General features: G+C 72.4%; 47 protein-coding genes and 3 pseudogenes. 24 read left to right on the plus strand and 26 right to left on the minus strand.

What is annotated here, in order from left to right; genetic code table 11:
• A pseudogene (locus G5C51_RS11755) lies at window positions 1–391 on the plus strand (DUF3800 domain-containing protein); the annotation flags it as partial.
• On the opposite strand, the gene G5C51_RS11760 reads toward G5C51_RS11755, so the two are convergent.
• Both G5C51_RS11760 and G5C51_RS11765 read right to left on the minus strand, forming a co-directional pair.
• On the minus strand, window positions 360–1,472 hold the full coding sequence (locus G5C51_RS11760; protein WP_165236166.1) for a hypothetical protein: 1,113 nt from the start codon (window positions 1,470–1,472) through the stop codon (window positions 360–362). The pseudogene G5C51_RS11755 and the gene G5C51_RS11760 sit on opposite strands and share 32 nt — an antisense overlap.
• A gap of 95 nt (window positions 1,473–1,567) precedes the next feature.
• On the minus strand, window positions 1,568–2,221 hold the full coding sequence (locus G5C51_RS11765) for a dienelactone hydrolase family protein (protein ID WP_165236169.1): 654 nt from the start codon (window positions 2,219–2,221) through the stop codon (window positions 1,568–1,570).
• A gap of 86 nt (window positions 2,222–2,307) precedes the next feature.
• On the opposite strand from G5C51_RS11765, the gene G5C51_RS11770 reads away from it, so the two are divergent.
• Complete coding sequence (locus tag G5C51_RS11770) at window positions 2,308–3,819, plus strand: sulfatase family protein (protein ID WP_165236172.1); 1,512 nt, start codon at window positions 2,308–2,310, stop codon at window positions 3,817–3,819.
• Here the strand turns inward: G5C51_RS11770 and G5C51_RS11775 are convergent.
• Window positions 3,816–4,604 (minus strand): alpha/beta fold hydrolase, encoded by a 789-nt coding sequence (locus G5C51_RS11775; RefSeq protein WP_165236175.1) that lies wholly within the window; start codon window positions 4,602–4,604, stop codon window positions 3,816–3,818. The genes G5C51_RS11770 and G5C51_RS11775 overlap by 4 nt on opposite strands.
• A 172-nt stretch (window positions 4,605–4,776) precedes the next feature.
• Here G5C51_RS11775 and G5C51_RS11780 point away from each other — a divergent pair, with 172 nt between their 5' ends.
• Genes G5C51_RS11780 through G5C51_RS11790 form a run of 3 tightly spaced genes read left to right on the plus strand, consistent with a single transcriptional unit; the run spans window position 4,777 to window position 8,406 of the window.
• Window positions 4,777–6,477: an alpha/beta hydrolase gene (locus G5C51_RS11780; protein ID WP_165236178.1), complete on the plus strand. Its 1,701-nt coding sequence runs from the start codon at window positions 4,777–4,779 to the stop codon at window positions 6,475–6,477.
• Window positions 6,478–6,529: 52 nt separating this feature from the next.
• The gene (locus tag G5C51_RS11785) at window positions 6,530–7,471 is read left to right on the plus strand and encodes a GNAT family N-acetyltransferase (RefSeq protein ID WP_165236181.1); all 942 of its coding nucleotides are present in this window, start codon (window positions 6,530–6,532) and stop codon (window positions 7,469–7,471) included.
• Window positions 7,472–7,524: 53 nt separating this feature from the next.
• Window positions 7,525–8,406, plus strand: coding sequence for a 2-hydroxy-3-oxopropionate reductase (locus G5C51_RS11790; RefSeq protein ID WP_165236184.1), 882 nt, complete (start codon window positions 7,525–7,527; stop codon window positions 8,404–8,406).
• A gap of 61 nt (window positions 8,407–8,467) precedes the next feature.
• Here the strand turns inward: G5C51_RS11790 and G5C51_RS11795 are convergent, their stop codons facing one another.
• Entirely contained in the window at window positions 8,468–8,722 is a 255-nt protein-coding gene (locus G5C51_RS11795) for a hypothetical protein (protein ID WP_165236187.1), read from the minus strand.
• A 64-nt stretch (window positions 8,723–8,786) separates the two neighbouring features.
• Window positions 8,787–9,185 carry an alpha/beta fold hydrolase gene (locus G5C51_RS11800; RefSeq protein ID WP_206313722.1) on the minus strand — a complete coding sequence of 133 codons (399 nt, stop codon included), beginning with the start codon at window positions 9,183–9,185 and terminating at the stop codon, window positions 8,787–8,789.
• 186 nt (window positions 9,186–9,371) lie between these two features.
• On the opposite strand from G5C51_RS11800, the gene G5C51_RS11805 reads away from it, so the two are divergent.
• The 4 genes from G5C51_RS11805 to G5C51_RS11820 all read left to right on the plus strand — a co-directional run bounded on the left by G5C51_RS11805 (window position 9,372) and on the right by G5C51_RS11820 (window position 13,577).
• Window positions 9,372–10,580 (plus strand): cysteine desulfurase-like protein, encoded by a 1,209-nt coding sequence (locus G5C51_RS11805; RefSeq protein WP_165236190.1) that lies wholly within the window; start codon window positions 9,372–9,374, stop codon window positions 10,578–10,580.
• Window positions 10,577–11,833 (plus strand): FAD-binding protein, encoded by a 1,257-nt coding sequence (locus G5C51_RS11810; RefSeq protein ID WP_165236193.1) that lies wholly within the window; start codon window positions 10,577–10,579, stop codon window positions 11,831–11,833. The genes G5C51_RS11805 and G5C51_RS11810 overlap by 4 nt, the downstream gene beginning before the upstream one ends.
• Before the next feature lie 80 nt (window positions 11,834–11,913).
• Window positions 11,914–12,324: a YciI family protein gene (locus tag G5C51_RS11815; RefSeq protein WP_165236196.1), complete on the plus strand. Its 411-nt coding sequence runs from the start codon at window positions 11,914–11,916 to the stop codon at window positions 12,322–12,324.
• A gap of 11 nt (window positions 12,325–12,335) precedes the next feature.
• Window positions 12,336–13,577 (plus strand): sigma-70 family RNA polymerase sigma factor, encoded by a 1,242-nt coding sequence (locus G5C51_RS11820; protein WP_165236199.1) that lies wholly within the window; start codon window positions 12,336–12,338, stop codon window positions 13,575–13,577.
• A 40-nt stretch (window positions 13,578–13,617) separates the two neighbouring features.
• On the opposite strand, the gene G5C51_RS11825 is transcribed toward G5C51_RS11820, so the two are convergent.
• Window positions 13,618–14,088, minus strand: coding sequence for a carboxymuconolactone decarboxylase family protein (locus tag G5C51_RS11825; RefSeq protein ID WP_165236202.1), 471 nt, complete (start codon window positions 14,086–14,088; stop codon window positions 13,618–13,620).
• A gap of 68 nt (window positions 14,089–14,156) precedes the next feature.
• Window positions 14,157–15,041, minus strand: a complete 885-nt coding sequence (sigJ, locus tag G5C51_RS11830) for an RNA polymerase sigma factor SigJ (RefSeq protein ID WP_165236205.1) — start codon at window positions 15,039–15,041, stop codon at window positions 14,157–14,159.
• A gap of 108 nt (window positions 15,042–15,149) precedes the next feature.
• On the opposite strand from sigJ, the gene G5C51_RS11835 reads away from it, so the two are divergent.
• From G5C51_RS11835 to G5C51_RS11845, 3 genes are read left to right on the plus strand one after another with little or no spacing between them, the layout of a single operon-like run.
• Complete coding sequence (locus G5C51_RS11835) at window positions 15,150–15,491, plus strand: ArsR/SmtB family transcription factor (protein WP_165236208.1); 342 nt, start codon at window positions 15,150–15,152, stop codon at window positions 15,489–15,491.
• A 3-nt stretch (window positions 15,492–15,494) separates the two neighbouring features.
• Window positions 15,495–15,971 carry an SRPBCC family protein gene (locus G5C51_RS11840; protein WP_165236211.1) on the plus strand — a complete coding sequence of 159 codons (477 nt, stop codon included), beginning with the start codon at window positions 15,495–15,497 and terminating at the stop codon, window positions 15,969–15,971.
• On the plus strand, window positions 15,971–16,591 hold the full coding sequence (locus G5C51_RS11845) for a dihydrofolate reductase family protein (protein WP_165236213.1): 621 nt from the start codon (window positions 15,971–15,973) through the stop codon (window positions 16,589–16,591). The genes G5C51_RS11840 and G5C51_RS11845 overlap by 1 nt, the downstream gene beginning before the upstream one ends.
• A 31-nt stretch (window positions 16,592–16,622) precedes the next feature.
• On the opposite strand, the gene G5C51_RS11850 is transcribed toward G5C51_RS11845, so the two are convergent.
• Both G5C51_RS11850 and G5C51_RS44260 read right to left on the minus strand, forming a co-directional pair.
• Window positions 16,623–17,009, minus strand: a complete 387-nt coding sequence (locus G5C51_RS11850) for a VOC family protein (protein ID WP_165236215.1) — start codon at window positions 17,007–17,009, stop codon at window positions 16,623–16,625.
• Between the two features lie 101 nt (window positions 17,010–17,110).
• Window positions 17,111–17,284 (minus strand): annotated as a pseudogene (locus tag G5C51_RS44260) (peptidoglycan-binding domain-containing protein); the annotation flags it as partial.
• A gap of 264 nt (window positions 17,285–17,548) precedes the next feature.
• On the opposite strand from G5C51_RS44260, the gene G5C51_RS11860 reads away from it, so the two are divergent.
• Genes G5C51_RS11860 through G5C51_RS11870 form a run of 3 tightly spaced genes read left to right on the plus strand, consistent with a single transcriptional unit; the run spans window position 17,549 to window position 20,135 of the window.
• Window positions 17,549–18,592, plus strand: coding sequence for an ATP-binding cassette domain-containing protein (locus tag G5C51_RS11860; protein ID WP_165236280.1), 1,044 nt, complete (start codon window positions 17,549–17,551; stop codon window positions 18,590–18,592).
• A complete protein-coding gene (locus tag G5C51_RS11865; RefSeq protein WP_165236219.1) occupies window positions 18,592–19,395 on the plus strand; it encodes an ABC transporter permease in 804 nt (267 codons plus the stop codon). The genes G5C51_RS11860 and G5C51_RS11865 overlap by 1 nt, the downstream gene beginning before the upstream one ends.
• 11 nt (window positions 19,396–19,406) lie before the next feature.
• Complete coding sequence (locus tag G5C51_RS11870; RefSeq protein ID WP_165236221.1) at window positions 19,407–20,135, plus strand: hypothetical protein; 729 nt, start codon at window positions 19,407–19,409, stop codon at window positions 20,133–20,135.
• A 54-nt stretch (window positions 20,136–20,189) separates the two neighbouring features.
• On the opposite strand, the gene G5C51_RS11875 is transcribed toward G5C51_RS11870, so the two are convergent.
• Together G5C51_RS11875 and G5C51_RS11880 are read right to left on the minus strand one after the other, a co-directional pair.
• Complete coding sequence (locus G5C51_RS11875) at window positions 20,190–22,337, minus strand: MMPL family transporter (protein WP_165236223.1); 2,148 nt, start codon at window positions 22,335–22,337, stop codon at window positions 20,190–20,192.
• A gap of 124 nt (window positions 22,338–22,461) precedes the next feature.
• Window positions 22,462–23,280, minus strand: a complete 819-nt coding sequence (locus tag G5C51_RS11880) for a pentapeptide repeat-containing protein (protein ID WP_165236226.1) — start codon at window positions 23,278–23,280, stop codon at window positions 22,462–22,464.
• A 134-nt stretch (window positions 23,281–23,414) separates the two neighbouring features.
• Between G5C51_RS11880 and G5C51_RS11885 the strand changes: the two genes are divergently transcribed.
• Complete coding sequence (locus tag G5C51_RS11885; protein WP_165236229.1) at window positions 23,415–23,756, plus strand: DUF3140 domain-containing protein; 342 nt, start codon at window positions 23,415–23,417, stop codon at window positions 23,754–23,756.
• A gap of 51 nt (window positions 23,757–23,807) precedes the next feature.
• Here the strand turns inward: G5C51_RS11885 and G5C51_RS11890 are convergent, their stop codons facing one another.
• Complete coding sequence (locus G5C51_RS11890; protein WP_165236232.1) at window positions 23,808–24,191, minus strand: VOC family protein; 384 nt, start codon at window positions 24,189–24,191, stop codon at window positions 23,808–23,810.
• A 140-nt stretch (window positions 24,192–24,331) separates the two neighbouring features.
• Between G5C51_RS11890 and mptB the strand changes: the two genes are divergently transcribed.
• Window positions 24,332–25,738: a polyprenol phosphomannose-dependent alpha 1,6 mannosyltransferase MptB gene (mptB, locus tag G5C51_RS11895; RefSeq protein ID WP_165236235.1), complete on the plus strand. Its 1,407-nt coding sequence runs from the start codon at window positions 24,332–24,334 to the stop codon at window positions 25,736–25,738.
• Window positions 25,735–27,033 carry a glycosyltransferase 87 family protein gene (locus G5C51_RS11900; protein WP_338118103.1) on the plus strand — a complete coding sequence of 433 codons (1,299 nt, stop codon included), beginning with the start codon at window positions 25,735–25,737 and terminating at the stop codon, window positions 27,031–27,033. Before mptB ends, G5C51_RS11900 begins: the two co-directional genes overlap by 4 nt.
• Here the strand turns inward: G5C51_RS11900 and G5C51_RS11905 are convergent.
• Window positions 26,977–27,807: pseudogene (locus G5C51_RS11905) on the minus strand (lysylphosphatidylglycerol synthase domain-containing protein); the annotation flags it as partial. The gene G5C51_RS11900 and the pseudogene G5C51_RS11905 sit on opposite strands and share 57 nt — an antisense overlap.
• 175 nt (window positions 27,808–27,982) lie before the next feature.
• Window positions 27,983–28,798: an aldo/keto reductase gene (locus tag G5C51_RS11910; protein ID WP_338118104.1), complete on the minus strand. Its 816-nt coding sequence runs from the start codon at window positions 28,796–28,798 to the stop codon at window positions 27,983–27,985.
• A 94-nt stretch (window positions 28,799–28,892) separates the two neighbouring features.
• On the opposite strand from G5C51_RS11910, the gene G5C51_RS11915 reads away from it, so the two are divergent.
• Window positions 28,893–31,082 (plus strand): alpha-N-acetylglucosaminidase, encoded by a 2,190-nt coding sequence (locus G5C51_RS11915; RefSeq protein ID WP_165236241.1) that lies wholly within the window; start codon window positions 28,893–28,895, stop codon window positions 31,080–31,082.
• 19 nt (window positions 31,083–31,101) lie between these two features.
• Here the strand turns inward: G5C51_RS11915 and G5C51_RS11920 are convergent, their stop codons facing one another.
• The 7 genes from G5C51_RS11920 to G5C51_RS11950 all read right to left on the minus strand — a co-directional run bounded on the left by G5C51_RS11920 (window position 31,102) and on the right by G5C51_RS11950 (window position 37,252).
• A complete protein-coding gene (locus G5C51_RS11920; RefSeq protein WP_165236244.1) occupies window positions 31,102–31,896 on the minus strand; it encodes an alpha/beta fold hydrolase in 795 nt (264 codons plus the stop codon).
• An 82-nt stretch (window positions 31,897–31,978) separates the two neighbouring features.
• Window positions 31,979–32,671, minus strand: coding sequence for an alpha/beta fold hydrolase (locus G5C51_RS11925; protein ID WP_165236284.1), 693 nt, complete (start codon window positions 32,669–32,671; stop codon window positions 31,979–31,981).
• 109 nt (window positions 32,672–32,780) lie between these two features.
• Window positions 32,781–33,095 carry a hypothetical protein gene (locus G5C51_RS11930; RefSeq protein ID WP_165236247.1) on the minus strand — a complete coding sequence of 105 codons (315 nt, stop codon included), beginning with the start codon at window positions 33,093–33,095 and terminating at the stop codon, window positions 32,781–32,783.
• Window positions 33,092–33,862 carry a hypothetical protein gene (locus tag G5C51_RS11935; protein WP_206313724.1) on the minus strand — a complete coding sequence of 257 codons (771 nt, stop codon included), beginning with the start codon at window positions 33,860–33,862 and terminating at the stop codon, window positions 33,092–33,094. The genes G5C51_RS11930 and G5C51_RS11935 overlap by 4 nt, the downstream gene beginning before the upstream one ends.
• A gap of 54 nt (window positions 33,863–33,916) precedes the next feature.
• Window positions 33,917–34,684: a hypothetical protein gene (locus G5C51_RS11940; protein ID WP_206313725.1), complete on the minus strand. Its 768-nt coding sequence runs from the start codon at window positions 34,682–34,684 to the stop codon at window positions 33,917–33,919.
• Between the two features lie 57 nt (window positions 34,685–34,741).
• The gene (locus G5C51_RS11945; protein ID WP_165236250.1) at window positions 34,742–35,626 is read right to left on the minus strand and encodes a YegS/Rv2252/BmrU family lipid kinase; all 885 of its coding nucleotides are present in this window, start codon (window positions 35,624–35,626) and stop codon (window positions 34,742–34,744) included.
• 3 nt (window positions 35,627–35,629) lie between these two features.
• Window positions 35,630–37,252 (minus strand): FAD-binding oxidoreductase, encoded by a 1,623-nt coding sequence (locus G5C51_RS11950; protein WP_206313726.1) that lies wholly within the window; start codon window positions 37,250–37,252, stop codon window positions 35,630–35,632.
• A gap of 48 nt (window positions 37,253–37,300) precedes the next feature.
• Between G5C51_RS11950 and G5C51_RS11955 the strand changes: the two genes are divergently transcribed.
• Together G5C51_RS11955 and G5C51_RS11960 are read left to right on the plus strand one after the other, a co-directional pair.
• Window positions 37,301–37,918 carry a TetR/AcrR family transcriptional regulator gene (locus G5C51_RS11955; protein ID WP_165236253.1) on the plus strand — a complete coding sequence of 206 codons (618 nt, stop codon included), beginning with the start codon at window positions 37,301–37,303 and terminating at the stop codon, window positions 37,916–37,918.
• On the plus strand, window positions 37,915–39,462 hold the full coding sequence (locus tag G5C51_RS11960; protein WP_165236256.1) for a glycerol-3-phosphate dehydrogenase/oxidase: 1,548 nt from the start codon (window positions 37,915–37,917) through the stop codon (window positions 39,460–39,462). Before G5C51_RS11955 ends, G5C51_RS11960 begins: the two co-directional genes overlap by 4 nt.
• A 33-nt stretch (window positions 39,463–39,495) precedes the next feature.
• Here the strand turns inward: G5C51_RS11960 and G5C51_RS11965 are convergent, their stop codons facing one another.
• Window positions 39,496–39,888, minus strand: a complete 393-nt coding sequence (locus G5C51_RS11965) for a DUF4190 domain-containing protein (RefSeq protein WP_165236259.1) — start codon at window positions 39,886–39,888, stop codon at window positions 39,496–39,498.
• A 69-nt stretch (window positions 39,889–39,957) separates the two neighbouring features.
• Window positions 39,958–40,947, minus strand: coding sequence for a phosphotransferase enzyme family protein (locus tag G5C51_RS11970; protein ID WP_165236262.1), 990 nt, complete (start codon window positions 40,945–40,947; stop codon window positions 39,958–39,960).
• 154 nt (window positions 40,948–41,101) lie between these two features.
• On the opposite strand from G5C51_RS11970, the gene ctaD reads away from it, so the two are divergent.
• Both ctaD and G5C51_RS11980 read left to right on the plus strand, forming a co-directional pair.
• A complete protein-coding gene (ctaD, locus tag G5C51_RS11975) occupies window positions 41,102–42,841 on the plus strand; it encodes an aa3-type cytochrome oxidase subunit I (RefSeq protein WP_206313733.1) in 1,740 nt (579 codons plus the stop codon).
• Between the two features lie 5 nt (window positions 42,842–42,846).
• Window positions 42,847–43,209 carry a hypothetical protein gene (locus G5C51_RS11980; protein WP_165236268.1) on the plus strand — a complete coding sequence of 121 codons (363 nt, stop codon included), beginning with the start codon at window positions 42,847–42,849 and terminating at the stop codon, window positions 43,207–43,209.
• Between the two features lies 1 nt (window position 43,210).
• Here the strand turns inward: G5C51_RS11980 and G5C51_RS11985 are convergent, their stop codons facing one another.
• The gene (locus G5C51_RS11985; protein ID WP_165236271.1) at window positions 43,211–43,597 is read right to left on the minus strand and encodes a winged helix-turn-helix transcriptional regulator; all 387 of its coding nucleotides are present in this window, start codon (window positions 43,595–43,597) and stop codon (window positions 43,211–43,213) included.
• A 102-nt stretch (window positions 43,598–43,699) separates the two neighbouring features.
• Here G5C51_RS11985 and G5C51_RS11990 point away from each other — a divergent pair, with 102 nt between their 5' ends.
• On the plus strand, window positions 43,700–44,101 hold the full coding sequence (locus tag G5C51_RS11990; RefSeq protein WP_165236274.1) for a Rid family hydrolase: 402 nt from the start codon (window positions 43,700–43,702) through the stop codon (window positions 44,099–44,101).
• A 21-nt stretch (window positions 44,102–44,122) separates the two neighbouring features.
• Here the strand turns inward: G5C51_RS11990 and G5C51_RS11995 are convergent, their stop codons facing one another.
• Together G5C51_RS11995 and G5C51_RS12000 are read right to left on the minus strand one after the other, a co-directional pair.
• The gene (locus tag G5C51_RS11995) at window positions 44,123–45,691 is read right to left on the minus strand and encodes a PTS ascorbate transporter subunit IIC (RefSeq protein ID WP_165236276.1); all 1,569 of its coding nucleotides are present in this window, start codon (window positions 45,689–45,691) and stop codon (window positions 44,123–44,125) included.
• Between the two features lie 26 nt (window positions 45,692–45,717).
• On the minus strand, window positions 45,718–46,344 hold a 627-nt coding region (locus G5C51_RS12000), incomplete at its 5' end, for a PTS sugar transporter subunit IIAB (RefSeq protein ID WP_165236278.1).

The following is a 46,344-nucleotide window of genomic DNA, read 5'->3' on the forward strand; positions in this document are numbered from 1 at the left end:
CGACCTGCTCTTCCCCGCCCTGGCCCGCACGGTCGCCGCCTGGGGCGCCGGCGGGCGCGAGGTCGACGTCGTGCACCACACGCAGAACGCGCTCACCGAGGAGCGCGTCGACAGGCTCCGCCAAGAGCCGGGCGTGCCGCTGGCCGGGCTGCGGTTCGCGGATCCGGAGGACGATCCGCGGATCCAGTTCGCGGACTTCCTCGCCGGGGTGGCCCGGAAGATCTCGTCCGACGAGCTGGGCGGGCACGGCGACCCGGAGCTCACCGAGCTGCTGCGGCCCTACCTGGACCCGGCGTCGGTGTGGGGCGACGCGCGCAGCTGGGCCGCGCTGGCAGGGCTCCCCGGGCTTTCGGGTGCCGCTACTTGTTCCGGAAGCGGCCGAGTGCCTTGATCGGGGCGAGCGCGGACGGCTTGGGCCCGCCGTCGACGCTCGTCCCTGCGGGCAGCGCGGCCTGCGCCGACTCGGCGGCCGCCCGGTACTGGTCGCGGGACTTCGTCATGGCCTCGAGCTCCGCGGCGTACCGCTCGACCATCGCCTTGGCGTGCGCCAGCTCCTCGTCCGGGGTGAGCAGATGCCAGCCCTGGCGCAGCCGGGCCAGCGCCGGCTCGGCGTCGGCGGGCAGCGGCAGCGGCAGCGCGGCGTAGTCCTGGATCCGGTTGATCAGCTCGGTGGGCTCCGAGCCGTCCAGGAAGACATTGCGCACCGAGAAGCGTTCCGCCTCGTACCCGCGCGGCTGCGGCGAGCCGGGCAGCACGACCGCGCCGCCGCGCGGCATGCGCACCTTCAGCTCCTTCTTGGCGGCGAAGTCCGCGGTGTTCACCTGCTCCGGGTCCGCCCGGTGCTCGACCACCCGGTGCCGCAGGCTGGGCGGCAGGAACCGGGTCACCGGCTGCTGGCCCGCGGCCTCCGGCGTCATCGCCTCGTGCACCAGGACGTGGATGTACCAGCCGTCCTGGGCGCACTCCCGGAGCAGGGCGCGCAGCTCGTCGTCGTCCTTGGGCAGGTGGTTCGCCGCCCGCACCCGCAGGCCGGGGGCCGTGTCGTGGTCCCACGGGACCAGGTCGCTGTCCGGCCAGAACATGGTCGCGGGCGAGGGCCAGTGCGGCTGCCAGGTCCGCTCCGCCTCGGCGGCCAGCACCCACCCGATGCCCTGGGCGTCCTTGCGGCGGTGCCCGGGCGCGAACGTGGTCAGCTGTGCGCGCACCGTGACGTCCTCGTCCACCCGCCAGCGCGCCTCGAAGACGAGGCGGGCCGACGGGCCGGGGTCGGCGGACTCGTCCCGCGGGTAGAGCGCGCTGGAGCGCGCCGCCTCGACGGGGTCGAGTTCGACGTAGTCGTCGAGCACCCCGGCCGCCTTGAGGGCGATCAGGTTGCGCCGGGCGTCGAGCTCGGGCTCGGGCCCGGCGTGGCGCCCGCGCCCCAGCCATACGGTGTCCGGGATGGGAGTCGAAGTGGTGCTGTGTTTGGCCATGACGTCGTTCCGTGGATGATCGGGACCCGTCCAGTATGGTCGGTCGGCCTGCGGATACAAGCAGAGGCCCGGGCTGATGCTCTCCTCACCTCCGGCTATTCCGCCGCCATCCCGGCAAACCACCGGGCGGCCTCCTCCGCCACCTGCTCCAGTGCCCCCGGCTCCGGAAAGAGATGCGTGGCCTTCGGGATGACCAGCAGCTCCGCCGGCGCCGTGAGGGCCTCGGCGGCGAGGCGGTTGAGCTCCAGCACGGAGTCGTCGTGCTCGCCGACGAGCAGCAGCACCGGGGCCCGTACGCCGGGCAGCCACTTCTCGGCGAGGTCAGGGCGGCCGCCGCGGGAGACCACCGCCCGGACGATCTCGGGCCGCTCCGCCGCGGTCATGAGTGCGGCCGCCGCGCCCGTACTGGCGCCGAAGAGGCCCACGGGCAGGTGCGTGGTGCGCTCGGCGAGCCAGTCGGCCGCGCCGGTCAGCCGGCGGCCGAGCAGGTCGACGTCGAAGCGGTGCTCGCCGGAGCGGGCGTCCTGAAGATCCTCCGCGGCGGTGAGCAGGTCGAGCAGCAGGGTGCCGAGGCCCGCCTGGTTGAGGTGCGCGGCTACCGCCTGGTTGCGGGGGCTGAGGCGGGAGCTGCCGGTGCCGTGGGCGAAGAGCACGACGCCGGTGGCGTCGTCGGGCAGCGCCAGGTCGCCGGTGAGGCCGACGCCCTCGGTGCGCACGGTGACGGTCACGGTCGCGGGTTCGGGGGACATGGCGCCTCCGGGGTGGGGTGCGTTGTTGTCCTACGAGTACCTTCCTCCCACGGAATTCCCACCTTCGCTCGCTAGCGTCGGTGACCATGCGTCCCCTCAGCCTCGCCGCCGTCCGCGCCCTGCTGTGCGCCGCGCTGGCCACCGTATTGCTGGCATCCTGCGCCTCCGCCGGAGGCGGTGCCGATGGCGATACGGGCCCGGCCGGCGCCGCGTCGGAGGCCGCCGGCGGGAAGAAACCCAACATCATCTACGTGCTCACCGACGACCTGTCGTCGAATCTCGTGCGGTACATGCCGCATGTGAAGGAGATGCAGGAGCAGGGCACCACCTTCACGAACTACTACGTCACCGACTCGCTCTGCTGCCCGTCCCGCACCTCGACGCTCACCGGCCAATATCCGCACAACAGCGGGGTCTTCACCAACAGCGGTGAGGACGGCGGGTACAAGGCGTTCCTCAAGAACGGCAACGACCGCCGCAGCTTCGGCACCGAGCTGCAGCAGGCCGGCTACCGCACCGGCTTCATGGGCAAGTACCTGAACGGCTACCAGCCCGCCGACAAGGACGTGCCGCCCGGCTGGGACGAGTGGGCCGTCGCCGGCAACGGCTACCAGGGCTTCGACTACGACCTCAACGAGAACGGCAAGGTCGTCCACTACGGCAACGAGCCGAAGGACTACATGACGGACGTGCTGTCCGGGAAGGCCGAGGAGTTCATCGACGCCTCGGCGAAGGCGGACCAGCCCTTCGCGCTCGAGCTGTCCACCTTCACGCCGCACGGCCCGTCCACCCCGGCGCCGCGCGACAAGGGCAAGTTCCGCGGCCTCAAGGCGCCCCGTACCGAAGCCTTCGACAAGGCCACCGCCGACGCGCCGGAATGGCTGCGCAAGATGCCGCCGCTGACCGCCGAGGAGAAGCAGCGGATGGACCGCACCTTCGCCAAGCGGGCCCGCTCGCTGCTCGCGGTCGACGCGATGATCGGGAAGCTGCGGGACGAGCTCAAGGCGAAGGGGATGGACGACGACACCTACCTCGTCTTCGGCTCGGACAACGGCTTCCACATGGGCGAGCACCGGCTCCGCCAGGGCAAGCAGACCGCGTACGACACCGACATCAAGGTGCCGCTGATCATCACCGGGCCGGATGTGCCGGCCGGCCGGAAGGTCTCGCAGATCGCGGAGAACGTCGACCTGAGCCCGACCTTCCAGGACCTCGCGGGCGCCGAGCCGGCGTCGACGGTGGACGGCAGCAGCCTCGTCGATCTCCTGCACGGCAAGGAGCCGGACGACTGGCGCCGGGCCGCGCTGATCGAGCACCATCGCGCGGACGCCGGGCAGCGGAAGGGCGATCCTGACAAGCCGCGGAAGTTCAGCGGCGACCCGCCGGACTATGCGGCGATGCGCACCGCGGACTACCTCTATGTCGAATACGGCACCGGAGAGCGGGAGTTCTACGACATGAAGTCGGACCCGCTCCAGCTGAAGAACGCGTGGGACTCCGTACCCGAGGAGAAGCGCGCGCAACTGCACGAGGATCTCGCCGCGATGCAGAAGTGCGAGGGCTCCAAGAGCTGTCGGAAGGCCGCCCAGCCGGGCTAGGCGGCGGCCTCCAGGAAGTCGCGCACCAGCGGGCTCGCGAGCTCCCGGAATTCCTCGAAGTATGCGTGCCGGGCGCCCGGGATGATCTCCATCCGGGCGCCCGGAATGCGCTCCGCCAGCAGCGGCGCGTTCGCGACCGGGTTGAAGCGGTCGTCGCCCCCGTGCACGACCAGGGTCGGAGCGGCGATCCGCGGGAGCAGCTCCCAGGCGTCGTGCCGGTTGCTCGCGGTGAGGTGGCGGCGGCGGGCGTACGCGGGCATGGCCGGGTCGCCGAGGGTCTGGTACGGGCCGGGGTGGGCCGCCGTGAAGGCGGGCGTGTACATCAGGTCGGCCAGGGCCCGCTGCACCGCCGCCGGGTCGGGCTGGGCGAGGGCGCGGCGGATGTCAGGGCCGCGCTCGGCGGCGTGCGGGCCGCCGGGGGAGGTGCAGCCGAGGACCAGGGCGCGGACCCGGTCCGGGTGCCGGGCGGCGAGGTGCTGGGCGACGCGGCCGCCCATGGAGGTGCCGTAGACGTCGGCGCGCTCGATGCCGAGGTGGTCGAGGACGGCGACGGCGTCGTCCGCGAACTGCCCGGTGCTGTACGGCTCGTCGGGCTTGTCGCTGGCGCCGGTGCCGCGCCAGTCGAGGGTGACGGTGCGACGAATGGCGTGGAAGTCGGTGCGGACGCCGTCCCACCAGTGGTGGTTGTTGGACTGGCCCGCCAGCAGCAGGAGCGGGGGGCGTGCCGCGTCACCTTCGCTCTGCCACTCGATGCGGATGCCGTCCGGCGCCTTCGCGTACGTCACAGGTGCTCGCTCTCTTCCCGTCGGGGCTCCATGGTGCCCGAGGATTTTTACGAACAGGAGTGTTCACGTAACGGCGATGCGCCAGTAGCCTCGGCAACTACCCGGCCGGGAAAACGATTTCAGCTCCTCCGCACCCCCTTCAGAACCCTCCACGGAGCAAGGGAGAGCAGGCATGCGCAACAGACCCCGTCACGCCCTGGTGGCAGGCATCGGCGCCGCCGTCGTCATCGCCGGGTCGGTCCTCCTGCCGAACGCCGCGGCCGAACGCCGCCCCGAGGCCGCGGCCCGGGTTGAGGCGCCGGTGCCGGAACTCGACTGGTCCGCGTGCGGCGCGCAGCAGTGCGCCGAAGCCCAGGTGCCGCTCGACTACGACGAGCCCGACGGCGACACCGTCAAGCTCGCGATGACGAAGTTCCCGGCGACCGGCAGCGGCGAAAAGACCGGCACCCTCTTCCTCAACCTCGGCGGACCCGGCGCCAAGGCCGTCGGCGATCCGACATTCGCGCTGAGCGTCAGGTCGCTGGGGCCCGAGGTGCGCGCGAAGTTCGACATCGTGGGCATCGACCCGCGCGGGGTCGGCGGTTCGGCGCCCGCCACCTGCCCGCCCGCGCCGGGCCGGGAACCCGTGGCGAAGCCGGCGACGATGATCCCGGAGACCCCGGACGAGGTGAAGGCGCAGCTCGCGTACGACGACTACCTGCGCGCGAGCTGCGACGAGACCGCCGGGCCGATCCTCGACCACATGTCGATGGCCGACGTGGCCAGGGACATGGACCTGGTCCGCCAGGCCGTGGGCGACGAGCAGCTGACGTACTACGGCATCTCGTACGGCAGCCTGCTCGGCCAGACGTACGCCGCCCTCTTCCCCGACCGGGTGCGCGCCCTGGCCATCGACGGCGTCCTCGACCCGGTCGCCTCCACCACGGGGCGGCCGGGCGACGACCGGCCGGTGGGCGTGCGCATGGGCCGGCCGGAGGCGATGGAGCAGGCGCTGGCCACCTTGCTTGCGCACTGCGACAAGGCCGGGATCCTGCGCTGCCCGCTCGCCGGGCAGGCGATGATGCGCTGGCAGCGAGTGCACGACTCCCTGGCGGAGCGGCCGCTGGAGCTCGGGCCGATGACGATCGACGGCCGGTCCTTCCGCGGGTTGTACACCGTGAACGCGTTCCAGGTCGATCACATGGGCGGGTATCCGCTGCCGACCATCGAGCTGCTCGCGGCCGCCACGAAGCTCATCGAGGTGCTGCGGTTCGGGCCCGGCGACCCGGCCGCCGGGCAGACGCGGCTGAAGGTCCCCGGCCGGTCCGCCATCGACCTGAGCGCACCCCGCTCCGTACTCGAGGAGCGACTGGCGGGGCTGCTGGCGGAGATCCGCAAAGCCGCGGCGGAGCGGGTGCCGACGCCCGCACCGGCCGCGGAGGATGTCTCCGCGGGACTGGCCGGCATGTTCGGCGCGCTGTGCACCGACAGCGTCAATCCGGCGGATCCGAACGCCTGGGTCCAGGCCGCGAAGGACACCGAGGCGCGTGCACCCAGGTTCGGCCCGCTGATGGTCTGGGTCTTCTCGCCCTGCGCGGGCTGGCCCGGATCCAGTGCCGACGCCTATCGCGGCCCCTTCGACACCCGCCTTACGACCCCGCCGCTGATCATCGGCAACGCGCGCGACGCCGCCACCCCCATCGGCGGCGGCGAAGCGGCCCGGGACCTGCTGCCCGGCTCCCGGCTCATCACTCTCGACGCCTGGGGCCACACCGCCCTCGGGAAGAGCGGGTGCGTGACGAAGCACGTCGAGTCCTACCTGATCAAACAGCAGCTGCCCGGCGGCGATCAGCATTGCAAGACCGACTACACCCTCTTCGGACTCCCGGGCTGACCCGGTCGAAAAGGCTTTGCGCAACGCCGCGCGCACGACGGAGAGTTGCCCCATGGGCTTCGTCGTGCGCGCGGCCTCGCCGGAAGACGCTCCGGCCGTATGCGCGCTCCTGAATGAGATCGACGTACTCGAGATCGGCCACCCGGAGACGGACCTGCACACCGTCGAGGCCGACCTCAGGCATCCGGACGCGGATCTGCCGCACAACTCCTGGCTGGCCTTCGCCGACGGCCGGCTGGTCGCCTACGCGCTGCTGTGGGACGACTCCGGGGGCGAGCGGATCGACGTCGACCACTACGTCCTGCCCGAGCACCAGGCCGCCGGCCTGCGCCTGGTCGAGCTGATGGAGGCCAGGGCGTCCGCCAAGGCCGCGGGCAATGGCGCGGAGCGGGCGGTCGTCCACCTCGGCCTCACGCTGAAGCCGACCATCGACACGGCCGTGCTCCGCGACCGGGGGTGGCGGCCCGTACGCCGCTATCACGTCATGACCCGGCCGGTCTCCAAGGCGGCGGACCCCGCGCCCGAGCTGCCGCCCGACGTCCGGCTGCGCGCCTGTACGACGGAGGCGGACAAGCGGCGGGCGCACGATCTGCTGCAGCTCGCCATGTCCGAGCACTTCGACTTCCACCCGATGTCGTACGAGACGTGGCTCGCCGACCCCGGCAATCGGCGCTTCGACGGGCAGCTGATCTGGATTGCTGCGGCCGAGGGCCGCGGCGACATCGCGGCGCTGCGGGCCCGGAACGACCGCGACGCCATGGGCTGGGTCTCCACCCTGGGCGTGCTCGACGCCGCCCGCGGTCGGGGGCTCGGCGGGCTGCTGCTGCGGCACGCCTTCGCGGCCTTCGCGGAGCGGGGGCGGGACGTGGTGGGGCTCGGCGTCGACACCTCGAATCCGACCGGTGCGCTGCGCCTCTACGAGCGGCACGGCATGAGCGTGCACTATGCGGTGGATACGTGGGAAGTGGTGGTTGACGCGTCTCCGGGATCATGATTGATTCCGGATAACGGATTGGTGTTTCCGTTACACGGAAGTGAGGGAGTGGCATGGCGACGATCGGCTTCATCGGCCTGGGGATCATGGGCAGCCCGATGGCGGTGAACCTGGCCCGCGCCGGGCACACGGTGACCGGCTGGAACCGCAGCCCGGAGCGGACCGAGGCGCTGGTCGAGGCCGGTGGCCGGGCGGCCGGGTCCATCGCCGAGGCGGTCCGGGACGCCGATGTCGTGATCACCATGCTCCCCGCCGCCCCGCAGGTGGAGGCGTGTGCGTACGGCGAGGACGGGATCCTCGCGCACGCGAAGAAGGGCGCGCTCCTGATCGACATGTCGTCGATCACCCCGCAGGCGTCGGTCGGCCTGGCCCGTAACGCCGCCGAGCGCGGCATCCGCGTCCTGGACGCCCCGGTCTCCGGCGGCGAGGCAGGGGCCGTCGAGGCGGTGCTGTCGATCATGGTCGGCGGCGAGGCGGCGGACTTCGAGGCGGCGCGGCCGGTCTTCGAGGCGCTCGGCAAGACCTTTGTGCTGTGCGGCCCGCACGGCGCGGGCCAGACCGTGAAGGCGGCCAACCAGCTCATCGTCGCCGTGAACCTGCAGGCATGCGCCGAGGCGATCGCCTTCCTGGAGAAGGCGGGGATCGATCTGGACGCCGCGCTCGAGGTGCTGAACGGCGGCCTCGCCGGCTCGACGGTGCTGACACGCAAGCAGCAGAACTTCCTGCACCGCGACTACCGGCCCGGCTTCAAACTCGCCCTCCACCACAAGGACATGGCGGTGGTCACCGACACCGCCCGCGACCTCGGTGTCGTCCTCCCGGCCGGCTCCCTCGCCGCCCAGCTGATCGCCTCCGCCGTCGCCCGCGGCGAAGGCGAACTCGACCACTCCGCGCTGCTGCGCGGCGTCGAACTCCTCAGCGGGACGGCGGAGTAGGCGGCGTAGCGCGGGCGCCCGTGGCCGGGCTGTGCGGACGGCGGCGGGCGCCCGGCCGCCCTCAAGGTCCCGCGCCTATCCCCGCCGTTCCCGCCTCCTCGCCCTCACCCGCCAACCCGGCCATGGCGAAGAACTCCGCCTCATTGCCCGCGAGCCCGGCGGCGGCGAGGGCGGCGTCCGCCTCCGCCATGGGCTCGGCGAGCAGCATCGCCGCCATCGGCGTATCACCCCAGGCGTCCAGCACGGCCCGGGCGGTCTGGAGCAGACGGCGGTACGCCTGCGCGGCGGCGACGAGTTCGGCTGTGGTGCCCTGCATGACGAGATCCCCTCCACTTCGACTGCAGTCGCCGAACAGTCTTGCGCAAGGCACTGACAATTGATCAGACCTGCGGTTTCTCCCCGAGGAACCGCAGCAGCGCCCCCGCCACCTCCTCCGGCCGGTCCTCCGGCAGGAAGTGCCCGCCACCCGCGATCAGTTCACGACGCGCACCCGGGATCGCCGCCGCCAGCCGGTCCGCCATCGGCCGGTGCGTGGCGGTGCGCAGCCGCGGACCGACGATGTCCGCGAAGACGTCCGGCGGCATCGTCCGATACGCCTCCGCGTGCCGCTGCATGTGCTCGGTGAACGGCGTGTTCCACGGCCCCAGCACCGCCGCGTCCACCAGCGCCAGCGCGCTCACCGGCACCTCCTCGACGAGATGCGCTCGCGTCACCACCCCGCCCCCGATGTCGTGGCCGACCAGCGCGGGCCGCTCGAGTCCCCAGTGCGCGACGACCACGCGGGAGTGCCGTGCGTGAGGACCACCGGCGGCCCCTCCCCGAACGAGCCGACGGCGACCTCCCGCCGGAGACGCGGGCGCGGTCGGTGAGTTTCCAGGTCTGCATGCGGTCCTCTCGCTGCTAAGGGGTGAAAACCTTGTGCACCGATTACCGTAAAAGACCGGCCGTCGTGATACCCAGGACGCGTGACGTACGACATCGCCGCGATACGCGCTCAATTCCCCGCTCTCAAAAACGGCCACGCCTACTTCGACGGACCCGGCGGCACCCAGACCCCGCAGCCCGTCATCGACGCCATCGCCGACGCCCTGGCGAACCCCCTCGCCAACCGCGGCTCCCTCACCCCCGGCGAGCGCAACGCCGAAGCCCTGGTGGCCGACGCCCGCCAGGCCGTCGCCGACCTGCTCGGCGCCGACCCGCACGGGATCGTCTTCGGCCGCAGCGCCACCCAGCTCACCTACGACATCTCCCGCACCCTCGCCAAGCGATGGCGGCCCGGCGACGAGATCGTCGTCACCCGCCTCGACCACGACGCCAACATCCGCCCCTGGGTGCAGGCGGCCGAGCGGGCGGGGGCCACCGTCCGCTGGGCCGACTTCGACCCGGACACGGGCGAGTTGACCGCCGCCCACCTGCGCGCATTCATCTCCGACCGCACCCGCCTGGTCGCCGTCACTGCCGCGTCCAACCTCATCGGCACCCGGCCCCCGGTCGAGGAGATCACCGAACTCGCGCACGCCGCCGGGGCGCTCGTCCACGTCGACGGCGTGCACCGCACCGCGCACGGCGCCGTGGACGTGCGGCGGCTCGGCGCGGACTTCTACGTCTGCTCCCCGTACAAGTTCCTCGGCCCGCACCTCGGCGCCCTCGCGGCCGACCCCGCGCTGCTGCGCGACCTGCGCCCCGACAAGCTGCTGCCCGCCACGGACGCCGTGCCGGAGCGCTTCGAACTGGGCACGCTGCCCTACGAGTTCCTCGCGGGCACCACCGCGGCCGTCGACTTCCTGGCCGCCCTCGACCCCGATGCGCAGGGCACCCGCCGCGAGCGCCTGCTCGCCTCGTACGACGCCCTGGAGGCGCACGAGGACGCGCTGCGCGACCGCATCGAGGGCGGCCTCGCCGGCCTGCCCGGCGTCACCGTCCGCTCGCGCGCCGCCGAGCGCACGCCCACGCTGCTGCTCACCCTCGAAGGGGGGCGCGAGGCCGCGGCGTACGCCTACCTCGCCGAGCACGGGATCAGCGCCCCGGCCGGCTCCTTCTACGCCCTGGAGGCCTCCCGGCACCTCGGGCTCGGCGACACCGGCGGGCTGCGGATCGGGCTCGCGCCCTACACCTCCGCCGACGACGCCGACCGCCTCCTCACCGCCCTCACCGACTTCCAGGAGAACCGATGACCGCGCCGGTCAACTGGGCGGGCAATGTCACCTTCACCGCCCGCGAGCTCATCAGACCCACCTCCGTCGCCGACCTCCAGACGGCCGTCTCCCGCGCCACCCGGATCCGGGCCCTCGGCAGCGGGCACTCCTTCAACCGCATCGCCGACACCGACGGCACCCTCGTCTCCACGGCCGGACTCCCGCCACTCGCCGAGACGGACAGCGCCGCCCGCACTGTCCGCGTCAACGGCGGCATGACGTACGCCGAACTCGCCGACCGCCTCGCCGGCACCGGCCTCGCCCTTGCCAACATGGCCTCGCTCCCGCACATCTCCATAGCCGGCTCCGTCGCCACCGGCACGCACGGCTCGGGCGACGGACAGGGCTCGCTCGCCACGCAGGTCCGCACGGTGGAGCTGGTCGGCCCTGACGGCGAACTGCGCACCCTGCACCGCGACAAGGACGGCGACGCCTTCGCCGGCAGCGTCGTCTCCCTCGGCGCGCTCGGCGTCGTCACCGCGCTCACCCTCGATCTCGTCCCGGCGTACGAGATCAGCCAGTACGGCTTTACCGGGCTGTCCGTCGACGACGCCACCGCCCACTTCGACGAGATCTTCGGCTCGGCATACAGCGTCAGCCTTTTCACCGACTGGCGCGGGCCCGGCTTCAACTCGGCCATCCTCAAGCACCGCACCGGCGGCACCCCGCCCGCGCTGCCGTGGGGCACACCCGCCACCGAGCGGCTGCACCCCATCCCGGGACTGGTGGCCGACAACTGCACCGAGCAGCTCGGCGTCCCGGGCCCCTGGCACGAGCGGCTGCCGCACTTCCGGCCGGGCTTCGTCCCGAGCAACGGGGACGAGCTGCAGTCCGAGTGGCTCGTCGCCCGCGCCGACGCGGTCGCGGCGCTGCGGGCGCTGGACGGGATGCGGGCCGAGCTCGCGCCCGTGGTTCAGGTCTGCGAGGTCCGTACGATCGCCGCCGACCGGCTGTGGCTCAGCCCGGCGTACGGCCGTGACACCGTCGCCCTGCACTTCACCTGGGTGCCGGACGCCGCCGCCGTCGGACCCGTGATCGCGCAGGTCGAGGGGCGGCTCGCGGACCTCGCCCCGCGCCCGCACTGGGGCAAGCTCTACGCCACCGGGCCGGCCGCGCTGCGGGCCCGCTACCCGCGGCTCGGGGACTTCGCCCTGCTGGCGCGGGCCGCCGACCCGGCGGGGAAGTTCCGGAATCCGCTGGTCAGCGCCTTGATCGGAGCTGAGGGAAAATAGTTCTGCGGGGCGTGTAGAGAAATCGCTGCCGGCTCCGACGTCTCCTGTGAAACGCAACGGCAATCGAGGAGCTGAACACCATGAAGTACCTGGTCATGATCTACGGCACGCAGGCGGACTACGAGGCCATGGGCGGCAAGGCCTCCCCGGGCACCCCGGCCTGGACGGAGAAGGACCTGGGGGCGATGTTCCAGTTCATGGAGGCGGTCAACAACGACCTCGCCGAAGCCGGCGAGCTGGTCGACGGCCAGGGGCTCGCCGAGCCCCGGCAGGCCATCGTGGTGACCAGCGGCGCGGACGGCTCGTCGGTCGTGTCCGACGGCCCCTTCGGGGAGTCCAAGGAGGTCCTGGCCGGCTACTGGGTGCTGGACTGCGCGAGCGACGAGCGGGTGACCGAGATCGCCAAGCGGGTGCACCAGTGCCCGGTGCCCGAGGGCACCCGCCCCAGCGAGGTCGTGATCCGGCAGATCATGGAAGCGCCGCCCGCATAGTGCCGCAGACAGTGGGAGACGCACCCATCGAGGACCTGCTGCGCCGTCTGGCGCCGCAGGTCCTCGGCGCGCTGGTACGCCGCTACGGACACTTCGACGCCGCCGAGGACGCCGTACAGGAGGCGCTGCTCGCCGCGGCCGGGCAGTGGCCGGACAAGGGGCGCCCCGACAACCCGCGCGGCTGGCTGATCCGCGTCGCGTCCCGCCGCCTGGTCGACGAGCTGCGGGCCGAGGAGGCCCGCCGGCGGCGGGAGGAGACGGTGGCCGCGCTGACGCCGCGCGAGGACTTCGAGGCCCCGCCGCCGGGTGAGGCGCGCCATCCGAGCGAGGACGACACGCTCACGCTGCTGTTCCTGTGCTGCCACCCGGAGTTGAGCCACACCTCGCGCATCGCGCTGACGCTGCGGGCGGTCGGTGGCCTCACCACCGCGGAGATCGCCCGCGCCCTGCTCGTACCCGAGGCGACGATGGCGCAGCGGATCAGCCGGGCGAAGAAGACGCTGAAGGCGTCCGGCGCCCGCTTCACGCGTCCGGAGGGCCCGGAGCGCGGCGAGCGGCTGGCCGCCGTCCTCCAGGTCCTCTACCTGATATTCAACGAGGGCTACACCGCCACCTCCGGCGCCGCCCTGCACCGCGCCGACCTCGCCGCCGAGGCGATCCGGCTCACCCGCGCCGCGCACCGGCTGCTGCCGGGCGACGGCGAGACGACCGGGCTGCTGGCGCTGATGCTGCTCACCGACGCCCGCCGGGACGCCCGCACCGGGCCCGCCGGCGAACTGATCCCGCTCCTTGAACAGGACCGCCGGCTGTGGAACCGGGGCCGGATCAAGGAGGGCGTCGAGCTGGTCACGCACGTGCTGACCACGGCCCGCATCGGCCCGTATCAGGTGCAGGCGGCGATCGCGGCCGTCCACGACGAGGCGGAACGGGCCGAGGACACCGACTGGCCGCAGATCCTCGGCCTGTACAACCTGCTGCGGACGCTGGCCCCGAGCCCGGTGGTGACCCTCAACCGGGCCGTCGCCGTCGGCATGGTCGACGGCCCGCGCGCCGGTCTCGCCGAACTGGAGCGGCTGTCCGGCGATCAGCGGATCGCCGGTCACCACCGGCTGGAGGCCGTACGCGCCCACCTGCTGGAGCTCGCGGGGGAGCGGGAGGCGGCGCGGACGGCGTACCAGACGGCGGCGAGCCGGACGCTGAGCACGCCGGAGCAGCGGTATCTGCGGCTGCGGGCGGCTCAGTTGGGCCGTTGAGTCGCTGAGGTTCGCTGAGGTTCGTTGAGTCGTCGCGGCGTCAGCCCCACTGACCGGGCTGGTAATCACCCGCCGGCTGCCGGGTGATGGCGTTGAGCCGGTTGAAGGCATTCAGGCTCGCGATGGCGACGACCAAGGCCGTGAGCTGGTCCTCGTCGTAATGCTTGACGGCGTTCGCCCAGGCCTCATCGGTGACCTCGCCGCCGTCGGCCAGGCGGGTGCCCTGTTCGGCGAGCTCCAGGGCCGCGCGCTCCGGCTCCGTGAAGACGGTGGCCTCCCGCCAGGCGGCGACCAGGTGCAGACGCACCTGGCTCTCCCCGGCGTGGGCGGCCTCCTTGGTGTGCATGTCGATGCAGACGGCGCAGCCGTTGATCTGGCTGATGCGGATCTCCATCAGATGCAGGGTCGCGTGCGGCACACCGGCGTCGAGGACGGCCCTGCCCGCCGCGATGAAGCCCTTGATTGCCTTGGCGCCGATCGGGTTGGTGTGGTGTTGGATACGAGCTTCCACGCTGATCTCCTTGCTGTGCCGGCCGGTTACACCCTTCCGACGGGACAGCCCGCCGAAGTGTGAGGCGGCTACAGCCAGGACGTCAGCTTTTCGGGATTGCGCATGCTCCAGATGTGCTTGATCCGGCCGCCGTCGATGTCGAAGGCGATCACCGTCGCGGTCACCCCGCTCTGCATGGCCACGAGTCCGGGCCGGCCGTTGACCGTGCGCTCCAGGAACACCTGGCCGGCGGTGAACTCGGCGATACCGGCGAAGACCCGCGCGACCTCCGCCGCGCCCTCGATCGGCGCGAGGTGGGCGCGGGCGAGGCCGCCGCCGTCGCCGATCGCGGTGACGCCGGGGTCGAGCAGGCCGATGAGCGCCTCGATGTCCCTGGCCTCCCAGGCCCGCTTGAAGTCCCGCACCACGGCGGCCTCGCCCGCCTTCGGCACCGCGGCGGGCCGCGCGTCGCGCAGCCGGCGGCGCGCGGAGGAGGCCAGCTGCCGGCAGGCCGCCGGGCTGCGGCCGACGATCCCGGCGATGTCGGCGTACGGATAGCCGAAGACCTCGTGCAGCACGAAGGCCACGCGCTCGGCCGGTGTCATCGCCTCGAGCACGACGAGGAAGGCCATGCTGACGGACTCATCGAGGGTGACCCGGTCGGCGGGATCCGAACTGGCGGTGGCCGTCTGCCCGTTGACCCACTCGGTGCGGTCCGGCAGCGGCTCCGGCAGCCACTGCCCGACATAGCGCTCCCTGCGGGCCCGCGCGGAGCGCAGCACATCCAGGCAGATGCGCCCGGTGACGGTGGTGAGCCAGGCGCCGGGCGAGTCGATGGCGTCCCGCTGCCGGGCCGTCAGGGCATACCAGCGGGCATACGCCTCCTGCACCGCGTCCTCGGCCTCGGCGAGCGAGCCGAGCAGCCGGTAGGCGACGTTGAGCAGGCGGCGCTGCTCACTGATCGGGGTGGTCATGGTGTGCCGGGCTCCCTTGCTCGTTCTTTCCCGTCACCTGTGCGACGAGGCAGCACGGCGGAATGTGACGCGCTTGACGCATGCCGATATGGGCATATGATTGAGGTCATGGCACGAGCAGCGACGACGTCGGATGTCTTCAACGCGATCGCCGAGCCGCAGCGCCGGGACATCCTGGCGCTGCTGCGGGCGGGGGAGCGGCCGGTGACCGAGCTGGCCCAGGAGCTGGGGATGACCCAGCCGGGGGCTTCCAAGCACCTGCGGGTGCTCCGGGAGGTCGGGCTGGTGCGGGACCGCAAGGCGGGCAAGCAGCGCCTGTACGGCCTTGACGCCCGCGGGCTGCGGCCGGTCCACGAGTGGACCGGCGGGTTCGAGCGGTTCTGGAACGAGAGTTTCGACCGGCTGGACGCGTACGTGCAGGACCTGAAGCAGACAAGGCAGGAGGAGTGACCGATGGCAGCGACGGTCGACCGTGAGATCGTGATCTCCCGGGTCATCAATGCCCCACCGGAGCTGGTGTTCGAGGCCTTCACCGAGGTCCGGCACCTGTCGCAGTGGTGGGGCCCGGAGGGGTTCACCACCACCACGCGGGCGTTCGAGTTCCGCGTCGGCGGGGAGTGGGACTTCGTGCTGCACGGGCCGGACGGGACGGACTACCAGGAGTGGATCTCCTGGACCGAGATCGTCCCGCCGGAGCGGATCGCGCTGCTCCACGGTGAGTCCCGCGGCGACCCGAACGCCTTCGAGTCGGTCCTGACGTTCGCGCCCGAAGGTGCGGCGACCCGGTTCGAGATGCGCACGGTGTTCCTCACCAAGGAGCAGCGCGACGAAGCGGTCGAGAAGTACCACGCGATCGAGGCCGCCCGGCAGACCATGGGCAACCTGGCTGCCTACGTCACCGAGATCCTTCGGAAGGAAGTTGAGGGCTGATGTCCGGCAAGGTGTTCTTCAGCGTATCGATGTCGCTGGACGGGTTCATTGCTCCCGAATCCTCCGAGGAGTTGATGGGGCAGCAGTGGATGGAGCTCCAGCGGTGGGTCTTCCCGCAGCGGTTCTTCCGGGAGAACCTGAAGCTCGGCGGGGGCGGCAAGGAGGGGCGCGACAACGACATCCTGCGGGAGACGTTCGAGCGCACCGGCGCGAGCGTGATGGGCAAGCGCCTGTTCGACGCCGGCGAGAAGATGTGGCCGGAGGAGGCTCCGTTCCACACGCCGGTCTTCGTCGTGACGCACGAGAAGCGTGACCCGTGGGAGCGGCCGGGCGGCACGACCTTCCACTTCGTCAACGACGGCATCGAGTCCGCGGTCGACCAGGCCCGCGAGGCCGCCGGCGACCGGGATGTCCGCGTCGCGGGCGGCGGCGCGACGATCCTGGAGTACGTGAACGCGGGCCTGATCGACGAGTTCTCGATCGCGCTGTCACCCGTGCTGTTCGGCTCCGGAATCCGCTTGTTCGAGGGCGTGGACGCCGGCCGCGTGGCCCTGGAGCTGGTCCGCGCCGAGTCCTCCCCGCAGGTGACGCATGTGACCTACACCGTCCGGGAGCGGTGACCGTCCCGAACTCAGCGCCCACCCGCCGAGGTCAGTCGCGACGCCCCTCGACGCAGAAGATGTTTCCCTCCGGGTCGGACAGCACCACATACGGATCGGATCCCGGCGGGGTGGACTCCGGATAGTGCGGCCAGTCGACGCGCCGGGCGCCCAGGCTGACCAGGCGGTCGACCTCCTCGTCCAGCGGGCGTTCGCCAGCCTGCAGGTCGAGGTGGATGCGGGGGTGGTCCTGCGGCGGGCTTTGGCTCACGTCCATGGCTATGGCAGATCCGGACTCGCCCGGCGCGGGCTGGAGGACGATCCAGTCGTCGCCGTCGAAGCGGGGCGGGCGGCGTACGTATCCGAGCGCCCGGCTCCAGAACTCCGCGGCCCGGGCGTCGTCGTGGACGCCGAGCGAGATCTGCTTGACCGATGCCATGGAGACCACCGTAGGCGCCGGGTCTGACAACTCCCCGCACGGAGAAGTCCGTCCGGCGTCAGCTCCCGCCCCCGCACCTCCAGCTCCCACGCCTGCGCGGCACGCAGCGCCCGCCGCGTCCGCGGCCCGAAGCGGCCGTCGACGGCGAGCGGCTGGTTGTAGCGCGCGCTGAGCACGCGCTGGAGGCGCCGCACGGTGCGGCGGTCGTCCATGCCGCGGACGCGCGGCCACCAAGGGGTCATGAACCAGAACAGGGTCGGCAGCATGCCGCGCATTGTGAGCCGCGCGCCGACCCCGGATCACCCCTGCCGCACCATTTCTGAGCTGCGGTGATGAAGACCCGTCCGGGCCTTGGCAGCCGCGGACAGATTCCCCGCGCGACCGCCGCGCCGGGACGTGGATGAGGGCACAATCGGCCGTGCGCCGCCGGTCAGCCGGCTGGTCACCCGCCGCACGCGGGGCCCGGGGCGGAGCCCCGGGTTCTTTCTGGCCAGGACCGCGGGGGAGCCGCATTGCGCGCCACCGGACAGGAGGAGTTGTTGTCGACACCCGCCGCCGTGCTCGCCGAAGGGCTGCGGAAGAGCTACGGCTCCAAGCGCGCCCTCGACGGCTTCGACCTGCGCGTGCCGTACGGGACCGTGCACGGCCTGCTCGGCCCCAACGGCGCGGGCAAGACCACGGCCGTGCAGGTCCTCACCACCCTGCTGCGGCCCGACGGCGGGCGGGCGCTGGTCGGCGGTCACGACGTGGCCGAGGACCCGGAGCAGGTGCGCCGGCGGATCGGGCTCACCGGGCAGTACGCCGCCGTGGACGAGGTGCTCAGCGGGCGGCAGAACCTCGAGCTCTTCGGGCGCCTCTTCCACCTCCGCTCGGGACGGCACGCGCGCGGCGGGCGGCTTAACCGGCGGCGGGTGAAGCAGCGCGCCGCCGAGCTGCTGGAGCAGTTCGACCTCACCGACGCGGCGAACCGCGGCGTGCGCACGTACAGCGGCGGCATGCGCCGCCGCCTCGATCTCGCCGCGAGCATGATCCTCGCGCCCGATGTGCTCTTCCTCGACGAGCCGACGACGGGACTCGACCCGCGCAGCCGCGGCGAGGTGTGGGACGCGGTGCGGCGGCTGGTCGCGGGCGGCACCACGGTGCTGCTCACCACCCAATACCTCGAGGAGGCGGACCGGTTGGCGGACCGTATCGCGGTCATCCACGGCGGCCGCACCATCGCCGACGACACCCCGGCCGCGCTGAAGGACGCGGTCGGCGGGGACCGTATCGAGGTGGTCGTGGCCCGGCCGGAAGGGATCGCCGGCGCGCTGCGCGCCATCGCGCGCGTCACCGGGGCGGAACCGGGCGTCAGCCGCGCCGAGTTGCGGGTGCACGCGCCCGTAACGGACCGGGTGGCCGCGCTGACCGAAGTCGCGCGGACGCTGCAGGAGGACGGCGTGGAGGTCGCGGACCTGGCGCTGCGGCGGCCGACGCTGGACGAGGTCTTCCTGCACCTGACCGGCGAGGACGGGCCGTCCGCCGCCGACTTCGCGCTGGCCGCGGACGACGGACCCGCGCCGGTGCCGGGGGAGCGGTCCTGATGAGCGGCGCCGACGCCAACCGGCTCTACTGGGCCGTCTCCGACTGCCGCGCCATGGTCGGCCGCGGCCTGCTGCGCCTGGTCCGGCAGCCGGTCAACATCATCTGGCAGCTCGCTTTCCCGGTCGTCTCCGTCCTCCTCTTCGTCTATGTCCTCGGCAGCGCGATGGACATCGGCGGCCTGGACTACAAGGCGTACGCGCTGCCCGGCATGTTCGCGATGACGATGGGCTTCGGCTTCATGAACACGGCGCTGCTCATCGCCATCGACAAGGAGCGCGGCGTCATGGACCGCTTCCGCTCCATGCCCATGGCCCCGTCCGCGGTCGTCAGCGGCCGCGGCGTCGCCGACCTCGTCGGCGCGGCGATCGACCTCGCCGTCCTTACGGGCATCGCGCTCGCGATCGGCTGGCGGCCGGAGGGCAGCGCGGTTGCGACGGCGGGCGCCTTCGCGCTGCTGCTGCTCCTGCGCTTCGCGCTGATCTGGATGGGCGTCTGCCTCGGCCTGCTGGTCCCCAACCAGGAGGCGGCGGGCAATCTCTTCGCGATCGCCTTCCCCTTCGGCATGGTCTCCAGCGTCTTCACGCCGCCGTCGATGATGCCGGACTGGGTGGGGCCGATCGCGATGTGGAATCCGGTGTCGTCGACGGCGGGGGCGGTGCGCGACCTCTTCGGTGCGCCCGGGCCGGTGGGGGACAGCTGGATCGAGGGGCATGCGACGCTCATGGCGGTGGTGTGGCCGGTCGTGCTCACCGCCGTTTTCCTGCCGTTGGCGATACGGACGTATCAGCGACTGTCCCGGTAAAGTCACCGTTCATGCTCCCCAGTTGGAGAACGGCCGCCGTCGCGGCGGCGATCTGCGCGCTGGTCCTGCCCGGGGCGGCCTGCACCGGACAGTCGGCAGCGGGCGAGCAAGCGGACCTCGCCGACCTTTCCCGATCCGACAGCACCGAGCAGGACCGCGGCAACGCCCGCGTACGCGCCCACGACACCGCGGAAGTGTTCGTGCGCGCGGCCGAAGGGCTGAAGCGCGGCATCAGCGGCGCCGAGGACGTGTGCACCCGTGGCCCCGACCACTGGCTGATGAGCTGCACCATCGACTCGTACCACTACTACGGAGCCGACGGTGATCTGCCCGGCCTGCTGCGCAGCGTCGCCGACGCGGGGGCCAAGGCGGGCGTCGGCATGCCGCAGGACCAGCGCCGCATCGGCTCGCTGGGCTATGCCCTGGACTATTACGAACGGGACGGCAAGAAGCCGGACGGCAGCGTCATGGAGCCGCCGTTCCTCGGCGTGCCCGGCGGCCGGGGCGGGGTTATCCGCTGGGACGATCCGCTGGGCGAGCGACTGCCCGAGCCGGGCGGTGACCGCTACGACGACGGCAAGGGGCTCTACCGGGACCGGAAGGTGATCCCCGGCGAGGTCCGCGTGAACGGCCGCTACCGCCAGGTGAAGTCACTGACCGCCATGCGCCGGCACTACGACACGATCGTGGTGTGGGAGGCGGCACCGGACCGGTACGGCCGCTGGCAGCGGGGCGACTGACGGCAGAGGCCCCCGCGACGGTCACCGTCGCGGGGGCCTCGGCAGCGAGCTGGATCAGCGCCGCCCGGAGGACTCGTACTCCTGCGGCTCCTTCTCCCGCGCGGCCGGCTCGACCGCACGGTCACCATGCCCAGGCCACCACGCGGCGTGCCCGATGAGCGCGGTCAGGGCCGGCGTGAAGAACATCGACATCACGAAGGCCGCGATGACGATGCCGAACGACACGGCGAAGCCCATCTCCGACATCAGCGCGTTGCCGGCCAGCAGCATCGTGGCGAACGTCGCCGCCAGGATGAAGCCCGCCGCGGCCACCGTGGGACCGGCGTGCCGCAGCGCCATCGACGCCGCCTCGCGTGGCTCGCGGCCCTCGCGGGCCTCCTCGCGGAGCCGGGCGATCATGAGGATGTTGTAGTCGGTGCCGATGGCCACGACGAACAAGTACATGATCACTGGCAGCATGAACATCAGGCCCGAATGCCCCTGCGCCTCCTGGAAGATCAGCACCGTGGAGCCGAGCGTCGCCCCGAAGCCGAGAACCACCGACGCCATCAGGTACAGCGGCGCGACCAGACTGCGGAGCAGCAGCCCCAGGATGACCATGATCAGCGCGGCGGCGACCGGGAAGACGGTCTTGTAGTCCTTGATGACCGCCTTGTCGATGTCCTTGAAGATCGCGGTCATGCCGCCGACCTTCGCCTCCGCGCCGTCGGGCGCATTGGCGTGGGCCGTATCGCGGACCTCGTCGATCAGGTCGAGCGCCTTGTCGCTGGCGGAGCCGTACTTGAGCGTGACGGTGATGTGCGCCGTCTCGCCGTTCTTGCTGACGCCCACCAGCTTCGCCGAGTCGACGCCGTCGACGGCCTGCAGCTTCTGCGCGTACGCCGGAAGGGCGGACTTCTGCAGCGGCTGCCCCTCGGTCGAGTCGACGAAGACCTCCGTCGGCTCGGCGGCACCGGCCGCGTACGCCTTCTTCATCTCCTCCTGGACGACCATCGACTCCTTGGTGTCCGGCATCGAACCGGCGGCCAGGTCGAAGGTGGAGTTGAAGTTGAGCGTGCCGAGGGCCAGGGCCACCATCACCAGGCCGGAGGCCGCCGTGGCCAGCGCCGGGCGGCGCTGCACGCCGCGGCCGAGCGCCGCGAACCGGGCGTTCTTCGGCTCCTTCTGCCAGGACTTCGACGGCCAGAAGACCTTCGGCCCGATCAGCGAGACGACGGCCGGCATCAGGGTGAGCGCCGCGAGCAGCGTGACGCCGACCGCGATCGCCAGCGCCGGGCCCATCTGCTTCAGGAAGCCCAGCGAGGACAGGCTCAGCGCCAGGAAGGCGATGATGACGACGCCGGCCGCGGAGGCGATCGCCTCGCCGACCCGCGCCACCGCGTTGATCATCGCTTCCTTGTTCTCGTCCCCGGCCCGCAGCCGTTCCCGGTAGCGGAAGATGAGGAACAGGAAGTAGTCGGTGCCGACGCCGAAGAGGACGACGATCAGCATCGAGGAGATCGAGCTGTTCGCCTCCAGACCGAAGAGATCGGTGGCGAAGGCGATCAGGCCGTTGGCCATCGCCGAGACGATGCCGATGGTGACCAGCGGCAGGATCGCCAGGATCGGCGCCCTGAAGATGATCAGCAGCGTGATGAGGATGATGGCGAAGGTGCCGACGCCGATCAGCATCTCGCCGCGCTTGGACGCCTCCTGCTGGTCGAGCGTCTGCGCCGCCGAGCCGCCCAACTGGACCTTGAGATCGCTGCCCTTGGCGAGGCCCTTCGCCTCGTCACGCAGCTCCTCGGCGGCGTCCGCCTGCTCGGGGGTGCCTTGCTGTTCTTCGTCCATCTGGACCAGGCCCATGGTGAACTTCCCGTCCTTGGACGGGGCACCGGGGACGACCTTCTGCACCTGGTCGATCTTCTTCGCGCCGAGCTCGGTGGTGATCCGCTTGACGTCCTGCTGGTCCTGCGCGGTCAACTCACCGCCGTCGGAGCGCTGGTAGAGCACGATCGCCGACGGGGTGAAGGCGCTGGGGAACGCCTCTTCCTGCAGTTCGGCGGCCTCGATGGACTCGTAGCTCTTGGGGAGAAAGCTGGACTGGTCGCTGTTCGAGGGGAGGGAGGGCGCGGTGGCGCCGATCGCGACCGCGGCTACAAGCCAGGCCGCGATCGTCCAGACGGGATGCCGGACGACGGCGCGCGCTATGCGGTGAAACATGACGGTATGGGCCTCCTGGCAGGAAGTACACACCGCCCTTCGGAGCGGTTCCCGGGCCGAGGTGTGCTGGTCGGTTGCCTTATTCGTTGCTGTGTTCGTTGCTTTCGGCAACGAACACCATAGGCTATGCGGCCCTCCAGTGATCAGGTCTGGCCAGAATCGCCGGGAGCTTTGTCGTCAAGTCGCCCTTCGCGGCGTCGAGCTGCGACTGGGTGAGGAACAGGCACCCGGTCAGATCGGCGCCCTCCAGGCGCGTATCGCGGAAGTCCGCCCCGATCACATCGGCGCGGTGCAGGTCGGCCCCGCGCAGGTCGGCGGCGATCAGCCGGGCGCCGCGCAGGCTCGCGCCACGCAGATCCGCACCGCGCAGCGAGGCACCGATCAGGTCAGCGCCGCGGTGGTCGGCGCGGCGGCCGGGGACGGCCCCGGCCCGTACCCGCTCGGAGACCTGGAGCAGCAGCCCGGCGGTCTCGGCGTGCACCGCGGGCAGGTCGAGCGCGGCCAGCGCGTCGGGGTCGAGCCGGGTGCGGGCGGCGAGGGCGTCGCGGGTCGCGCCGAGGTCCGCCCGCAGCGGTTCGGCACCGGGGAAATCCAGGGCGAGGGTGACGTAGAAGAGCAGCTCGTGCAGCTGCCGCATGACGGGCAGGGTGCGGAACATCCGCCCGGCCGTGCGCGCGTCGTCCCGCCAGTCGGCGCCGCCGAAGGTCACCTCGGTGACCTGCTGCCCGGCCCCGTAGCAGTCGAAGACGGTGCAGCCCGGATAGCCCTTCTCGCGCAGCTGGGAGTGGATGCCGCAGCGGAAGTCGGGCCGCAGATTGCCGCAGGGGTCGCCGGCGTCCTTGTCCACGGCGAAGTCGGCCGAGGCCGAGAAGGGGAGCGCCACGCAGCAGAGCCCGGCGCAGCGGGAGCAGTCGGCGCGTAGGTCGGGGACGGTCTCGGACACGGTCGGGCTCTTCTCGCGCGGTGGTGGTACGCCCCCGATTGTCGCGCACGACTGATCCGGATCGGGCGTGGGCCGGCGCGCCCCCGGGTACCCGGGGCAGGAACCGTAAACCCGCGCCCGCCGGAGGTGCCACAGTGGCGGACATCGAGCAGCTGGAACTGGACGCGCTCTGGGAGGAGTTCCACTCAACGGTGAACATGACCTCGCAGGAGCTGGGCGCCTGGCTGCGCACCAGCGTCGCCGGCGAGGAGGCCGAGGAGCTCCCCGAGCGGTCCGGCCCGGAGACGGGCCGGCGCGTGCTCGGCATCCTGCAGAAGCGCCGCGTCGATCTGACCGAGGACGACATCAGCACCATGTACGAGGTGGTCGAGGAGGTCGCGGCCGAGCGCAGCATGTCGGGCGCCGAGGTGGCCGAGGACAGCCCGCGGCGGCACCACCTGATGTCGCTGGGCCACGACCCGCTGCGACCGGAGTAGGCGTACTGGTGTGCACCGCGCGCTGTGCGGCGCGCGGTGCACACCGCCCGCTCACTCCACGATCTCCAGCCCGTTCCCGTCCGGGTCGCGCAGGGCGAACATCGGCGGAACGCCCTCCCAGCTCAGCAGTTCACCTACCTCGACGCCCCGCTGCTTGAGCTCTTCGTGTGCGGCCGGGACGTCGGCGGCGGTCAGCCGGATGCCCGTCTCGGTGCCCGCCGGCGCCTCCTTGTCCGCCGGGACCAGCGCGATGGTCGTCGCCGCACCCGGCACCGCCACCTCGATCCAGCGCCCGCCGAGCTGCTCCACCGGCGCGTCCATGCGCGTCTCGAGCCCCAGCGTGTCCGTGTAGAACGCCAGCGCCCGGTCCTGGTCGGTGACCGGCACGCCCACCGTGTGGATGCCGGTGATCCGGATCTGCCTGCCTTCTGACATGGCTCGACCTCCTTTTCCCTGATTCCTGTACGGACAGACCCGCGCGCGCCGCGGAACTCATCGTGGGGGTTACGCCGGACGACATTCCGTGGCGGCGCCCCCGTCGCCGCGTGGTCACCCGGGCCGGACACGCTGCCGACGTGGCCTTCCCCCTACGCCGCTGCCGCCTGCTCGGCCTCGCCGGCTCCGCGCTGCTCACCGCGGGCGGCGTGCAGGCCGGGGCGCTTCCGGTACGCAGTCCGCTGACCGAAGGGCGGGCCGAGGTCGGCATCGCCGTCTGCTACTTCGGCCTGGTGCTGCTCGTCGGCGGCTGGCTGCTGCTCGGGCGGCTGGTGCGGGGCGATGCCCCGCCCGGCATCCGCGATCTGCTGGTCACGCTCGCGCTGTGGGCGCTGCCGCTGCTGCTCGGCCCGCCGCTGTGCAGCCGCGACGTCTACAGCTATCTCGCGCAGGGCACGATGACCGGCGCCGGCCTGGACGCGTACACGGACGGGCCCGCCCGGCTCGGCGGCGTCCTGGCGGTGCAGGTGCCCGGGGTGTGGCAGCACACGCCGGCGCCGTACGGGCCGCTCTTCCTGGCCTGCGCGGCGGTCGTCGCCGACCTGGCCAGGGACGGCGTGGCGGCGGGCGTGCTCGGCATGCGGCTGCTGGCACTGGCCGGGGTCGGGCTGATGGTGGCGGCGCTGCCCGCTTTGGCCCGGCACAGCGGGAGCGATCCCGCCGGGGCGGTGTGGCTCGGCGCCCTCAACCCGCTGCTGCTGGTGCACCTGGTCGCCGGTGCGCACAACGACGCGCTGATGCTGGGGCTGCTGGGTGTGGGGCTCGTGGTCGCGTACCGACGGCCGCTGCCCGGCGCCGTTCTCGTCACCCTCGCCGCGCTCGTCAAGGCACCGGCCGCGCTCGGTCTCTGCGCGGTCGCCGTGCTGTGGGCACGGCGGCTGGACGGACGTGGTCGCGGAGCGCGGGCGACCGCTGCCGTCGCCGTCACGGCGGCAGGTGTCACGGCGCTCGCCTCCGCGGCCACCGGCATCGGCTTCGGCTGGATCGCCGCCCTGCGCACGCCCGTATCGCCGCACAACTGGGCGCCCACGCAGCTCCTCGGGCGGGCCACCGGTGCGCTGCTGGAGCAAGGGGGGAGCGCGCACGCGCATCTAGCCTCCCCCGTCTGGCAGTTGGCCGGACTGGCCGCCGCGGCCGCGCTGACGCCCCTGCTGTGGCGGCGGCACGCCCGCGGCAGTCCGGTCTATCCGCTCGGCCTGGGCCTGGCCGCCTTCGCCGCGCTCGGACCCGCCTTCCGGCCCTGGTACGCGCTGTGGGGCCTGTACCCGCTCGCCGCCGCCGCGCCGCACGCGACGCCGCGCCGCGTCGCCCCCGCCGCCAGCGCCGCACTCGCCCTGGTGGCGCTGCCGGACGGCTTCGCGGCGGGCCCGCTGCGGCTGGCGGTGGCGACGGCGGGCGGGGCCGCGGCGGCGGTGGTGCTGTGGTGCTGCGCCGGGCGCCCGCCGGTCCGGGTGGGAGCAAGAGCCGCCAGGAAGGATGTCGCGTGACCGCCCCGAAGCGCCTTCTCGGCGTGTTCGCGCTCGCCGCCGCCGCGGCCTTCTTCCTGGCCACCGTGCCGTATCACCGCGACTGGTTCGACCTGCGCGTCTATTACGACACCGCGCACCACTGGCTGCAGGACGGCGGCCGCATCTACGACTACCGGGTGCCGGGCAAGCGCTACGGCTTCACGTATCCGCCGTTCGCCGCCCTGTGCATGTCCCCGCTCGCCTGGCTGAGCTGGCGCAGCGCCGTCGTCGCCGGACTTGTCGTCAACGCCGCGGCGGCCGCCGTCGTGCTCGCCGTCCTCGCCGGCCCGGCGATCCGCCGCCACGCCCGCGACCGCCGGGCGGCATACGGCGTCGCCGCCTGCCTGTTCGCGCTCCTCGAACCGGTCCGCGACACCGTCAGCTTCGGCCAGGTCAATCTGGTGCTACTGGCCCTCGTCCTGGCCGACGCCCAGCTGCTGCGCGGCCGGCACGCCCGCTGGGCCGGCGCGGGCATCGGCATCGCCGCAGCGGTCAAGCTCACCCCCGCGATCTTCATCTGCTATCTGCTGCTGGCCCGCCGCCCCCGCAACGCCGCCCTGGCCGCCGCCGTCGCCCTCGCCGCCACGCTGCTCGCCGGCTGGGCCACCCCATCGTCCTCGCTCGCCTACTGGACCGACGCCCTGTGGGACACCGACCGCATCGGCCGCCTCGCCTACGTCTCCAACCAGTCCTGGGAAGGCGTCCTCGCCCGCCTCGCCGCACCCGCCGACCCGTCCCGTATCGGCTGGGCCGTCGGCGTCGCCGCCATCCTGTGCGTCTGGGCCCGCCGTGCGGGGCGCGCGGCCCGAACCGGCAATCACGCCGCAGGTTTTGCGCTCACCGGCGCCGCCGCCTGCCTGATCAGCCCGGTGACGTGGGTGCACCATCTGGTGTGGCTGGCCCCGGCGCTGGCCGTCCTCGCCACCGCCGCCCTCCACCGGGCCCCGGGCCGGCCGCGACGGCGCGCGCTGGCGACCGCCTGGGCGGCTTACGCCTTGCTCTGCAGCAGCGTCGTCTGGCTGTGGTTCCGCGATACGTCCGGCGCGGACGCGTTCATCGGCGGCAGCGCGTACGTGTGGATGACGCGAGCGCTGCTGCTGAAGCTGCCGTTGGGATCAAAGCACCTTGCGGCGGATCAGGGCGTAGAGCACGAGCGCGCCCGGGAGCAGCGGCAGCCAGACGGTTATGAGGCGGAAGCCGATGACGGTCGCGGTGGCCGTCGTGACCGCGGCTCCGGCAGTGACGAGCGCGGCGACGAGAGCCGCCTCCACTGAGCCGATCCCGCCCGGCGCGGGCACCAGTCCTGCGGCGATGCTGGCCACCACGTACGCGAGCATGATGTGCAGCACCGGCAACTCCGTGCCCAGCGCCAGCGCCACCGTCACCAGCACCCCGGCCTGAAAGGCCGGGAACGCGAACGCCCCGCCCCACAGCGCCAGATAGCGCGCCGGGCGGCGGTGCAGCGCGCGGGCGTCGGTGAGCGCGGTATTCAGGAAGCGGGTGAGGACGGTACGTATCGCGGGCACGGCCAGCAGACCGGCCGCGGCGGCTACGACCGCGCCGGCGCCGAGCGCGAGCAGCCCGCCGTCCGGCGCGATCTCGCCGAGGCGCAGCGCGTCCGGCGCCGCCACGATCAGCAGCACCAGCAGTACGAACCGGGCCACCGGCTCGGCGAGCGAGTACAGCGCGAGAGCCGCCGCCGACCGGTCCAGGGGTATCCCGCAGCCGCGCAGAAACCGCAGCGTCACCACGTGCGCGCCGAGCCCGGCCGGGAGGAGGTGATTGGCGGCCCCGGCAGCCACCTGCGACGCCAGCAGCCGCCCGGTCGGCAGCCGCTCCAGCACCACGCCCTGCCGTACGAGACACACGGGCAGCCAGCACGAGCACATCACGGCGACCGCGGCCAGCAGCCAGCCGGGATGCGCCGCCCGCAGCTGCGCGATGCCGTCGGCGAAGAGCGGCCAGTTGTACGCCACCCACACCGCCACCAGCACCGGCGGCAGCACGCAGGCGATCCGGCGCAGCGGCAGCCGGCGCAGGGCAGGCATCACCCGCGGAGAAAAAGGGAGAGACAGGGCCACTAGTCGGCCGTCCTTCCGCGCTCGTGCGCGTAGCAGGGGCGGTCGGTCCTGTAGTGGCGATGCCCGCCCAGCGGGTCATCCAAGTGTCCGCGGCGCGACGGGGCGACGAATCATGGCCCCCGCGTCGGCCGTGAACTCCTGCTCAGTCCGCCCCGGCCGGGTCCCAGCCCGTCGTCAGGCCCTCGTCCAGGGCGTCCAGGCGGCGCAGTTCGTCGTTCGTCAGCGTGAAGCCGTCCAGGTCGGCGTTCGCGCGGATGCGGTCGGGGTTGGACGAGCGGGGGAGGGGGACGAAGTCGCGCTGCAGGGACCAGCGGAGCAGGACCTGGGCGGGGGTGACGGCGTGGTATGCGGCGATCTCCTCCAGGACCGGGTGCTGCAGCCGGGCGCCCTTGGTGAGCGGGGAGTACGCCTCGATGACGATGCCCTGGTCGCGGCAGGTACGGAGGGTGTCCGCGCGGGTGCCGTAGAGGAACGGGCTCAACTCGATCTGGTTGACGGCCGGGACCACGTCGCTGCTCGCGGCGAGTTCGTCGAGGTGGCGGGTGAGGAAGTTGCTGACGCCGATGGACTTCGCCAGGCCCTCCTCGCGGGCGCGCACCATCGCCTTCCAGCTGTCCAGGCGGCGCATCACCGGCCAGTGCATCAGCCACAGGTCGACGGAGTCGACGCCGAGCTTCTCGAGGCTGGTCTCCAGGGCGGCGAGCGGGCGGGCGTGGTCGGCGTTCCACAGCTTGGTGGTGAGCCAGACCTCCGGACGGCGCAGCCCCGAGTCGCGCAGCGCGGCGCCGACGTCGCGCTCGTTGCCGTACACCGTCGCCGTGTCGATGTGCCGGTAGCCGGCGTCGAGGGCGGTGCGGACCGCGTCTTGGGTCTGGCGGCCGGGGGAGAGGAGGTACGTGCCGAAGCCGAGGGCGGGGAGTCGGCGGCCGTCGTTGAGTTCCACGGTTGAGGTGGTCACAGTTCCCAGCGTAACGGCCGTCAACTGGGCCTTGACATCCGATCTTTGGCGCCCGTACGGTCCGCGCACAGGTCTAGACCCTAGGAGAGGTCCGATGAGTCTGCGCCGCAGGAGCTTCCTCGCGCGAGCCGGTCTGGTGGGTGGTCTCGCCGTGTTCGGATCGTACGGATCCGCGCGTACGGCAGCGGCGGGCGGTGGTGGCGGCGCGGACGCGGCGCGGACCGCGGTCGAGCGGCTGCTGCCCCGGCACCACGGCCAGGTCGAACTGGACATCAGGCCGGGCGACGGCGGCGACAGCTACGCGGTCGGCGGCGCGGAGGGGCGTATCGCCATCACCGCCACCACCCCGGCCACGGCGCTCGCCGCGCTCGGGGCGTATCTGAAGCGGGTGGCGCGGGCGAACATCTCCTGGACCGGCGAGCAGCTCGGCCTCCCGGACCGGCTCCCGGCCCCGGACGCGCCGCTGACCGGCAAGGCGGGCGTCCCGCACCGGTTCGCGTACAACGACACCAACGAGGGCTACACCGGCGCCTACCGCGACTGGGCCGCGTGGGAGCGCTCGCTCGACGTGCTGGCGCTGCACGGCTTCAACGAGGTGCTGGTCTACATCGGCGCCGAGACCGTCTACTACGACACCTTCCGCCACTTCGGCTACTCGGACGCGGAGATGAGGGCCTGGATACCGGGCCCCGCCCACCAGCCGTGGTGGCTGCTGCAGAACATGTCGCACTTCGCCGGTCCCGTCTCCCGCCGGCTGCTCGAGCAGCGCGCCGCGCTCGCCCGCCGCATCACGGACCGCATCCGCGAGCTGGGCATGACCCCCGTCTTCCCGGGCTACTTCGGCACCGTCCCGGACGGCTTCGCCGACAAGAACCCGGGCGCGAACGTCGTCCCGCAGGGCAGCTGGGCCGGCTTCCGGCGCCCCGGCTGGCTCGACCCGCGCGACCTGCTCTTCGCCGAGGTCGCCGCCGCCTTCTACGCCCACCAGGACGAACTCCTCGGCGCCACCGGGCTCTACAAGATGGACCTGCTGCACGAGGGCGGCGACCCGGGCGACGTGCCCGTCGGCGACGCGGCGCGCGGCGTCGAGACGGCCCTGCGGCGGGCGCACCCCGATGCGATCTGGGCGATCCTCGGCTGGCAGACCAACCCGCGGAAGGAGATCCTCGAGGCCGTCGACCGCGACCGGATGTTGATCGTCGACGGCCTCTCCGACCGGTACGCCACCGTCACCGACCGCGAGGCCGACTGGATGGACACGCCGTACGCCTTCGGCTCCATCTGGAACTTCGGCGGCCACACCGCCCTCGGCGCCAACACCCCCGACTGGGCGGAGGTCTACCCGGCCTGGCGCGACAAGAAGGGCAGCAAGCTCGCCGGCATCGCGATGATGCCCGAGGGCGCCGACAACAACGCCGCCGCCATGGCCCTGCTCGCCGAACTCGCCTGGACCCCGGGCCGGATCGACCTGGACGCGTGGTACCGCGACTACGCGACCGCGCGGTACGGAGCGGAGGACGCGCATGCCGCGAAGGCGTGGCAGATCCTGCGCGAGACCGCGTACGGCATGCGGCGTACCGACAAGTGGAGCGAGGCCCCGGACGGGCTCTTCGGTGCCCGGCCCTCCCTGGACGCCAAATCGGCGGCGGCCTGGAGCCCGCAGGAGGACCGCTACGACACCGCGGCGTTCGCCCGCGCGCTACCCGAACTGCTCGCCGTGGACGCGTCGCTGCGCGGCAGCTCGGCATATCGCTACGACCTGATGGACGTCGCCCGCCAGGTCGTCTCCAACCGCAGCCGCGAACTGCTCCCGCGGATCAAGTCCGCCTACGAGGCGAAGGACCGGGCCCGCTTCGACGAGCTCACCGGCACCTGGCTGGACCTGATCGTGCTGCTGGACAAGGTCGTCGGCACCAGTGAGCAGCATCTCCTCGGCCGCCACCTCGCCGAGGCCCGCGCCTGGGGCGCCGACGCCGCGGAGGCCGATCTGCTGGAGTTCGACGCCCGGTCGCTGCTGACCACCTGGGGCGAGCGGTCCGGCAGCGAGGAGGGCCTGCACGACTACGCGAACCGCGAGTGGCAGGGCCTCCTCGGCGACTTCTACCACGGCCGCTGGCAGCGCTACTTCACCGAACTCGCCGCCGCTCTCGCCGAGAACCGCGACCCGAAGCCCATCGACTGGTACGCCCACGACGACGCCTGGAACCGCAGTCACGACAGCTATCCGGTACGGCCCCGCGGGGACATCGAGAAGCTCGCGGCGAAGGTGGCGGCCCTGGCGTGACGATGGGCGCCCGAGGGCGTCAGCCGGCGGCGGTGGCGAGGAACTCGGCGACCGCGGGCGCCACCACGTCCGGCGCCGCCGCATGGTCCTGCCCATCGAGCACCCGCAGCCGGCCGTCCGGCAACAGCTCCGCCAGCCGCCGGGCGGTGTCCAGGAAGAACGGCGGGCTGGCGCCGCCCGCCAGCACCAGCACCGGCCCGGGCACCTTGGCGGCCTCGCCCGCCGGGATCGCCCCGCCGGTGCGCACATTGCCCTGCACCTCGAAGTCGTACGGCATCGTGGGCGCCACCTCCAGCATGCCGGGGTCCTTCGCCGCCTGCGCCGCCATCTCCGCGGGCATTCCGGCGGCGGACAGGAAGGCGATGAGGGCGTCCGCGCGGCGGTCCTCGGCGATGCACGCGGCGATCTCCCGGCCGAGCGCGGCGGCGCCCTTCCGGCTGGCCTCGTCGTCCGGGCCGTACGGCGGCTCGTGCAGCACCACCGGGCCGGCGGGCACGCCCGCGGCCACCGCCCGCAGCACCAGCCCCGCGCCGGACGAGTGCCCGTACAACGCGGACGTGCCGCCGGCCACGGTGACGATGGCCTCCAGGTCCTCGAACTCCCGCTCCACCGCGTAGGGCGCGGTGTCCGAACTGCCGCCGCGCCCACGCCGGTCGTAGATGAAGACGGTGAGCGCGTCCGCCAGCTGCTCCGCCAGCGGGCGCACCGTCTCCCGGGTGCACAGGATGCCGGGGACGAGGATCACCGTGGCTCCTGCGCCTAGCCGTTCGTACGCGATGCGGGTGCCGTCCGCAGAGGTCGTGGTGCTGGTCATGGCCGGGTCCTTCCGCGCGGAGTAAGAGGTCTCGCAGAGGAGACTCCCGCAACCGCGCGGAATCGTCGGCGGCTTGGGAAACTCAGGCCTGTCGCGCCTCTGCCGCGGCGGCGAGGAGACGGGCGAGCTCGGCGGGCTTGGTGTGCATGGGCCAGTGGCCGGAGTCGATGTCCACGTACTCCAGGTGCTTGGCCCTGGGGAGCTCGGGCACCTCGCCCGCGTCGATCCACTCCTTCGCCTGGGCGGGCGTGAACTCCGGGCACACCAGCACCGTCGGGACCGCGAAGCGCCGCTCATCGGTCAGCCGCACCACGCCCTTGGCCACGCCCTCCGGCACCGGTATCGCCGCGGCCGTGAAGCGCTGCCGGGCCGCCTCGTCCAGGTCGGCCGCGTCGGGACCTTCGAACGGCTCCCAGCCCGGGAATGCCATCGCACCGTCCCGCACCGGGAAGAAGTCGGCGTACGGCGACCCGTCGGCCTGCGGTATGCCGCCGACCAGGGCGACCCCGGCCAGGCGCTCCGGCCGGGCGTCGGCCGCCAGCCAGGCCAGCGCGCAGGCGGCCGAATGCCCGACGACCAGTGGGGGCCCGGACGCCGCGTCGACCGCGGCGAGCACGGCCGCCACCTGATCGTCCAGCGTGGCGGCCGCGTTACCGTCGCCCTGGCCCGGGAGGGTGAGCGGCACGGGGCGGTGGCCGAGCCGCGTCAGCTCGGCGGCGACGTCGTCCCACGCGCGTCCGTCGAGCCACAGGCCGCCGATGAGCAGGATGTCCACAGTGCGCTTCCCTTCGCCGGGCTTGGTGAGGGGATCCACCGTAAGGTGCCGCACTGACAATGCTCCATCGGCGGCCGCTCGGCCCGCGCCGGAGCCGGGCCTGCTCCGATCACAACCGGACCAGCTGCTCCACCAGGTCGCGGTACTGGAGCAGCGCCGTGCGCAGCTCCTCCGTGTCGGTGGCGTGCCGGTCGTCGCCGTCGCCCCGCTCGGTGGTCCGGGGCCTGAGGATCGACTTCCGGCGCTCGGCGAGCTGCTGGGTCAGATGCTCGATCGTCTCGTCGAGGACGGCGTCGGCCTCGGCCACCGACCCGCCCGGGTCGTCGACGAAGGTCGTCAGCGCGTGCTCCATGCGCTGCGAGAATGCCTCGCATTCCTGGCGGGGCAGCAGCCCCGCGGCGGTTTCTGGCGGCCTGACGGTCATGTCGCTGTACCCCGTTCCCTGTTGTGGCTGTGCTCGTGGCCGCGCTCGCGGCCGTGGGGGGCGGCTCCGCGCCGCGGCGAGAGGGCGTGCGTGAGGCGTTGCCCGAGCCCACCACCGTGACGGTGGCCGTGGCCGTCTCCGGCCGCCGCCGTCCCGGTGTGCTCACCGGTGTGCTCGCGCCGCGTCCCGTGCCCGGTGCCGCGGCCCAGCCGCGGCTTGTGCCCGTCGTGCGCCGTCGGCTCGAGCAGCGAGTCCAGGAACTCCCTGCCGTGCAGCAGCGCCCGCCGCAGCTCCTCGGTCTCGGCCCGGCCCTCACCGGCGCGTACGGCGACGGCGTGCACCTCGCGATAGGCCGTGACCTGCCGCGGGTGGTGCACCGAGAGCGCGGAGACCTGCTCCTCGTATCCGTCGGAGGGGAAGCCGCGGTCGCGGGCCGCCTCGGCCAGCAGCCGGTCGGCCTTGACGACGGCCTCCGCCGGTGTGTCGACGAACCGCTCCTGCACCAGGGCCCATTCGGCCGCATAGCGCTCGCGCGGCTCCTCGCCGATGTCCCGGAGCTCCAGGTGGCGGTGGTGCTTGAGCCGCTCGCTCAGATCCTGCTCGGCGGCGCGGGTGTTTCCGTCGTGACGGCGGACGGTCCGCTCGTATTCGGGCCCGAAGTGGCGGCGCAGCCGCCTGCTTCCGCCCATGACGCGCTGCCAGACCAGCAGCGCGACGCACACGACCACGATTACCGCGATCACCGCAATGATCAGGCTGGTATTCATGCCGGTCGAGTGACCGCGATGGCCCGGCCCAAACGGACGGTGCGCCGGCCCGCGCTAGACGGGCTGTCGCGGGTCGATCCACAACGACTCGGAGACGACGCACACTTCGCCGTCCGCGGTGGCTATCGCCGAACCGCCCCGGTGCTTGCGGCCCGCGCCGTCGATCGACCAGCTGTACACGACGTGCTCCACCCCGGCCCGCACCGGCGCCAGTACCGCCGCGTCGAGGGCCGCCGTGACCGACATGTCGTCGGCGGCGCCCAGGACCCGGACCGCCCAGCCGGCCGGGCAGTCCAGCGCCGACCACACCAGCTCCGGCGGCAGTGCCCCGTCCTCTCCGCCCATCGACGGATGCGGCGTCCACGCCGCGGCGATCAGCTCCCGGCCCGGCACCCTTGCCGGAAACACCCGTATCCCGCGCTCCGGCGGCAGATCGGGACCGCAGCCGAAGCACTCCGTATAGTCCGCGATCACCCCGCGCCGCTCCACCAGATACCGCCCCGACGCGCTCCGTGCCTCCTCGATGCCGGGCGCGGCCGGCGCTTCGACCTGCACCGGCCGCGGCGCCGCGGCCACCAGCACCGCACCGTCATCGTCGGTGAGCGCCGCGCTGGCCCCGTCCGCCCGCAGCGGCACCGGCACGCCCGGCTTCACGATCCCGCGGAAGTCCACTCCGACCCCCGCGGCGGCCTCGTCCGCGCCGGCGGCGCGGACGGCCAGCAGCCCTGCCACGTAACCGCCGAAGGCCACCCCGTGATAGCCCTCCACACCGGCCGGGATCACCACGGATCCCGCTTCCCCCTCAACCACCTGCAGCGTCATGGAATCGACCGTAGTGGACGCCACTGACAAAGCCAGAGATCGTCCCCGTGCCGTACGTCACGCCAGCACCCGCAGCGCCCCCGGCAGCACCCGCGCCGTCACCGGCACCGTCGCGTCCACCTCGCCGTCCGCTCCGTAGGGCAGCGGCCGGTCCGCCTCGATCCGCACCTCGCGCCCGCGCAGCACCTCCACCTGCGGGCGGCGCACATGCGACCCGTCCTTGAGCTCATTCATCACGGCGAAGAACAGATGCCGCGGCGCATGCCGGATCACGATCACATCGAGCATCCCGTCGTCCACCTTCGCGTCGGGCGCGACCTTGCGGTTGAAGCCGTAGTACGCCGAGTTGGCCACCACCACGGTGTAGCCGCGCCGCTCCAGCTCCTCGCCGTCCACTGTCAGCCGGTAGTCCGCGGGCCGCCACGTCAGTACGGCCCGCAGCGCGCCCATGTAGTACGAGGCCGCGCCCCGCAGCAGCCGCGACTGATTCGCGTTGCGGTTGGCGACCGCGTCGACGCCCGCGTAGACGCTGCCGAGCACCGCGACGCGGTCGTGCACCGCCGACGTCACCTCGATCGCGTCCACCCGGCGCGGCGCCCCGCCGAGCAGCAGCCGCGCCAGCGCCTCCGGATCCCCGACGGGCAGGCCGAGGGCGCGCGCGAAGTCGTTCCCCCGCCCCGCCGGGACGAAGCCGCACACCCCGTCCGTACCGGCCAGCGCACCGCCCACGCCACCCGCCATCCCGTCGCCGCCGACGGCCAGCACCACCCGCCCGGCGGCGGCCGCCCGCCGGGCGAGCTCGCGGGCGTGGTCGAGGCCGCGGCTGTACTCCGTCTCGACCTCCGCCCCCGCCGCGCGCAGCGCCTTCGCCACCGGGAGCAGCGCGGCCGCGCCCTCGTTGCCGCCCGCCGCGGGGTTGATGACGGCCGTGAATGCGTCCATGAATCAGCCTCTTTGGCTCGGTCGGGCGGATGCGGGCGGGAGCAGTACGCCGGGGTTCAGCACGCCCGCCGGGTCGAGGGCGTCCTTGACCGCGCGCAGCGCCGCGATGCCGAGCGCGCCGGCCTCGCCGTCGTACCACGGCCGGTGGTCGGTGCCCACGCCGTGGTGGTGGCTGATCGTGCCGCCGTGCGCCGCGATGGCGTCGCCCGCGGCCCGCTTGGCGCGGTCCCAGGTCGCGGCGGGGTCGGCGGCCTGGGCGCTGACGACGGTGAAGTAGAGCGAGGCGCCGGTCTCGTAGACATGCGAGACGTGGCAGAGCACCAGCGGCGGCGTGCCCTCTGCGGTCAGTACGTCGGTCAGCGCCGCCCGCACCGCCTCGTAGAGCTGCGGCAGCGACGACCAGAAGCCCGCCGTCTCCAGCGTCTCCGCGAGCGCGCCCGCGCCCAGCAGGGAGTCGCGCAGATACGGGGCGGCGTACCGGCCGTGCTCCCAGCCGCTGCCGGGCTCCTCGCCCAGGTACTCGCCGCCGCAGCCGCGCAGCACCGCATGCGCGCCGTCCCGCCGGTCGGCGGTCTCGTCCTCGCCGCCCTCGTAACCGGCGATCACCAGGCAGCCGTCCGGCTCCAGGCTGACCCCGCTCGCCGAACCGCCCATCGCCTGCGGCCGGGCCAGGCCCACCATGGTCTCGGCCTCGTCCGACAGCCGCAGCACGGTCGGCAGCGGCCCGTCCTGCGCGAGCCGCCGCAGCGCCGCCGACCCGGCGGCGAAGGTCGGGAAGCGCCAGCCCTCGTATGTACGCGCCTCCGGCAGCGGCCGCACCCGCACGGTGACCGAGGTGATCACCCCGAACGCGCCCTCGGAGCCGAGCAGCAGCTGCCGCAGATCGGGCCCGGCCGCGGAGCGCGGGGCCCGGCCGAGCTCCAGGGTCCCGGCGGGGGTGGCGGCGGTGAGTGCGACGACCATCTCGTCGAAGCGCCCGTAACCCGCCGACGCCTGCCCGCTGGAGCGGGTGGCGGCGAAGCCGCCGATGGTGGCCCACTCGTAGGACTGCGGGAAGTGGCCCAGCGTGAAGCCGCGTTCGGCCAGCAGCCGCTCCGCCTCAGGTGCGCGCAGGCCTGGCTCCAGGACCGCGGTCCTGGAGATCTCGTCCACGGTGACCAGGCGGTCCATGCGGCGCAGGTCGAGGGCGATGAACGGCCCGTCCCCGGTGGGCGCGAGCCCGCCCGTCACCGACGTGCCGCCGCCGAACGGGACCGCGTGCACGCCCAGTTCGGCGCAGGCGCGCAGCACGGCGAGGACCTCGTCGTGGCTCCCGGGCAGCACGACCGCGTCCGGTGCCGCGCCGGCGTCGCCGGCCCGTATCCGCAGCAGGTCGGGCGTGGACTTGCCGCGCGTGTGGCGGATCCGCGCCTCGGCGTCGGTGTGTACGTGCTCCGCGCCGCCGGCCGCGGCCGCTATCCGGTCGCGTGCGTCGTCGGCCAGCCGCGACGGCGGCACCTTGACCTCCGCCAGCCGCGCCGGCGGAGCGGCCGGCGGCGTGACGCCGAGCAGTTCACGCAGCAGCTCGGCGATCTGCTCCGGCAGCGGCGCCGCTTTGTCCGGATCGCCCCACCCGTTCCACAACATGTCCAACTCGCGCACTCTCCCTCTGACTTATGTGCGACACTGTGACAGATGAAGTCCAAGCGTCACAACAGTGCAGCGAAATCTTCGGGGTCTTCCGCGGAAGACGCCGTGCTCGACGCCGCCCGCGACTGCGTCCTCGCCGTCGGCGTCCGCCGCACGACCCTCACGGACGTGGCCCGCCGCGCCGGCGTCTCGCGCATGACGCTCTACCGGCGCTGGCCCGACCTGCGCTCGCTCGTCGGCGACTTGATGACCCGCGAGTGGGTCGCCACCGCGCACGCCGCGATACCGGCGCAGGACGCCGGCGGCAGCACCCGCGACCGGCTGGTGGACGGCCTGACCGCCGGCATGCGCGCGCTCCGCGAACACCCGCTCTTCCGCAAGATCATGGACGTCGACCCCGAGCTGCTCCTCCCGTACGTCCTCGACCGCCGCGGCGCCAGCCAGAACGCGCTCCTCGGCCTGCTCGAGGACGACCTGCGCCGCGGCCACGACGACGGTTCCGTACGCCGCGACCACCCCGTCCGGCAGGCGCGCAGCGTGCTGCTGGTCGTCCAGTCCTTCACGCTCTCGCTCGGCACGATGACCGAGGACGGCGCCGACCTGGACGAGGACGCCTTCGACGCCGAACTGCGGCACATCCTGGAGAGGACCCTCGCGCCATGACCCAGTCCAGCTCCTCCCTCAACGCCCCCCGCCGCACCCGCGAACTGGCCGAGCTGACCAGCGGCACCACCGTCGACGTCCTCGTCATCGGCCTCGGCGCGACCGGCGCCGGTGCCGCCCTGGACGCCGCCGCCCGCGGCCTGTCGGTCGCCGCCATCGACGCCCACGACCTGGCCTTCGGCACCTCCCGCTTCAGCTCGAAGATGATCCACGGCGGCCTGCGCTACCTCGCCCAGGGGCAGGCGGCCATCGCCCACGAATGCGCGGTCGAGCGCGGCACCCTCATGACGCACACCGCGCCGCACCTGGTGCGCGCCCAGCCGTTCGTCCTCCCGCTCACCCCGCTGACCGGCCGCGCGGGCGCCGCCCTCGCCTGGGCCGGCTTCCGCGCCGGGGACGCGCTGCGCGCCGCCGCCCGCACGCCGCGGCGCACCCTCCCGGGCCCGCGCCGCCTGTCGGCCGTGGAGACCGCGCGCCTCGCCCCGGCCGTGCGCCGGTACGGGCTCCGCGGCGGCCTGCTCTCCTGGGACGGCGCCCTCGCCGACGACGCCCGCCTGGTCACCGCCCTCGCCCGCACCGCCGCCGCCCACGGCGCCCGCATCCTGACCCGGGTACGGGCCCTCGGCCTGGACGGCGGCGGCGCGTCGGTCCGCGACGAACTCACCGGCGCCACCGGCGAGATCCGCGCCCGCGCCGTCATCAACGCCACCGGCGTCTGGGCCGGCGGCCTCGTCGACGGCGTCCGGATGCGCCCGTCCCGCGGCACCCACCTGGTGCTCCGCTCCGAGACCCTCGGCCACCTCGGCGCCGCCCTGCACGTCCCGGTCCCCGGCACCTCGAACCGCTTCGCCCTGGTCCTCCCGCAGGGCGACGGCCGCGTCTACGCAGGCCTGACGGACGAGCCCGTCGAAGGGCCGGTCCCGGACGTGCCCACCGCCCCGGAAACCGACATCGGCTTCCTCCTCGACGTCCTCGACTCCACCCTGGACGTGCCGGTCCGCCGCTCAGACGTCGTCGGCGCCTTCGCCGGCCTGCGCCCCCTCCTCGACGGCGACGGCCGCACGGCGGATCTCTCCCGCAAGCACGCCGTCCTCACGTCACCGGAGGGCGTCGTCACCGTCGTCGGCGGCAAGCTCACCACGTACCGGCGGATGGCCCAGGACGCGGTCGACGCCGCCATCACCGAAGGCGCCCTCCCCGGCCGCAGCTCAACCACGTCCCGGCTGCCACTGATCGGCGCCGCCCCGGCCGACGACCTGCTCCGCCTGGACGCCCCCGCCCGCCTCGTCCACCGCTACGGCACCGAGGCCCCGGCCCTCCGCGCCCTCGGCACCGAAGACCCGTCCCTCCGCGAGCCGGTCCTCCCCGGGCACCCGGTCACCCGCGCCGAACTCGCCTGGGCCGTACGCCACGAGGGCGCCCTCGACGAGTCCGACCTCCTCGACCGCCGCACCCGCATCGGCCTGGTCCCCGCGGACCGCGAGGCCGCGCTGCCCGCGGCGCGGACGGCGCTGACACGCGGCGGCACCGTGGCGCGAGGCTGACGGTCCCTCGCGCCACGGTGCCGTAGAAAGCGGCTACCGCTCCAGATCGCGCCCGAACTCACGGGCGCACTCGTCCTGCTGGGACTGGCTGTTCGCCTTGTCCATGCAGCTCTGGAAGTCCTTCCCGTCGTCGGAGTTCAGGATCGAGACCCCGACGATCAGCAGGATGGCGGCGAGGAGCACGGCCGCGCCGCCGAGCACCACGCCGACGATCGCCATGGCACGACCGCGCACGCCGCGCTGCCGGGTGCGCCGGATCGCCATGACGCCCAGCACGATGGCGGCTATCGCCAGCGGCAGGCCGACGAACCACAGCCACAGCAGCAGCACCGACAGAATGCCGGTGACGAGCGCGGCGACTGCGAGACCGCTGCGTTCCTGGCGTAAGCGGACGCCTGAGGTAGCGGTACGGACGGAGTGAGACATCTCTTCGTCCCTGAAGGTCGGGCCGGGACCGGTTGTCCCGGTCTACCCGTCCCGAGTTCCCCGGGGCCGCTACTGCACGCCGGGGCGGGCGGCCGTGACGGCGCGCTCCAGGGAACCGGTGAAACCCGACCATGCGAGCTCGGTGTCAGGACCTTGGCCATGCGGCTCGCGGAAGGTACGGAGATAGATGGTCAGGTCGTCCAGATCCCACCGCAGCCGGTACAGCGCCAGCGCCGCCGGGTCGGGGGAGTGCCCGGTGACCTCCGCGTACGCCGCGAACTCCGCACCCGAGCCGCCCTCCAGGAACCACAGGTCGCGTTCCGGCGGCGCGAGCCCCAGGGTGTCCCAGTCGATGAGGCGGAGGCGTCCTTCGGTCGTCGCGAGCACATTGCCCGGGTGCGGCTCGCCGTGCGTCAGCACCGGCTCGGCCGCGGCCTGGACGCGCGCGGACAGCTCGTCGTAGTGCGCGAGCACCGCCAGGAGCTTCGCCTGGCCGTGCTCGGCGAGCGCGGCCCGGGCGGGTTCTGCGTACGGGCCGCCGGACCACGGCCTGGCGAGGTCGTCCAGCGCCTCGTGCAGCACCGGCACCCCGGCGACCGCCGGATCGTGCACCGGCGCCGCAGGCACCTTCGGCGTCGCGCGGTGCAGCTCGCCGAGCAGCCGGGCCAGCGCGGTCCGCCGCTCCTGCGTCGGCTCGTCGCCGAAGTCCCCCGCGGCGCCGTCGACCTGCGGGTAGACGACGACGGCGTACAGATCGTCGAGGCGCCGTACGGTCTCGCCGCGGTCCGTACGGACCGGCGCCACGACGAAGTCCAGGCCCGCGTCCTCGGCCAGCGCCGCGGCGGTGTCCATGGCCAGCCGCAGCCGCCGCAGATCGCGCACCTCCGACAGCTCGGCGACGGTGACGAACCAGCGGCCCCCGGCATCGTCGGTCGCCGTCCAGTGATGGTCGCCGAAGCCGACGGGTGCGTAGGCGAGGGCGGCGGGCTCAAGGCCCCAGTCAAGCCGCAGCGCGTCCGCGACCTGCTCGTCCGTCAGATCCGAAGGTCGTTCCTGCATTTCGCCACCATAGCCGCCGTTCCCGGCCCTTCGGCGAGCGTCCGATCGGGCGGTCGCGATGTCCAGTTTGTGCGTGTCAGCGGCGTTTTTTACGTGCCCCGTACAGGCTGTGCCACGTAACTGACGACAGCGATCGGGAGCCGGAGTGGATTCCTTGTCCCAGCCCTCGCAGACCACCGCGACGGCCGACGACGACGCGTACGAGAACGAGATCCCGATCAGCCGGCACAAGCGCGGCAGCGTGGTGATCAAGTGGATGACGACCACTGACCACAAGACGATCGGCAGCCTCTACCTCATCACGGCGTTCGGCTTCTTCCTCATCGGCGGCATCATGGCGCTCTTCATGCGCGCCGAGCTGGCCCGGCCCGGGCTGCAGATCCTGTCGGGGGAGCAGTTCAACCAGGCGTTCACGCTGCACGGCCTGATCATGCTGCTGATGTTCGCGACCCCGCTGTTCGCCGGCTTCGCCAACTGGATCATGCCGCTGCAGATCGGCGCCCCCGACGTCGCCTTCCCGCGGCTGAACATGCTCGCGTACTGGCTCTACCTCTTCGGCTCGCTCATCGCCGCCGCGTCGCTGCTCACCCCGCAGGGCGCGCCGTCCTTCGGCTGGTTCATGTACACCCCGCTCTCCGACGGCGTGCACTCCCCGTCGATCGGCGCGGACATGGGCATCATGGGCCTGGCGCTCTCCGGCTTCGGCACCATCCTCGGCGGCGTCAACTTCATCACCACCATCATCTGCATGCGCGCCCCCGGCATGACGATGTTCCGGATGCCGATCTTCACGTGGACCGTGCTGCTCACCGGCGTGCTGATCCTCTTCATCTTCCCGGTGCTGGCGGCCTGCCTGTTCGCGCTGGAGGCGGACCGGAAATTCGGGGCGCACATCTTCGATCCGGCGAACGGCGGATCGCTGCTGTGGCAACACCTGTTCTGGTTCTTCGGGCATCCAGAGGTGTACGTCATCGCGCTGCCGTTCTTCGGGATCATCTCCGAGGTCATCCCGGTCTTCTCGCGCAAGCCGATGTTCGGCTACATCGGTCTGGTGGGCGCCACCATCGCGATCGCCGGCCTCTCGGTGACGGTGTGGGCGCACCATATGTACGTAACGGGCGGCGTGCTACTGCCCTTCTTCGCGCTGATGACGATGCTGATCGCGGTGCCCACCGGGGTGAAGTTCTTCAACTGGATCGGCACCATGTGGAAGGGCTCGCTGTCCTTCGAGACGCCGATGCTGTGGGCCACCGGCTTCCTGGTGACCTTCCTCTTCGGCGGCCTGACCGGCGTCATCCTGGCGTCCCCGCCGCTGGACTTCCACGTCTCCGACTCGTACTTCGTGGTGGCCCACTTCCACTACGTCATCTTCGGGACCGTCGTCTTCGCGATGTTCGCCGGCTTCCACTTCTGGTGGCCGAAGTTCACCGGGAAGATGCTCGACGAGAAGCTCGGCAAGATCACCTTCTGGACGCTCTTCATCGGCTTCCACACGACCTTCCTCGTCCAGCACTGGCTCGGCGTCGAGGGCATGCCCCGCCGCTACGTCGACTACCTGGCCGCCGACGGCTTCACCGCCCTCAACACCCTCTCCACCATCGGCTCCTTCATCCTCGGCCTGTCGATGCTGCCGTTCTTCTACAACGTCTGGAAGACGGCCAAGTACGGCAAGCAGGTCAATGTCGACGACCCGTGGGGCTACGGCCGCTCGATGGAGTGGGCCACCTCCTGCCCGCCGCCCAGGCATAACTTCCACACCCTGCCGAAGATCCGCTCCGAATCCCCGGCCTTCGACCTGCACCATCCGGGGATCATCGCCCTGGAGGGCCGCGCTCACGCCGAAGCGGAAGCGGGAGCGGGAGCGGGAGCGGGCAGCGGCGCCATCGAGCGGTGAGACCGGTGGACGACCGCACCGCCGCTCACGCGGGTCCCGCCGCCGAAACGGACCGGGGCCTGCGCCAGCTCGACGGCTACCTCTACTGGCAGGGCGAACTCTCCGACGCCCGCCGCGAGGCGGAGGAGCTCTGCGACCGGCTCGAGTGGCTGACCACTTCAGAACGGGACGAGCTGCTCCGGGCGTACACCTCCACCCGCGCGGCGCTGACCGAGCAGCTTCTCCGCCGTCTCGCGAAGCGCCGCGACGAACTGCGCGCGGACTACGAGGCCCGCTACCGGCAACTGCGGTCGCGGGTCGTCGGCTGGGCGGCGGTGGCGGTGCCGTGCGTGTGCCTGGTGGTTGAGGTGCTGCGTCTCGCCGTGTGACTCAGGCGGTGTCGAAGCGGCGGCGCGCGTCCTCGATGTGGCCGAGGTGCGCGTGCGTCCACCCGCAGATGGCGTCGACCGTCACGCGCAGCGCCCGGCCCGACTCGGTGAGGGTGTACTCGACCCGCGGCGGCACGGTCGGGTGCACCTCGCGGTCGACCAGGCCGTTGCGCTCCAGCATGCGCAGGTTCTGGGTGAGCATCTTGTGGCTGACGCCCTCGACCTGCTTGCGGATCTCGCTGAAGCGCAGCGTGCCCTCGCCGAGCGCCTCGATGATCAGGAGCGCCCACTTGTTGGCGACGTCCGAGAAGATCTCGCGCGCGAGGGAGTCGGCGCGCCGCAGGTCGGCGTCCTCGGGCAGGCCCTCGAGCTCGTGCTTGGTCACCATGAGGTTCCTCAGTTACGAAAAAGTCCGTTCTTCCAGGTCAGCTCAGACTCTCCTACAGTTTCTGAGTAACCACAAGAGACCACGGAAGAAGGTCAGGTCATCGTGTCCACCACCGATGTCTTCATTCACCAGGTGCCGGCCGAGAGCGACTTCGGCTACTCGCAGGCGATCAGGTCGGGCGACCTGATCCACGTATCAGGCCAGCTCGCCTTCGACGAAGCGGGCGGCCTCCTGCACCCGGGAGACTTCGCCGCCCAGCTCAAGCAGACGCACGCGGTCATGGACAAGGTCCTCGACCACTACGGCGTCACCCGCAACCAGATCATCTCGCAAGTCCTGTACGGCGTGGAGCTGCAGCAGAACGCCGCCGCGGTGGCGGAGGGCAACCGGGCGTACTTCGGCGCGCACCGCCCGGCCGCCACCGCATTCGGCGTGACCGAGCTGACCTTCCCCGGCCAGCTCATCGAGATCAGCTTCATCGTCGACACGAAGCTGCCCGCCTGACCCGGCCGGCGGTAAAGGCGCTCAGTCCTCCGGCGGTGGCGGCGGCTTCGGTGCCCCTGCCGGGGGAGTGAGCTTGCGGTACGTGCCCGCCGCCCGCGGCACCGCGTCCTCTACGGGAGCCGCGGCCGGCGTCTGCGGTCCGAGTACCGCGTCCCGTCGCGCGCCGGGGTCCCAGCCCGTTTCGACGACGCGCTTCTGGACCAGGATGGCCCCGCCGAGCACCGCCGCGCCGATCAGCAGCATCAGCACGATCCCGCCGGCCGTCCCGGCCTTCGCCGCGTTGCCGATCAGGGTGCCGAACCAGCCGAAGTCGGCGTCGCCGAAGGTGGTGTTCTCCTTGCCGAAGGCGCCGAGCACCTTCAGCAGCAGGGCCGGCAGGAAGGTGATCAGCACACCGTTCACGAAGGCACCGGCCATCGCCCCGCGCCGCCCGCCCGTCGCGTTGCCGTACACACCCGCGGCGCCGCCCGTGAAGAAGTGCGGCACCAGGCCCGGCAGCACCAGCGCGAGCCCGAACGCCGGGTTGAAGACCGCGGAGAGCAGGCCGAGGGAGATCAGGCCGCCGACGAAGCTGGAGATGAAGCCGATCAGGACGGCGTTCTGCGCGTACGGGAAGACGATCGGCGCGTCCAGCGACGGCACCGCGCCCGGGACGACCTTCGCGGCGATGCCCTGGAAGGCCGGCACCAGCTCGCCGAGGATGGTGCGGACGCCGAAGAGGATGATGGCCACGGCGATGCCGAACTGCAGGCCCTGCATGATCGATTGCATCAGGTAGTTGCCGACGCCGGTCGCCGCCGCGCCGCCGTCCACCGCGAAGGCCTTGAAGGCGGTCTCCTTGCCCACCTTGGCGAGGAAGAGCAGCGCCATGATGAGGTAGATCAGCAGCATCGACAGCGCGGTCGCGACCATCGAGTCGCGCAGGAAGCGCAGCCCCTCCGGGAGCTTCATCTCCTCCGTCGACGGGCTCGACTTGCCGACCAGCTGCCCGGTCGCGCCCGCCGCCACATATCCGGCCGTGCCGAAGTGGCCGATGGCGATGGAGTTATTGCCTGTGATGCGCTTGGTCCACGGATGCGCGAAGGCGGGCATCGACACGAGCATGATGCCCAGCAGCACCCCGCCGAGCAGTACCACCACCCACGACGTCATCCGGGCGGTGGCCAGCACCATCGTCAGCAGCGTGGCCATGAACAGCATGTGATGGCCGGTCAGGAAGACGTACCGCAGCGGCGTGATGCGGGCGAGCACCAGGCTGACCGCGAAGCCGACGATCATCAGCCAGGCCACCCGCGACCCGTACTCCTTCTGCGCGATGCCGACGATCGCCTCATTGGTGGGGATGACGCCGTGCGCACCCGTCGAGCCCTGGATCATCTCGCCGAGCGGCGCCAGCGAGGCGACGACCAGACCGGCGCCCGCGCCGATCAGCAGGAAGCCGAGCGTCGCCTTGATCGCGCCGCCGATGATCTGCCCGGTCGACTTCTTCAGCGCGATCAGGCCCGCGGCCGTGATGAGGCCGATGAGATACGCGGGCTGGCTGAGGATCTCGTTGACGAGGAATTGCGCGATGGATACGAGCCAGTTCATCCCGGCTTCCCTCTCCTCTTCCGTCCTCAGACGTCGTACGTGTCCCGCATGGCGCGGTCCACCTCTTTGGTGCTGGTGAAGTCCTGGATCACCCGGACCGGGATGCCGGGGTCGCCGAGCGCCTTGGCGATCTCACCGGAGGTGAAGATGGCGACGGCCTCGGAGGCCTTGCCCTTGGCGGAGATGGTGTCGGTCGCCTCGACGTTGATGAAGCGGGACCAGCCCCAGCGGTCGAGCACCTGCTCCAGGGTGTTCTTCAGGAAGAGGCTGGTGCCGAGGCCGTTGCCGCAGACCGTGAGGATCTTGTGCGAGCCGCTCAACGCGTCCGCGGGCTGCTGCGCCTGTGCGACGCCCCCGGCGAGGATCGCGTGTACGGCCTCCGGGTCCGGCGCGGCCTTGAGCGCCTGCTCGGTGGCCGGGTCGCCGAGCAGCTGCGCGAGCGCGGCCATCGCCTGTGTGTGCGCGCCGGAGTCCTCGGCGGCGAGTCCGACGACCAGGCTCACCGGGTCGTTCGTCTCGTGCCCGAACGCCACCGGCTCCGCCAGCCGCACCCACGACATCCCGGTCGTCCGCACGGCGGGGGAGGGGCGGGCGTGGGCGAAGGCGAGACCGGGAGCACGACGGACGACTACACCACCGAGATGCTCGAGAAC

This window comes from Streptomyces coryli (genome assembly GCF_011044975.1).
GTDB classification, from domain to species: Bacteria; Actinomycetota; Actinomycetes; order Streptomycetales; family Streptomycetaceae; genus Streptomyces; species Streptomyces coryli.

Bases quoted from the DNA above. Each gene is read 5' to 3' on its own strand.
- G5C51_RS11760 (WP_165236166.1), bottom strand. From the start codon at position 1,472: ATGGCCAAACACAGCACCACTTCGACTCCCATCCCGGACACCGTATGG.
- G5C51_RS11765 (WP_165236169.1), bottom strand. From the start codon at position 2,221: ATGTCCCCCGAACCCGCGACCGTGACCGTCACCGTGCGCACCGAGGGC.
- G5C51_RS11770 (WP_165236172.1), top strand. From the start codon at position 2,308: ATGCGTCCCCTCAGCCTCGCCGCCGTCCGCGCCCTGCTGTGCGCCGCG.
- G5C51_RS11780 (WP_165236178.1), top strand. From the start codon at position 4,777: ATGCGCAACAGACCCCGTCACGCCCTGGTGGCAGGCATCGGCGCCGCC.
- G5C51_RS11785 (WP_165236181.1), top strand. From the start codon at position 6,530: ATGGGCTTCGTCGTGCGCGCGGCCTCGCCGGAAGACGCTCCGGCCGTA.
- G5C51_RS11790 (WP_165236184.1), top strand. From the start codon at position 7,525: ATGGCGACGATCGGCTTCATCGGCCTGGGGATCATGGGCAGCCCGATG.
- G5C51_RS11795 (WP_165236187.1), bottom strand. From the start codon at position 8,722: ATGCAGGGCACCACAGCCGAACTCGTCGCCGCCGCGCAGGCGTACCGC.
- G5C51_RS11810 (WP_165236193.1), top strand. From the start codon at position 10,577: ATGACCGCGCCGGTCAACTGGGCGGGCAATGTCACCTTCACCGCCCGC.
- G5C51_RS11815 (WP_165236196.1), top strand. From the start codon at position 11,914: ATGAAGTACCTGGTCATGATCTACGGCACGCAGGCGGACTACGAGGCC.
- sigJ (WP_165236205.1), bottom strand. From the start codon at position 15,041: ATGACCACCCCGATCAGTGAGCAGCGCCGCCTGCTCAACGTCGCCTAC.
- G5C51_RS11835 (WP_165236208.1), top strand. From the start codon at position 15,150: ATGGCACGAGCAGCGACGACGTCGGATGTCTTCAACGCGATCGCCGAG.
- G5C51_RS11840 (WP_165236211.1), top strand. From the start codon at position 15,495: ATGGCAGCGACGGTCGACCGTGAGATCGTGATCTCCCGGGTCATCAAT.
- G5C51_RS11845 (WP_165236213.1), top strand. From the start codon at position 15,971: ATGTCCGGCAAGGTGTTCTTCAGCGTATCGATGTCGCTGGACGGGTTC.
- G5C51_RS11850 (WP_165236215.1), bottom strand. From the start codon at position 17,009: ATGGCATCGGTCAAGCAGATCTCGCTCGGCGTCCACGACGACGCCCGG.
- G5C51_RS11865 (WP_165236219.1), top strand. From the start codon at position 18,592: ATGAGCGGCGCCGACGCCAACCGGCTCTACTGGGCCGTCTCCGACTGC.
- G5C51_RS11870 (WP_165236221.1), top strand. From the start codon at position 19,407: ATGCTCCCCAGTTGGAGAACGGCCGCCGTCGCGGCGGCGATCTGCGCG.
- G5C51_RS11875 (WP_165236223.1), bottom strand. From the start codon at position 22,337: ATGTTTCACCGCATAGCGCGCGCCGTCGTCCGGCATCCCGTCTGGACG.
- G5C51_RS11890 (WP_165236232.1), bottom strand. From the start codon at position 24,191: ATGTCAGAAGGCAGGCAGATCCGGATCACCGGCATCCACACGGTGGGC.
- G5C51_RS11915 (WP_165236241.1), top strand. From the start codon at position 28,893: ATGAGTCTGCGCCGCAGGAGCTTCCTCGCGCGAGCCGGTCTGGTGGGT.
- G5C51_RS11920 (WP_165236244.1), bottom strand. From the start codon at position 31,896: ATGACCAGCACCACGACCTCTGCGGACGGCACCCGCATCGCGTACGAA.
- G5C51_RS11930 (WP_165236247.1), bottom strand. From the start codon at position 33,095: ATGACCGTCAGGCCGCCAGAAACCGCCGCGGGGCTGCTGCCCCGCCAG.
- G5C51_RS11935 (WP_206313724.1), bottom strand. From the start codon at position 33,862: ATGAATACCAGCCTGATCATTGCGGTGATCGCGGTAATCGTGGTCGTG.
- G5C51_RS11940 (WP_206313725.1), bottom strand. From the start codon at position 34,684: ATGACGCTGCAGGTGGTTGAGGGGGAAGCGGGATCCGTGGTGATCCCG.
- G5C51_RS11945 (WP_165236250.1), bottom strand. From the start codon at position 35,626: ATGGACGCATTCACGGCCGTCATCAACCCCGCGGCGGGCGGCAACGAG.
- G5C51_RS11950 (WP_206313726.1), bottom strand. From the start codon at position 37,252: ATGTTGTGGAACGGGTGGGGCGATCCGGACAAAGCGGCGCCGCTGCCG.
- G5C51_RS11955 (WP_165236253.1), top strand. From the start codon at position 37,301: ATGAAGTCCAAGCGTCACAACAGTGCAGCGAAATCTTCGGGGTCTTCC.
- G5C51_RS11960 (WP_165236256.1), top strand. From the start codon at position 37,915: ATGACCCAGTCCAGCTCCTCCCTCAACGCCCCCCGCCGCACCCGCGAA.
- G5C51_RS11965 (WP_165236259.1), bottom strand. From the start codon at position 39,888: ATGTCTCACTCCGTCCGTACCGCTACCTCAGGCGTCCGCTTACGCCAG.
- G5C51_RS11970 (WP_165236262.1), bottom strand. From the start codon at position 40,947: ATGCAGGAACGACCTTCGGATCTGACGGACGAGCAGGTCGCGGACGCG.
- G5C51_RS11985 (WP_165236271.1), bottom strand. From the start codon at position 43,597: ATGGTGACCAAGCACGAGCTCGAGGGCCTGCCCGAGGACGCCGACCTG.
- G5C51_RS11995 (WP_165236276.1), bottom strand. From the start codon at position 45,691: ATGAACTGGCTCGTATCCATCGCGCAATTCCTCGTCAACGAGATCCTC.